The 56,694-nt window shown below is 72.7% G+C and carries 46 protein-coding genes and 1 pseudogene (1 of these 47 only partly in view); 20 read left to right on the forward strand and 27 right to left on the reverse strand.

Annotated features, from left to right (window positions below):
* Window positions 1-163: 163 nt before the first annotated feature.
* The gene (gene metG / locus ACIP89_RS19525; RefSeq protein WP_401924716.1) at window positions 164-1,774 is read right to left on the reverse strand and encodes a methionine--tRNA ligase; all 1,611 of its coding nucleotides are present in this window, start codon (window positions 1,772-1,774) and stop codon (window positions 164-166) included.
* Between the two features lie 148 nt (window positions 1,775-1,922).
* On the opposite strand from metG, the gene ACIP89_RS19530 reads away from it, so the two are divergent.
* On the forward strand, window positions 1,923-2,576 hold the full coding sequence (locus ACIP89_RS19530) for a response regulator transcription factor (RefSeq protein WP_401925190.1): 654 nt from the start codon (window positions 1,923-1,925) through the stop codon (window positions 2,574-2,576).
* Window positions 2,573-3,769: a sensor histidine kinase gene (locus ACIP89_RS19535; RefSeq protein ID WP_401924714.1), complete on the forward strand. Its 1,197-nt coding sequence runs from the start codon at window positions 2,573-2,575 to the stop codon at window positions 3,767-3,769. Before ACIP89_RS19530 ends, ACIP89_RS19535 begins: the two co-directional genes overlap by 4 nt.
* Here ACIP89_RS19535 and ACIP89_RS19540 read toward each other — a convergent pair.
* Window positions 3,718-5,301, reverse strand: coding sequence for a VWA domain-containing protein (locus ACIP89_RS19540; protein ID WP_402115882.1), 1,584 nt, complete (start codon window positions 5,299-5,301; stop codon window positions 3,718-3,720). The two genes, ACIP89_RS19535 and ACIP89_RS19540, sit on opposite strands and share 52 nt — an antisense overlap.
* Before the next feature lie 281 nt (window positions 5,302-5,582).
* Between ACIP89_RS19540 and ACIP89_RS19545 the strand changes: the two genes are divergently transcribed.
* Complete coding sequence (locus ACIP89_RS19545; RefSeq protein WP_401924710.1) at window positions 5,583-5,987, forward strand: RNA-binding S4 domain-containing protein; 405 nt, start codon at window positions 5,583-5,585, stop codon at window positions 5,985-5,987.
* Between the two features lie 18 nt (window positions 5,988-6,005).
* Here ACIP89_RS19545 and ACIP89_RS19550 read toward each other — a convergent pair whose 3' ends face one another.
* The 6 genes from ACIP89_RS19550 to ACIP89_RS19575 all read right to left on the reverse strand — a co-directional run bounded on the left by ACIP89_RS19550 (window position 6,006) and on the right by ACIP89_RS19575 (window position 11,461).
* A complete protein-coding gene (locus ACIP89_RS19550; protein ID WP_402115883.1) occupies window positions 6,006-7,922 on the reverse strand; it encodes an FUSC family protein in 1,917 nt (638 codons plus the stop codon).
* A 65-nt stretch (window positions 7,923-7,987) separates the two neighbouring features.
* Window positions 7,988-8,239 (reverse strand): DUF2630 family protein, encoded by a 252-nt coding sequence (locus ACIP89_RS19555; RefSeq protein WP_401924704.1) that lies wholly within the window; start codon window positions 8,237-8,239, stop codon window positions 7,988-7,990.
* A 40-nt stretch (window positions 8,240-8,279) separates the two neighbouring features.
* The gene (locus ACIP89_RS19560) at window positions 8,280-9,329 is read right to left on the reverse strand and encodes an NADP-dependent oxidoreductase (RefSeq protein WP_402115885.1); all 1,050 of its coding nucleotides are present in this window, start codon (window positions 9,327-9,329) and stop codon (window positions 8,280-8,282) included.
* A 94-nt stretch (window positions 9,330-9,423) separates the two neighbouring features.
* Window positions 9,424-10,323 carry a hypothetical protein gene (locus ACIP89_RS19565; protein ID WP_402115886.1) on the reverse strand — a complete coding sequence of 300 codons (900 nt, stop codon included), beginning with the start codon at window positions 10,321-10,323 and terminating at the stop codon, window positions 9,424-9,426.
* A gap of 107 nt (window positions 10,324-10,430) precedes the next feature.
* On the reverse strand, window positions 10,431-11,084 hold the full coding sequence (locus ACIP89_RS19570; protein ID WP_401924698.1) for a hypothetical protein: 654 nt from the start codon (window positions 11,082-11,084) through the stop codon (window positions 10,431-10,433).
* On the reverse strand, window positions 11,081-11,461 hold the full coding sequence (locus ACIP89_RS19575) for a hypothetical protein (protein ID WP_401926251.1): 381 nt from the start codon (window positions 11,459-11,461) through the stop codon (window positions 11,081-11,083). The genes ACIP89_RS19570 and ACIP89_RS19575 overlap by 4 nt, the downstream gene beginning before the upstream one ends.
* A gap of 325 nt (window positions 11,462-11,786) precedes the next feature.
* Here ACIP89_RS19575 and ACIP89_RS19580 point away from each other — a divergent pair, with 325 nt between their 5' ends.
* The 3 genes from ACIP89_RS19580 to ACIP89_RS19590 are packed head-to-tail and all read left to right on the forward strand — an operon-like array spanning window position 11,787 to window position 16,851.
* Window positions 11,787-15,533 carry a CHAT domain-containing protein gene (locus ACIP89_RS19580; protein WP_402115888.1) on the forward strand — a complete coding sequence of 1,249 codons (3,747 nt, stop codon included), beginning with the start codon at window positions 11,787-11,789 and terminating at the stop codon, window positions 15,531-15,533.
* Complete coding sequence (locus ACIP89_RS19585) at window positions 15,530-16,192, forward strand: hypothetical protein (RefSeq protein WP_402115890.1); 663 nt, start codon at window positions 15,530-15,532, stop codon at window positions 16,190-16,192. Before ACIP89_RS19580 ends, ACIP89_RS19585 begins: the two co-directional genes overlap by 4 nt.
* Entirely contained in the window at window positions 16,192-16,851 is a 660-nt protein-coding gene (locus ACIP89_RS19590) for an RES family NAD+ phosphorylase (RefSeq protein WP_401924689.1), read from the forward strand. The genes ACIP89_RS19585 and ACIP89_RS19590 overlap by 1 nt, the downstream gene beginning before the upstream one ends.
* A 63-nt stretch (window positions 16,852-16,914) precedes the next feature.
* Here the strand turns inward: ACIP89_RS19590 and ACIP89_RS19595 are convergent, their stop codons facing one another.
* The 4 genes from ACIP89_RS19595 to ACIP89_RS19610 all read right to left on the reverse strand — a co-directional run bounded on the left by ACIP89_RS19595 (window position 16,915) and on the right by ACIP89_RS19610 (window position 23,660).
* Window positions 16,915-17,496, reverse strand: coding sequence for an FHA domain-containing protein (locus ACIP89_RS19595; protein WP_402115892.1), 582 nt, complete (start codon window positions 17,494-17,496; stop codon window positions 16,915-16,917).
* 23 nt (window positions 17,497-17,519) lie between these two features.
* The gene (locus tag ACIP89_RS19600; RefSeq protein ID WP_402115894.1) at window positions 17,520-19,607 is read right to left on the reverse strand and encodes an AAA family ATPase; all 2,088 of its coding nucleotides are present in this window, start codon (window positions 19,605-19,607) and stop codon (window positions 17,520-17,522) included.
* 61 nt (window positions 19,608-19,668) lie between these two features.
* On the reverse strand, window positions 19,669-21,324 hold the full coding sequence (locus ACIP89_RS19605) for a hypothetical protein (RefSeq protein ID WP_402115896.1): 1,656 nt from the start codon (window positions 21,322-21,324) through the stop codon (window positions 19,669-19,671).
* Window positions 21,321-23,660: a protein kinase gene (locus tag ACIP89_RS19610; RefSeq protein WP_402115897.1), complete on the reverse strand. Its 2,340-nt coding sequence runs from the start codon at window positions 23,658-23,660 to the stop codon at window positions 21,321-21,323. Before ACIP89_RS19610 ends, ACIP89_RS19605 begins: the two co-directional genes overlap by 4 nt.
* Before the next feature lie 221 nt (window positions 23,661-23,881).
* On the opposite strand from ACIP89_RS19610, the gene ACIP89_RS19615 reads away from it, so the two are divergent.
* The gene (locus ACIP89_RS19615; protein ID WP_401924676.1) at window positions 23,882-25,129 is read left to right on the forward strand and encodes a macro domain-containing protein; all 1,248 of its coding nucleotides are present in this window, start codon (window positions 23,882-23,884) and stop codon (window positions 25,127-25,129) included.
* On the opposite strand, the gene ACIP89_RS19620 is transcribed toward ACIP89_RS19615, so the two are convergent.
* Entirely contained in the window at window positions 25,104-25,796 is a 693-nt protein-coding gene (locus ACIP89_RS19620) for a 4Fe-4S single cluster domain-containing protein (RefSeq protein ID WP_402115899.1), read from the reverse strand. The two genes, ACIP89_RS19615 and ACIP89_RS19620, sit on opposite strands and share 26 nt — an antisense overlap.
* 333 nt (window positions 25,797-26,129) lie before the next feature.
* On the opposite strand from ACIP89_RS19620, the gene ACIP89_RS19625 reads away from it, so the two are divergent.
* The 5 genes from ACIP89_RS19625 (at window position 26,130) to ACIP89_RS19645 (ending at window position 31,245) form a co-directional block, all read left to right on the forward strand.
* On the forward strand, window positions 26,130-26,864 hold the full coding sequence (locus ACIP89_RS19625) for a hypothetical protein (protein WP_401924671.1): 735 nt from the start codon (window positions 26,130-26,132) through the stop codon (window positions 26,862-26,864).
* Between the two features lie 164 nt (window positions 26,865-27,028).
* A complete protein-coding gene (locus ACIP89_RS19630) occupies window positions 27,029-27,817 on the forward strand; it encodes a hypothetical protein (protein WP_401926270.1) in 789 nt (262 codons plus the stop codon).
* A gap of 115 nt (window positions 27,818-27,932) precedes the next feature.
* Window positions 27,933-29,495: a hypothetical protein gene (locus tag ACIP89_RS19635; RefSeq protein WP_402115901.1), complete on the forward strand. Its 1,563-nt coding sequence runs from the start codon at window positions 27,933-27,935 to the stop codon at window positions 29,493-29,495.
* 108 nt (window positions 29,496-29,603) lie between these two features.
* The gene (locus ACIP89_RS19640) at window positions 29,604-30,002 is read left to right on the forward strand and encodes a hypothetical protein (protein WP_401924663.1); all 399 of its coding nucleotides are present in this window, start codon (window positions 29,604-29,606) and stop codon (window positions 30,000-30,002) included.
* Window positions 30,003-30,171: 169 nt separating this feature from the next.
* Window positions 30,172-31,245, forward strand: coding sequence for a MerR family transcriptional regulator (locus tag ACIP89_RS19645; protein ID WP_402116154.1), 1,074 nt, complete (start codon window positions 30,172-30,174; stop codon window positions 31,243-31,245).
* A 93-nt stretch (window positions 31,246-31,338) separates the two neighbouring features.
* Here the strand turns inward: ACIP89_RS19645 and ACIP89_RS19650 are convergent, their stop codons facing one another.
* The 3 genes from ACIP89_RS19650 to ACIP89_RS19660 form a co-directional block, all read right to left on the reverse strand.
* Window positions 31,339-31,761, reverse strand: coding sequence for a universal stress protein (locus tag ACIP89_RS19650; RefSeq protein WP_401924661.1), 423 nt, complete (start codon window positions 31,759-31,761; stop codon window positions 31,339-31,341).
* Between the two features lie 114 nt (window positions 31,762-31,875).
* The gene (locus ACIP89_RS19655) at window positions 31,876-32,529 is read right to left on the reverse strand and encodes an FMN reductase (RefSeq protein WP_401924659.1); all 654 of its coding nucleotides are present in this window, start codon (window positions 32,527-32,529) and stop codon (window positions 31,876-31,878) included.
* A gap of 4 nt (window positions 32,530-32,533) precedes the next feature.
* Window positions 32,534-33,631: an LLM class flavin-dependent oxidoreductase gene (locus tag ACIP89_RS19660; protein ID WP_401924656.1), complete on the reverse strand. Its 1,098-nt coding sequence runs from the start codon at window positions 33,629-33,631 to the stop codon at window positions 32,534-32,536.
* A 231-nt stretch (window positions 33,632-33,862) separates the two neighbouring features.
* Here ACIP89_RS19660 and ACIP89_RS19665 point away from each other — a divergent pair.
* A pseudogene (locus ACIP89_RS19665) lies at window positions 33,863-33,982 on the forward strand (DUF6126 family protein); the annotation flags it as partial.
* Window positions 33,983-33,995: 13 nt separating this feature from the next.
* Here the strand turns inward: ACIP89_RS19665 and ACIP89_RS19670 are convergent.
* Complete coding sequence (locus ACIP89_RS19670; protein WP_402115902.1) at window positions 33,996-34,355, reverse strand: winged helix-turn-helix transcriptional regulator; 360 nt, start codon at window positions 34,353-34,355, stop codon at window positions 33,996-33,998.
* A 76-nt stretch (window positions 34,356-34,431) separates the two neighbouring features.
* Between ACIP89_RS19670 and ACIP89_RS19675 the strand changes: the two genes are divergently transcribed.
* Together ACIP89_RS19675 and trpS are read left to right on the forward strand one after the other, a co-directional pair.
* The gene (locus tag ACIP89_RS19675) at window positions 34,432-35,322 is read left to right on the forward strand and encodes an NAD(P)-dependent oxidoreductase (RefSeq protein ID WP_402115903.1); all 891 of its coding nucleotides are present in this window, start codon (window positions 34,432-34,434) and stop codon (window positions 35,320-35,322) included.
* 350 nt (window positions 35,323-35,672) lie between these two features.
* On the forward strand, window positions 35,673-36,755 hold the full coding sequence (trpS, locus tag ACIP89_RS19680) for a tryptophan--tRNA ligase (RefSeq protein ID WP_402115905.1): 1,083 nt from the start codon (window positions 35,673-35,675) through the stop codon (window positions 36,753-36,755).
* 4 nt (window positions 36,756-36,759) lie between these two features.
* Here the strand turns inward: trpS and ACIP89_RS19685 are convergent, their stop codons facing one another.
* The 4 genes from ACIP89_RS19685 to ACIP89_RS19700 all read right to left on the reverse strand — a co-directional run bounded on the left by ACIP89_RS19685 (window position 36,760) and on the right by ACIP89_RS19700 (window position 46,987).
* The gene (locus ACIP89_RS19685; RefSeq protein WP_401924647.1) at window positions 36,760-38,763 is read right to left on the reverse strand and encodes an NAD-binding protein; all 2,004 of its coding nucleotides are present in this window, start codon (window positions 38,761-38,763) and stop codon (window positions 36,760-36,762) included.
* Between the two features lie 47 nt (window positions 38,764-38,810).
* The gene (locus tag ACIP89_RS19690; protein WP_402115907.1) at window positions 38,811-43,754 is read right to left on the reverse strand and encodes a DNA repair ATPase; all 4,944 of its coding nucleotides are present in this window, start codon (window positions 43,752-43,754) and stop codon (window positions 38,811-38,813) included.
* Between the two features lie 223 nt (window positions 43,755-43,977).
* Window positions 43,978-46,077 (reverse strand): flotillin family protein, encoded by a 2,100-nt coding sequence (locus ACIP89_RS19695; protein WP_401924642.1) that lies wholly within the window; start codon window positions 46,075-46,077, stop codon window positions 43,978-43,980.
* A 250-nt stretch (window positions 46,078-46,327) separates the two neighbouring features.
* Window positions 46,328-46,987, reverse strand: a complete 660-nt coding sequence (locus tag ACIP89_RS19700) for a hypothetical protein (RefSeq protein ID WP_401924640.1) — start codon at window positions 46,985-46,987, stop codon at window positions 46,328-46,330.
* Window positions 46,988-47,295: 308 nt separating this feature from the next.
* Here ACIP89_RS19700 and ACIP89_RS19705 point away from each other — a divergent pair, with 308 nt between their 5' ends.
* Together ACIP89_RS19705 and ACIP89_RS19710 are read left to right on the forward strand one after the other, a co-directional pair.
* Entirely contained in the window at window positions 47,296-48,381 is a 1,086-nt protein-coding gene (locus tag ACIP89_RS19705; protein WP_402115909.1) for a PucR family transcriptional regulator, read from the forward strand.
* A gap of 159 nt (window positions 48,382-48,540) precedes the next feature.
* Entirely contained in the window at window positions 48,541-50,055 is a 1,515-nt protein-coding gene (locus ACIP89_RS19710) for an MFS transporter (protein WP_401926296.1), read from the forward strand.
* Between the two features lie 152 nt (window positions 50,056-50,207).
* Here ACIP89_RS19710 and ACIP89_RS19715 read toward each other — a convergent pair whose 3' ends face one another.
* Window positions 50,208-50,735 carry a nitroreductase family deazaflavin-dependent oxidoreductase gene (locus ACIP89_RS19715; RefSeq protein ID WP_402115911.1) on the reverse strand — a complete coding sequence of 176 codons (528 nt, stop codon included), beginning with the start codon at window positions 50,733-50,735 and terminating at the stop codon, window positions 50,208-50,210.
* A gap of 112 nt (window positions 50,736-50,847) precedes the next feature.
* Here ACIP89_RS19715 and ACIP89_RS19720 point away from each other — a divergent pair, with 112 nt between their 5' ends.
* Window positions 50,848-51,408, forward strand: a complete 561-nt coding sequence (locus tag ACIP89_RS19720; RefSeq protein WP_401924632.1) for a MarR family winged helix-turn-helix transcriptional regulator — start codon at window positions 50,848-50,850, stop codon at window positions 51,406-51,408.
* An 8-nt stretch (window positions 51,409-51,416) separates the two neighbouring features.
* Here ACIP89_RS19720 and ACIP89_RS19725 read toward each other — a convergent pair whose 3' ends face one another.
* The 5 genes from ACIP89_RS19725 to ACIP89_RS19745 form a co-directional block, all read right to left on the reverse strand.
* Window positions 51,417-52,676, reverse strand: a complete 1,260-nt coding sequence (locus tag ACIP89_RS19725) for a cation:proton antiporter (RefSeq protein ID WP_401924630.1) — start codon at window positions 52,674-52,676, stop codon at window positions 51,417-51,419.
* A gap of 2 nt (window positions 52,677-52,678) precedes the next feature.
* Entirely contained in the window at window positions 52,679-53,149 is a 471-nt protein-coding gene (locus ACIP89_RS19730) for a cation:proton antiporter regulatory subunit (RefSeq protein ID WP_024492051.1), read from the reverse strand.
* Between the two features lie 916 nt (window positions 53,150-54,065).
* The gene (locus tag ACIP89_RS19735; protein ID WP_401924627.1) at window positions 54,066-54,203 is read right to left on the reverse strand and encodes a hypothetical protein; all 138 of its coding nucleotides are present in this window, start codon (window positions 54,201-54,203) and stop codon (window positions 54,066-54,068) included.
* A 230-nt stretch (window positions 54,204-54,433) separates the two neighbouring features.
* Window positions 54,434-54,619, reverse strand: a complete 186-nt coding sequence (locus ACIP89_RS19740; RefSeq protein ID WP_401924623.1) for a hypothetical protein — start codon at window positions 54,617-54,619, stop codon at window positions 54,434-54,436.
* A 128-nt stretch (window positions 54,620-54,747) separates the two neighbouring features.
* A complete protein-coding gene (locus ACIP89_RS19745; RefSeq protein ID WP_401924620.1) occupies window positions 54,748-55,998 on the reverse strand; it encodes a helix-turn-helix domain-containing protein in 1,251 nt (416 codons plus the stop codon).
* Between the two features lie 56 nt (window positions 55,999-56,054).
* Here ACIP89_RS19745 and ACIP89_RS19750 point away from each other — a divergent pair, with 56 nt between their 5' ends.
* Complete coding sequence (locus ACIP89_RS19750) at window positions 56,055-56,624, forward strand: type I-E CRISPR-associated protein Cas5/CasD (protein WP_402116155.1); 570 nt, start codon at window positions 56,055-56,057, stop codon at window positions 56,622-56,624.
* A gap of 1 nt (window position 56,625) precedes the next feature.
* Window positions 56,626-56,694, forward strand: partial view of a type I-E CRISPR-associated protein Cas6/Cse3/CasE gene (gene cas6e, locus ACIP89_RS19755; RefSeq protein ID WP_401924618.1) — the start only. 723 nt of this gene lie beyond the right edge of the window; only the first 69 of its 792 coding nucleotides appear in the window; the start codon lies at window positions 56,626-56,628; its stop codon lies beyond the right edge, outside the window.

The following is a 56,694-nucleotide window of genomic DNA, read 5'->3' on the forward strand; positions in this document are numbered from 1 at the left end:
AGGGACCCCGAACCCCCACCCACCGGGCAGGCGCACCCCCGCGCAACGCGGAGCACCCGCACAAGCAAGCCCGTCCGGCGATTGAGGACGGAACCTCGCGCCCCGGAAGGGGGCAACCGGCACGGGGCCCGACGCCCACCCGAAGACCCGGCCCCAGAGGGGCCTACGGCTTCTCCTCCAGACGCGGGAACAGCACCGCGCCCTTCGTCACCGTCGCGCCCGGCGACAGCCGGCCCCAGTCGGCGGCCTCCAGCAGGCGCTGGTCGGAGAGCGCGCCCAGGGACTCCTCGGCGCCCAGGGACTCCCAGAGCTTCTGCGAGGTGTCCGGCATGACGGGGTTCAGCAGGACCGCGACGCCGCGCAGCGCCTCCGCGGCCGTGTACAGGATCGTCGCGAGGCGGGCCCGGCCCTCCGGCGACTCGTCCTTGGCGACCTTCCACGGCTCCTGCTCCGTGATGTAGCCGTTGACCTGCTTCACGAAGTCGAAGATCGACAGGATGCCGCCCTGGAAGTCCAGCTCCTCGCCGATCTTCAGGTCGGCCACGGCGACGGCCTTCGACAGCCCGTCCCGCACCGCCTGCTCGGGCTCGCCCGCCGCCGTGGCCTCGGGGAGCGCACCGCCGTAGTACTTGCCGACCATGGCCGCGAGGCGCGAGGCCAGGTTGCCGTAGTCGTTGGCCAGCTCGGAGGTGTAGCGGGCGGTGAAGTCCTCCCAGGAGAACGAGCCGTCGCTGCCGAAGGCGATGGCCCGCAGGAAGTACCAGCGGTACGCGTCCACGCCGAAGTGCGAGGTGAGGTCCTGCGGCTTGATGCCCGTCAGGTTCGACTTCGACATCTTCTCGCCGCCGACCATCAGCCAGCCGTTGGCGACGACCTTGCCGGGCAGCGGCAGGCCCTGCGCCATCAGCATCGCCGGCCAGATCACCGCGTGGAAGCGCAGGATGTCCTTGCCGACGAGGTGCACGTTCGCCGGGAACGTGGTGTCGAACTTCTCCTGGTTGGCGCCATAGCCGACCGCCGTCGCGTAGTTGAGCAGCGCGTCGACCCACACGTAGATGACGTGCTTGTCGTCCCACGGGACCGGGACGCCCCAGTCGAAGGTCGAGCGCGAGATCGACAGGTCCTGGAGGCCCTGCTTCACGAAGTTCACGACCTCGTTGCGGGCCGACTCCGGCTGGATGAAGCCGGGGTTGGCCGCGTAGAACTCAAGCAGCTTCGGGCCGTACTGGCTCAGCTTGAAGAAGTAGTTCTCCTCCTTGAGGATCTCCACCGGCTTCTTGTGGATCGGGCACAGCTTCGTGCCGTCCTCCGCCTCGATGAGGTCGCCGGGGAGCTTGTACTCCTCGCAGCCCACGCAGTAAGGGCCCTCGTACCCGCCCTTGTAGATCTCGTCCTTGTCGTACAGGTCCTGAACGAACTCCTGCACACGGTCGGTGTGACGCTTCTCCGTCGTACGGATGAAGTCGTCGTTCCCGATGCCGAGGTGCTCCCAGAGGGGCTTCCAGGACTCCTCGACGAGCTTGTCGCACCACGCCTGGGGCGTGACGTCGTTCGCCTCGGCCGTGCGCATGATCTTCTGACCGTGCTCGTCCGTGCCGGTGAGGTACCACACCTTCTCGCCGCGCTGGCGGTGCCAGCGGGTGAGCACGTCGCCTGCGACGGTCGTGTAGGCGTGGCCCAGGTGAGGAGCGTCGTTCACGTAGTAGATGGGGGTCGAGACGTAGAAGCTCTTCACGTCCTCGCCCCCCTGCTTCTCTGATCCAGTGGCCGCCATGGTCGAAATCCTAACGGTCCGTGGGAGGTCCACTCACACCGATAAACCCGGGAGCGGACGCGGAGAGCTTTGCGAAACATCGCTTCCCGTAGCAAAGACGCATCCTGGGATGGAGTGGACACGCATGGACGAGGCAGAGGACATCACGATGCGGGTACTGGTCGCCGAGGACGAGGAGATCCTGGCGGAGCTGGTCGCCACCGGGCTGCGGCGGGCCGGGTTCGCCGTCGACACGGTGTACAGCGGTGATGCCGCCCAGGCCTACCTGGGACTGCACGACTACGACGTCGTCGTCCTGGACCGGGACCTGCCCCGGGTGCACGGCGACGACGTGGCCCGCGGACTCGTGGCCTCCGGCTCCCGCACCAGAATCCTGATGCTCACCGCCGCCGGGTCCATGGAGGACCGGGTCTCCGGGCTCGACCTGGGCGCCGACGACTACCTGGGCAAGCCGTTCGAGTTCCCCGAGCTGGTGTCGCGGGTACGCGCGCTGCGGCGGCGCAGCGCCCGCCCCGTCCCGCCGCAGCTGGAGCGGTACGGGATCCGGCTCGACACCGTACGGCGTACCGCCTCCCGGGACGGGCGGGAGCTGGACCTCTCGCCGAAGGAGTTCACCGTGCTGCAGCTGCTGCTGGAGGCCGACGGCGCGACGGTCAGCGCGGAGGAGCTGCTGGAGCGGGCCTGGGACGCCAACGCCGACCCGTTCACCGGGGCCGTCCGGGTCTGCATGAGCAAGCTGCGCGGCAAACTCGGTGAACCGGCGGTGATCCGCACCGTGCAGGGCGTCGGGTACGCCCTGTGAAGCAGCCGGCCCGGGTGCCGCACGCCACGATCAGGACCCGGATCGCGCTCGTGTACGGCGGGGTGTTCCTGGTGCTCGGCACGGCCCTGCTCGCCACCGTCAACCTCGCCTCCCGTGCCGGTACGGACTCCCAGGCCCGCTCCATCGCCCGCACGGCCGCGGTCGTCCAGCCCGGCTACGCGGTGAACGGCCCCCTGGTCACCCGCCGGAGCCTCGGTCCGCCGACCGTGTACGACCTCACCGACCATGTCAGCGACGCGGCGGGGCACCAGCTGCTCATCTGGTCCGCCGCCGCGCTGCTCGTGATGACGGCCTGCGCGGTGGGCGTCGGGTGGTGGACCGCGGGGCGGGTCCTGCGGCCGGTCCACGCCATGACCGCCAAGGCGCGCCGGCTCTCCGAGCGCACCCTGCACGAACGGATCGCCTCCAGCGGCCCCGACGACGAGCTCAAGGAGCTGGGCGACACCCTCGACGCGCTGCTCGCCCGGCTGGAGAAGGCCTTCGACAGCCAGCGGCGGTTCATCGCCAACGCCTCGCACGAGCTGCGGACCCCGCTCGCCACCCAGCGGGCGGCGATCCAGGTCGGCCTGGACGACCCGACGCCGGACGACCTCGTACGGACCCGGCAGACGCTCCTGGACAACAACCGGCGCAGCGAGCGGCTCATCGAGGGGCTGCTGGTGCTGGCGCGCAGCGAGCGCGGGCTGGCCGAGGGCGAGCGGGAGGACGTGGACCTCGCCCGGGTGGTGGCGGAGGAGGCGGCCCGGCATCCGGGGGTGACCGTGGCGGCGGCCGGCTGCGCGGTGCGGGGGAACCGGATGCTGCTGGCCCAGCTGGTGGCCAACCTGCTGGCCAACGCGGTGACGTACAACGTGCCCGGTGGGACGGTGGAGGTGTCGCTGGCCGTCGCGGGCCGGGACGGGGTGCTGCGGGTGTGCAACACCGGTCCGGTGGTGGACGGCGCGGACATACCCGGGCTGTTCGAGCCGTTCCGGCGGGGCGAGGGCAAGGACCGGATGGGGCCGGGCTCGGGGCTGGGGCTCTCGATCGTGCGGTCCATAGCGGAGGCGCACGGCGGTACGGTCACGGCGGTGCCGGGCCCGGAGGGCGGCCTCGCCGTGACCGTACGTCTGCCGGCCGATCAGGCGCCCGCGGCGACCCAGGCGGGCAGCGCGGCGAGCACCTCGCGGTAGAACGCGGCGTCCGCGACCGCACGCGGGGCGGGGCCCGCGTGGAAGAAGCCGGCGTTCGGGGCGTCCAGCTTCCGCAGGAAGTCGAAGGCCTTCGAGTCCTGCTCGCCGAACGCGACGAACTGGAAGAACAGCGGCAGCCGTGCCGCGTCGTCGATCGCCTGGCGGGCGGCCTGCTTGGCGTCCGGCGGGCCGTCCGTCTGGAAGACCACCAGCGCCGGGCCGCTCGCCCCGGACTTCTCGTAGTGCGCGACGACCTCTTCGACGGCCCGGTGGTAGTTCGTCCGGCCGAGCCGGCCGAGGCCCGCGTTCAGCTCGTCGATCCGGCCCTCGTGGCCGTTCAGCCCGACCGTGCCGGTGCCGTCGATGTCCGTCGAGAAGAACACGACCTGGACGGTGGCGCTCTCGTCCAGGTGCGCGGCGAGGGCGAGGGCGCGGTCGCCCAGGTGCTGGGCGCTGCCGTCCTTGTAGAACGGCCGCATGGAGCCGGAACGGTCCAGGACCAGGTAGACGGTGGCCCGCAGACCGGTCAGCCCGTGCGCCTTCAGCCCGGCCTGGGCCGCCTTGTACGGAGCGACGAGCCCCGGCGCGCGGGACTTGACCCGGGCGAGGGAGACCGCGGGCTTGCCGTCGGCGCGGGCGGGGGCGGCCTCTGCGGGGGCGGCTTCCGCGGGTGCGGCGGCTTCGGGTGCGGCGGCCTCGGTGGTCGCAGTGGTCGCGGCGGCCTCGGTGGTCGCTTCGGCGGTCGCGGTGGTCGCGGTGGTCGCCGCGATGGCCTCGGTGGTCGCTTCGATGGTCGCGGTGGTGGGTTCCGGTGCGGGGGCCGGTTCTGGTTCCGTGATGGGTTCCGGTTCCGGTTCGGGCTCCGGGTCCATGTCGATGGTGATCGGCTCGGGGGCGGCCTCCGCGGCGACCGGCTGGGCAACGACCGGCTCGGCGGGGGCGGGGGCAGGGGTGGCGGCGGGGGTTTCCGCCGGAGCCTCAACGGGTTCCGGCGCCAGGACAGCTGCCGGCTCCCCGATCGGCTCGGGCTCCGGCTTCAGCTCCGGCTCCCCGACCGGCTCCGGCGCCAACCTGATCTCCGGTACCGGCTCCGGATTGAGTTCCGGATTGAGTTCCGGATTGAGTTCCGGTTCCGGCTTCGCCTCCGTGGTCTTCGTCCTGGGCCCGGAGCCCTGCGGCGGAACCGTGGGAGTGGCCCTGGGCGCGGGGGCGATGGCCTTGTCGAAGGCTGCTGCCACCAGATCCGTCGCCAGGTCGGCGTCGTCCTCGGCGGACCGTGAGGTGGCGGACCCGGACGTGGTGGTGGACCCGGACATGGTGGACCGGGAGGAGGCGGGCGAGGCCGATGCCTTGGCGGCCGGGGCGGGTTCGGGCTCCGGTTCGGTCTGGACGACCGGTTCGTCCACCGCCACCGACGCCGACTCCGTGGGCCGGGTGCGCTCGCCCTGGGGCGGGACCGTGGCCGTCGTCGGGCCGTCCTGCTCCGTGGCGTCACGGCCGAACACCTTGCGCAGCAAGCTCCGAATGCCCATGGGCGAGGCCTTTCACGTGAGTTGGGTGCGATGAATGTCCGTACTGCGGGAATTGATCCCTGGCCAGGGCGGATACGTAAGGTTAGCGGCCGGATCCGGCCGTTCGGTGGCGCGGCCCGCCTGAGGGGCAACCGAGCCGAAACCGATCCCGGACCGAGTCCCGCCACCGTGTGGCGGTGGTCTGATGTACGTCATTCACATGTATTCCTGTAGTGCCGAGTTGCCTGGTTGACGCGGACGTCCGGGGGTCCGCGCGCATCGGGCGCACTAGAGTCGGAAGCATGGTTTCCGGTGAGGCGCCGCAGGCGGCGGGCAGTGTTCGGGTCGACGTCTGGATCTGGTCGGTCCGGCTGACGAAGACGCGGGCGCAGGCTGCCGCCGCCTGTCGCGCGGGTCATGTGAAGGTGGCGGGCGAGCGGGCCAAGCCGGCCCAGGCGCTGCGCGTCGGCGACGAGGTGCGGCTGCGGCACGCGGGCCGGGACCGGGTGGTGGTCGTGTCGAAGATCGTGAAGAAGCGGGTCGGGCCTCCGGTGGCCGCGGAGTGCTTCGTCGACAACAGCCCGCCCCCGCCGCCGCGCGAGGCCGCGATCCAGGTTCCGGTACGGGACCGCGGGGCGGGCCGGCCGACGAAACGGGACCGGCGCGAGATGGAACGGCTGCGCGGGGACGGGCCACCTGCGGAGTAGCCGGACGGGGCGGAGGCCCTACGGCTCGGGGGAGGCGATCGCCCTTGCCGCCGCCACCTCCTGGCGCAGCGGGGCCAGTACGCCCTCCTCGTCGCCCGGGAGTTCGGTGCGCACCTCCACCAGGACCTTGCTCGCCCTTATGCCCGCCGCCAGTTCGCGGAGCTGCCGCCGCACCTCGGCCACCTCGGCGGGATCAGGTTCCGGGGCACCGTGGTTGACGCGTACCCGGGCGGCGGTCGTGGCGTCCACGATGCGCTCCACCGCGACGACCAGGGGCCACCACGCGGCGGCCCGGCGGCCGGTCGGGGGCGGCTCGGTCAGGGCGCGCTGGAACTCGGAGCGTACGGACGACAGATCGCGGTAGATGCGGCGCCGCGCCCGGACCCGCTCCGCCCGGTCACCGGGGGCCTCCGGCTCGAAGGCGTACGCCACGTAGTCCGCGATGTCCGTCACCGCGTCGGCCAGCCGGTGGCCGATCCGGGCGTGCCAGCTCTCCGGCCACAGCAGGTATCCGGCCACCAGTACGATGCCGCAGCCGATCAGGCTGTCCAGGAAGCGTGGCCAGACCAGGTGCACGCCCTGGTGGTTCAGCAGGTCCGACAGGAGCAGGATGACCGGCGTGATGGCCGCCGTCTGGAACGCGTACCCCTTCGCCGTGAACGCCGGGATCAGCGCGGCGAGCAGCACCATCACCGGCACGTCCCACCAGCCGATCGGCACCTCGGCCAGCACCGGCGCCGCGATGACGAGCCCCGCCGCCGTGCCCACGGAGCGCAGTACCGCGCGGGAGAACACCGAGCCGAAGTCGGGCTTGAGGACGAAGGTGACGGTGAGCGCGACCCAGTAGGAGCGCGGCACGTCGATCAGTGAGGTCAGCGACTGGGCCAGCCCGATGCAGAGCGCGAGGCGCAGGCCGTACCGCCAGGAGGGCCCGGAGAACAGGACGTTGCGGGTGGCGCGCCGGACCCGTACGCCGAGCGCGGCCGGACGGCCGAGCCGGTCGTCGACGTTGTACGGGTCGGGCTCGGCCTTGTGGACGACGGTGGCGGCGTGCCGCAGTGCGCTGTCCACGGCGCGGGTGGCGGGTGACTCGGGTGCCGGCAGGGCGGGTCCGGCGCCGCCGGTGCGGCTCTCCTCGATGTCATCGGCCAGGGACCGCACCGCCGCCGGGATCTCGGGCGGCAGCGGCCGCCGCCGCAGGTGCACGGCGGGGGCGGCCTCGACGAGCGGGATGACGACGTTGAGCTGGGACAGCAGCCGCACCATCGCGCCGCTGCGGCCGTGGTAGCGGGCGCGCCGGGCCAGGACCAGGTCGTAGGAGGTGTTGAGGGAGTGGGTGACGGCCTGCCGCTTCTCCTCGTACGCGTCGGTGCCGGCGGCGGCGAGCAGATCCGCGACCGCGCAGTACGTTCCGGCGACCGAGACCCGTTCCGGCAGTTTCCGCCGCAGCGGCCAGGCCAGCAGGGTGAGTGCGAGGACGAGGAGTCCGCCGAGTGTCAGCAGCAGCGGCGCCACCCACCAGGGGTCCGGCATCGGAAGTCCGGCGCCCACCACCGAGTTGAGCAGGAGCAGCAGTCCGGATACGGAGGCCACGGCGCCGATCGTCGACATCATCCCGGAGACGAGCCCGATGACCGTCAGCACGGCGACGGCGGCCCAGCCGGTCCCGTGGACCAGGGTGCCGATCATGATGCCGAGCGCGCCGAACACCTGCGGTACGGCGATGTTGAGGATGCGCATCCGGTACGCGTCGGCGGTGTCACCGATCACGCCGGAGAGCGCGCCCATCGAGACGAGCGCCCCGTACACCGGCCGGTCGGCGGCGAATCCGACGGCGAGCGGTGCGGCCAGGGCTACGGACGCGCGGGCGACGGCGGCCCACGGGACGGGGGTGGGCTGCGGGCGCAGTCCGTACCGGAGCCAGACGGGCGGCATCCCCCGCCGTGGTGCCGCGGTGGAACCGGTGCCGTCCAATCCGTACCCCCTCCGGTGCTCAGCGGTCAGCCGCGGTATCCCTCGACCTCGTCGGCCGGGCGGACCCGGGCCTGTGACGGGTCCTCCCCGAACTCGCTCAGCGCGCGACGCTGCCGCAGCAGGTCCCAGCACTGGTCGAGCCGGACCTCCACCGTACGCAGTCGCTTCCGCTCCTCGGCGGTGAGGCCCGGGTCGCGGGCGCCCCGGTCGCGCAGGGCGCGCTCCTCCGCGACGAGTCCGTCGATACCGCCGATGATGTCGTGTTCCTGGTCGTCCATGGTGTCGTCCTCTTCCTGGGGGCTTCAGCGGTCCGGGGGTTCAGTGGTGGCCGTGGTGGCGCAGCACGATGACGGTCTTGCCGCGGGCCCCGCCCGTCCGGTTGCGGTCCAGGGCCTGCGGGGCCTTCTCCAGCGGGAGTTCGATATCGATGGGTACGCGGAACACTCCTTCCGCCGCGCCCGCGGCCAGGACGTCCAGCAGTACGGGGTTCGGGTCGAGCCGGAAGTCGATGCCGCGCACGCCCTCGGGGAGCGCGGCCGCGCCCGCGACGCCCCGGGTGCTGAGCGCGATACCGCCGGGCCGGACCGCCGCGGCATGGGCGGCGAACGCGTCCGGCGTGGCGGAGACCAGGTCGGCCAGCGCGTCGATGCCGTCCGGGCAGACGGACCGCACCGACTCGGCCGCCGGGCCCAGGGTGGTGTCGATCGTCGCGGCGGCGCCCAACGAGCCCATCCGGGAGCGCTCGTCGCCGCGCACCGCCGCGACGACGCGTATGTCGCGGGCCCGGGCGAGCTGGGTCAGGCAGCTCCCGACGCCGCCCGCCGCGCCGATGACCAGCAGGCTCTCGTGGCCCCGCAGCACCACCGCCTCCAGGATCTGCGCGGCCGCCATCCCGGCCGACGGCAGCGCGGCGGCGGTCCGGGCGTCAAGACCGGCCGGGACGTGGGTGATCGCGGCGTCCTGCGGGACACACACGTAGTCGCAGTACGTACCCGCGCCGGCCGGCGGTCCGGCCCGGCCGAAGACCTTGTCACCGACCCGGAAGCGGTTGTCGCCACCGCCGATCATGTCGACCCGGCCCGCGAAGTCGACGCCGACGACGAGCGGGAACACGGGCGGGACCTGCCCGTGCGGGGAGCCGTCGGCCGGTCGCGAGTCGTGCGGAGCCTGCCCGTGCGGGGAGCCGTCGCTCGGTTGTGAGTCGTGCGGGGCCCGTCCCTCCGGGAAGCCGTCGGCCGTCTGCCAGTCGGAGGGGTTGAGGGAGGCGTACTCGACCCGCACCCGTACCTCGCCGGGCGCCGGTTCCGGCTTCGGGAGCTCCACCAGAGCGGGGTAGGACCGAAACGCGCCGACGGCGATGGCTCGCATGCGGAACACCTCCCAGTCGGCCCCGGCAGTGCACGCAATCCACTCTTCCCCGGCTCACCCGCACCCGCACGTCGGCGCCCGAGCCGCGCGTCCGTCACCCGTCGGGAGGCGGCACCGGCGGCAGCACCCGCCGGGCCCAGATCCGTGCCGCGACCGCGCACACCGCGAGGGCCAGACCCGTACCGAAGACGATCCACACCGTGGTGCGCAGGGACGCCGTCAGCGCGTCGTAGACCGCGGCCGCCCCGTCCGTCTCGTTGCCCGGCACCTCGGCCAGCACCCGGTTGCGGGCGTAGGCGAGCGCCCCGCGCAGCAGGAGCGCCCCGGCCGCGAAGCCGGTTCCGGCGACGGCGGTGGCGGCCAGCGCGGCGAGCGCGGAGCCCCGGCGGCCGGGCCCGCCGCGCACCCAGGCCAGGACCACGGCCAGCAGCGCGAACACCACCGTGCCGACGGCGGGCCAGACGCTCGCGGCCCGCAGCCACCTGAAGCTCTGCCGCAGCTGGTCGGCCCGGTCGGCGGAGACGATCTGGATGTCCGTGTGCTCGATGGGGATGCGGTCGGCGAACGGCACCCCGTTGTCCAGCAGGTTCTGCTTCACCTGTTCCGTCACGGGCGCCAGGTCGATGGTGACGCTCTCGCCGCTGCCGCCGTCCAGCGCGGCGGTGACGGCCTCGTGGGCGGTGCGGTTGGCGGCGTTCCAGGCGGCCTGGAAGGCGTCGGTGGTGGTGAAGGACCGCACGGCCTGGTGCAGGAAGCCGCGCACCGTGTCCCCGAGCGGACCGACGTCGATCTGTTTCATCGCCTCGTCGGTGATCAGGTCGGCCACGGTGTTCTGCACATCGGGGTCGGAGGCGAGCGGCGCCACGGCGGCGACGTAGCGGTCGGTGTCGTCGATCTCCAGATCGACCCAGGCGGAGAACGCGCTCAGCGGTACCAGGACGGCGAGCAGCACCAGGAGTACCGCCGAGAGCGCCGTCGAGAAGTAGGTCCGCACCTCACCAGGGAATCCCGGATGCGCCGGGAACGCTCGGGCCGTGAGCCATTCGAGTTGCCGGGAGGCGCGCCCGTCCGCCGGCCCGGTGGTCTTTCCACACCCCGCGGTCAGCCGTCCGCAGGCAGCGGAGCGCATGACATCACCGCGTGGACGGTGGTGGCGCGGGTGAGGTCGGCCGTGATCCGGCCTGTATCGGTCCTGAGCGTCATCCTGCCCCCACGGGTGAACAGCGGCTCCCCGCAGACCGTGCCGTCCGGAGTGGTGACCGAGACGCGTGGGCCGTCCCTGGGCGGCCCGTACCAGGCGACCGCCACGGCCGCGGTGAGCAGCGCGGCACAGCAGAGGGTGAGTGGCACGCCCCGTCCGAGGGCCTGAGCGGCGCGCAGCGCCTCTGTGTGATCCGTCGCGGTGGTGTCGGTGACGGACGCGTCGCCGACACCCGGGGCCGGCCGGGGCGCGGCGGGCCGGCCGTGGGCGGCGCGCAGCAGCGAAAGGCCCCCCGCGCCGCCGCAGAGCAGCGCCAGGAGCAGCATGACCCCGACGCCGGCGGCGTACGGGGCGGCGAGCGAGCCGATGTCGCTGCGGCCCCGGAGGAGGCCGAACCCGACGAGCCCCGTCAGGATCGCGGCGAGGCCGTTGCGCCAGGCCAGCGCCGACTCCCGGACGCGGGGCAGCTCCTGGTGCAGCAGGGCACGGTGGTGCCGGGCGGTCAGCCGGTCGGCGGGGGAGCCGACCGGTCCCGGCCGGGCCCGCCAGGTCATCTCCGTTCCCGTTCCAGCTGGATGTTCCAGTACGCTCCGCAGCCCTCCTCGTCGTCCGGTCGGCCCGGATGCCCGGTCACGCAGACGCAGAGGACCGGTACCGCGACAAGCCCCGTGCCGGTGCGCCCGCGCCTGGTACGCGACGCGGCCCGGACGACGGAGCGGGTCCACGTGTAGACCATCGTGCAGCGACAGCGTGGGCAGATGCCGGTCAGGACGGCACCGTCGCCGGTGGGCTCTATGCGCAGGCAGGCGGTGTAGGCGGCGGGATAGCCGGGCTCCGTGACCTCTTCGTACGCCAGGTCCGGTGTGCGGGGCGGGGCAGTCGGGTTCAGGCCTGGCGGCGGGTTCCGTGCGGGCGGGGCGGGCTCGGACACGAGGCATCTCCCCTGGACGGTGCGGTGGACGACGGCGGTTCGCCTTCGGTATCTGATGCTGACAGAGGACCGGTCCGTGCTTCGGCGCGACGGCCCCGGATCGGTGCGCGATCCGGGCGACGGCCCTGCCGGAGCCCTTGGACGGAGGGAAGTTCCGCTGGCCAGAGGCCTGTTGTCCGGCTTCCGGTCGATTGCGGGGCGCATTCCGGAGGTTGCCGCGAAACGCTCCTGGCGGCCGGTGCGCACGGGCATCATGGCCACAACAGCGCCTCGACCGGGCCGGGAAGGACCGGTGGTGTCCGAAAAGGCGTGGCGAGGAGGGATGTTGAACGACATCGATGACGCAGGCCTGCGGGAACGGGTGGCCGACGCGATCCGCCGGACGGCGGGAGCGCGGGCGCTGCCCGCCTCGTTCGCCGCGTCCACGGGCCCGCAGGGAGCGGAACGCGACGCGCTGATGGCCGAACTCCGGTCGCTGCTCGCGGAGTGCGACCGGGATCTGCCGGATGATCCGCTGGGGCAGGCGGTGGCGGCGAGGCTCGGGGCGCTGACGGGCTCACGGTGGGCGGCCGACGCGGCGGAACCCGACCGGCGCGAGGCGATACGACTGCTGCGTGGGGCGCGCGCCTCCCGTCTCCTCCCACCGGACGCACACCTGGACGCGGCACGCGACCTGGGCGTCCTGCTGCTCGGGCCGGCGACGCAACCCTCTTTCGGTGGTTCGGGCCGAGACGTCGGTGAGGTCGGTGAGCTCGGTCTGGGCGGTTTCTCGCAGATGATGACGATCGGCAGGCCCGAGCACCTCGGTGGCGCCGGTGTCATCGAGGCCATCCCCGAGATCAGGCAACTCGTGGAGGAGGTCGGTGACCAACGGGGCGGAGTCCCGCCGGACGTGCGTGAAAAAATCGACCTGCTGACGGAGGTCTCCGCGCCGCTGACCGGGGGAGACGCCCAGGGCCTGGTGGCCATGGCCCAGAAGCTGTTTGCCGGGGACCTCGGCCTGGCGGGAGACCTCGGCCCGATGGGCGCTGTCATCCGGGCGTTGGCTCCCATGGCGAAACACTACGTCGGGCTCCTGGAGGCCGACGACGCGGCACTGCCCACGTCGGACGGTGGGCCACCTGCCGCGTCGGCCTCCTCGGACGAAGAACACGTGGGTCCGACGGCGCCGTCTGGTCTGGCCTCGGCGGCCGCCGTCCTGTCGGAACCGGATCCGGGCGGCCGGATCGACAACTGGCGCGACAGACTGGCCCTGCTCACCGAGCTGGAGCGACCGGGCATGCTCGGGCGAGGGGAGCTCGCCCAGGTGGTGGCCAGGATGGGAGACCCCGAACAGGGAGCAAACCCCAGTGATCAGTTGCTGGCCGCACTGGGCACGATGGGGCTGGGGTTTCGCGCCGGCCGTCCGGAGGACTTCCAGGAGGCGCTGCGGCTGTTCCGCGCAACCGTGACGGCCGCGGGGCCGGACGACGAACTGGCCCAGATCATACGGGGCGTGCTGCCCGGCCTCCTGGTCGGCGCCATGCTGGTCGGCGGCAGCCTCCAGGACCGGGAGGCGGCACGCGCCCTTCTGGAGGAGATCCCGCTTCCCGGTGTGGAGCCGCGGGACTGGGCGCTGTCCGGCTATCCGGGAGCGGCCGGGCTGCTGATCGTGAGCCACGGTATGCGGATCCTCCTGCGGGTGACCGACGCGGTCGAGGCCGGCGACGAGGAGGCGCTCGAAGAGCTCGTGGGAGACCTCCTCGATCTTCTGGACACCTGCGACGGAGACGACGAGTGGGCGTTCCTCCCTTGCTACGAGCTGGGCTTGGTCCATCTCGCTCTCGCCTCGCTCACCGGCAGCGTCGACTCGATGCGCAACGCGGTGCACTACCATGAGCAGGCGCTGACTGCCCCGAACGCGCTGGCGATGGCAAAGCCGGTGCTCGACATGGGCTGGGCGCCGTTGCTGACGCTCAGCTCCTATCTTGAGCCCTCCGTCGAACGTATCCAGGACGGTATCCGGCGCGCCCGGTCGGCCCTGGAGGGCGTGCCCGCCAGCGCCGACCAGAGAACGCGGACACGGGGCGCGATCGGACTGGCTCTCGACGCGGTGCACGGGCTGACCGGCGACCCGGCCGTTCTGGACGAGATGATCCATGAACTCGAGTGCGCCAGGGACGAGCTGGCGTCGTCGAGCAGGGCATCTGCCGCCGTCGTCCTCTGGCAGCTGGCCGAGGCGTACGGACGGCGGGACCGGGAGGCGGACGACCTGGCCAAGGCGGTCGGGCACGCCCGGCACTCGCTGCGCACCACCGCTGACGAGGTCCTCCTGCAACAGGGCGTCCGGCATGGTCTCCAGGTCGCCAGGACCGGGGCCAGCCGTGCGCTGGCCGCCGCGGGCTGGGCGGTCCGCGCCGGGCTGCCCGTGGAGGCGGTGGCCTGTCTGGAGGAGGGCAGGGCGCTGGTCCTCGGGGCGGCGGCGGTCTCGGCCACCGTCGCCGAGCGGCTGGCGGAGTGTGGTGAGCAGGACCTGGCCGACAAGTGGCGCGCGAGCGCTCCCGCCGGAGCGGCCGGCCACGATGCGGACGGCAGCCGGCCGCAGCCGCTGCTGGACGCCGTGCTGGGAGGGGCGTTGGGCAGCCCGGAACTGCCGAGCGCGCTGCGCCGCCGGGCGCTGGAGCTGCTGCGCTCCGAGGAGGACGGAGCGGCCCGGCGGATACCGGACGCCTCCGAGCTGGTGGCCGCGGCCGGTCGGGCGGGGGTCGACGCGCTGGTGTACCTCCTGCCGGGGCAGGGGGGCGCGGACGGCTCCGCGGTGCTGCTGGTTCCGGGGCGCCCTCCGTGGGCGCTGCCCCTGCCCGGTCTGTCGTCCGGCGGCCGGGCCCCGCTCGACGCGTACCTCGACGCGGCGGCTCAGCACGCCACGGCCCGGCGGGGGCAGCAACGCTGGGAGGCCGCCCTGGACACCCTGTGCGACTGGGCGGGCGAGGCGGTGCTGACCCCGGTGCTCGACGAACTCGCCCTGTGGGAGCGGGGAATCGCGGAGGCGGGCCTGACCGGCTCCGCCCCGTCGGAGTCCGCACCGGAGCCGGTCAGGCTGACGCTGATCGCCTGCGGGAACCTCGGTGTGGTGCCCTGGCAGGCGGCCCTGCTGGTTCCCCCCGCGCCCGTGCACGGACGCAGCCGGCCACAGGCGGGTGAGCCGGCCGAACAGGCCGCCGGCGTACGGGCGTGTGAGCTGGCAGTCCTCTCGTATGCCGCGTCCGGGCAGGAGTTCATGCGGTCGGCCGGCCGCGACCGGCTGCCGGCCGACCGGGGGCAGGCACTGGTGTGCGTACCGGGCTGGGACCTGGACGGCGCCGAGGACGAGGTGCTGGCCCTGCTCGACACCTACTACCCGGACGCGGCCCTGTACGGCACCCTGATGACCCGCGAACTGAGCCCCGTGCCGCCCGAGGGCACCCCCGGCGAAGTGCTGGACCTGCTGGGGGCGGGGGACGACGGGTGCGTCGCTCTGGTGCACCTGGCCTGCCACGGGGTGGCCGGGCCGGACCCCGCCACCTCCGCGCTGGAGCTGGGCTGGCCGCCGGACACGGAACCGGAGGCGGGCAGACTCACGGTCACCGCGCTGCTGGACACCCCGCCCGGCCGCACGGGGGAGGCGGGAGGACCGCTGGTCGTGCTCAGCGCCTGTGAGACCGATCTCAGCACCCGCGACCACGACGAGGCGCTGACACTGACCACGGCCCTGGCGCACAGGCTGGCCGCCGATGTGGTGGGCTCGCGCTGGACGGCCCCGGACGTGGCCAGTGCCGTACTGATGACCGTCTTCCACGACCGCCTCGCCGCGGGACTGGCTCCGCCGGACGCCCTGCGGGCCGCCCAGCGCTGGATGCTGGCGCCGTCCGGCCGGCGCGACGCCGTACGCGGTCTCACGCCCGAACTGAGCCGCGCGGCGGCCGAACTGGACCTGTCGGTGCCGTTCGCCTGGGCCGCCTTCATCCACCAGGGCAATCCGGGCCCGGCCGGCCGGACCGGTACGACGGGCGGACAGGTGCCCGCCCGAGGGAACGGAGAGCCACGGAGATGACCCCCGACGCGTTCCTCTCGCTGCTGCACCGCCACTGGCCGATCACCCTCGCCGCCCTCGACGACGGCCGGCGCGCGCGGTTCGGCGATGCCCTGAACGACCTCGCGGCGGCCGGCAACGGCAAGGCCGTCGAACGGGCCCTGCGCACCCTGCGGATGCAACTGCGCGCCCTGCCCCCCACCCATCCGGTCGCCCGGGAGCTGAGCGGCACGGTCCGCTACGCGGGCGCTCCCCGTGCCGTGGTCGTCGACCGGGTGATGCTCGGCGCACTCCTCGACGTCTTCGCCGACCCTCCGCCCGGCCCGGAGGAACTGCGCCGGGCCGCCCACGAACGCCTGTGGGAGACGCCGGCCCTGGGCCCGGCGGACCTCGGCCGGGACGCCGTCCGCGACCCCGCGGCCGCCGGGCTCATCCGGCTGAGCCACCCGGGCCTCGCGGACCGGTACCCACGGTTCCAGTTCGCACCGGGCACGGCACGACCGCTGCCGGTGGTGCGTCGCGTCAACCACATCCTGAGGGCCGGCGAGGACCCCTGGGGCGCCGCCGACTGGTGGCTCACGCGCAACCGGTGGCTGGCGGGAATTCCGGCCGAACTCCTCGGCAGCGTCCCCGACGAGGACCTCGCACAGGCCGCACTCGAACTGGTGGGGGGCCCCTGATGGACCGGATGCCGCCCACCGGCGTGACCATGCGCCCCCTGCTGCGCACGTTGCCCGAGGGCACGGAGCTGTGGCGCTGCCACCAGCACACGTACGGACCCGAATCCTTCAACCCCAACCGCGCCCACCCGTACTTCGGCGGCAGCCGCTTCGACGCCACCGAGCAGGACCCCTACCCCTTCCTCTACGCCGCGCTCGATCCCGTCACCGCACTGTGCGAAGTCCTGTTGCGCTCGGTCGACTACGAGGACGGCACAGCGGTGCGGCTGATCCCCTGGGCACAGGCCTCCCGGTACCGGCTCTCGGTGCTGCGCACCACCCGCGAGCTGTCGCTCATCGAGCTGTCGACGGCGGAGGGGCTGGCCGCCGTCTGGCAGGACTCCTGGCTGGTCGACTCCGAGTCCGGGGACTATCCCAAGACCCGCTACTGGGTGCGGCTCATGCGGGAGCACGCCGCCGAAGCACACGGTCTGGTATGGGAGTCGAAGCGATGCCGGCCGAGGAGCGCCCTGCAGCTCTTCGGTGACCGCTGCGGGGACGAGCCGCTGGTCGCCGACACGGCCGGCAGCCTTCCGCTCGGCTCCCCCGAGGGTTTGGCCGAGGCGAACCGGCTGCTCAACCCGCTCCGTGCGGTCATCTCGTCCCCGTCGCCCGACTGACGCCCCGCTCGGACCGGCCGCCGCCTCGTACGCCCGTCGTCCGGGGCGCCGGGCGACGGTGTCTCAGCAGAGCCCTTCCCCCGCCAGACGAACGGTGCAGCCGACCGCACGGCCCAGCCGGAGGCGGTCACCGTGCCGCAGCCGGTGGCGCTCGCCGGGCAGCAGCGGAGTGTCGTTCACCCAGGTGCCGTTCATGGTCCCGCCGGTCTCCTCGGTGACCCAGACCGTGCCGTCGGGATCCAGGGACACGGCGGCGTGCCGACGGGACACGGTGGTCTGCTCCTTGAAGGAACCGGCCGAGCCCGGCGCCCAGTCCGGGTCCCTGCCGAGCCGCAGGGGCTCCCCGGGGAGTACGGGCAGCGACAGGGCCAGCGTGTCGAAGTGCAGCACCGCCCGGGCGCCGGCCGGCACCCGCCCGCCGCCCTCGCCCTCCCTTCCGCGCTCCTCGCCCCCGACCCGGGCCATGCAGCGCGGACAGCGCCTGGTCGCGGGGGGCACGAGGGCCGCGCAGCCGGGGCAGCGCACGGCGGAGCCGGCCGCCGGGCCGTCCGGGGGCGGTGGCGCCGTCGGGGGTACGCCCTCGGGCAGGACGGGCTCCCACTCGTCCAGATCGTCGTACGCGTCGTCGCGGTCCACGTCGTCCACCCCGGTGCCCCCGACGGCCCCGGTCAACGCCGCCCCGGAACGAGGCCGGGGGACGGCTCGGTAAGAATCTCCACCCGGCCGTCGTCACGCTCATGGACGGCCTGCACCAGTACGGTCGAGCCCGCTCCGATCGACGGATCGGCGAACAGGGCGCGGGCCAGCGGATTGATCAGGTGGGTTTCCAGCGTCATGCCGATGCCCCGGCCGCCGGTCCACAGGTCGTGCGTGCAGTGTTCGGTCAGCTGGGCCCGGGCATGCGGAGAGAGCTCCAGGGCGATGCGGTGCTCGGCCAGCAGCTGGCGCCGGATGTTGTCGATCTGGAGTTTCATGATCCGTTCGGCCACCTCGGCGGAGATGAAGTGGAAGACCACCACATTGCCGCCGAGCCGGTTCATCAGCTCGGGACGGCCGATGACGTGCTCGAAGTGGCGCTTCACGTTCAGCCGCACGGTCCGGGCCAGCTCCCGGTAGGGGGTCCGCGGGTCCACGATCCACTCCCGCTCCCCGGTTTGCGGGTCGGTGCGCTGCACCCCCAGGTTGGAGGTGAAGATCAGCACGCACTCGCTGAAGTACGTGGTGACCCCCTGTCCGTCGGTGAGCCTGCCGTCTTCCAGCACCTGGAGGAACTTGTCGAGAACACCCTTGTCGGCCTTCTCGATCTCGTCGAAGAGGATCACCCGGAACGGGTTGCCGCGTACCGCCGTCGTCAGTTCCCCGCCCGCCTCGTATCCCACGTAGCCGGGCGGGGCACCCACCAGACGGTCCGCCGAGTGCGACGAGGAGAACTCGCTCATGTCGAAGCGCAGGTATGCCTGGTCGCTGTCGAACAGCACCGACGCGACGGCCTTGGCCAGCTCGGTCTTGCCCGTGCCGGTGGGCCCCGCGAAGAAGAGCACGCCGCGCGGACGGTGGCCCGGGTTGCTGGCTTGGGAGCCCGACAGGCCCATCGCGGCGCGCTTGAGGATGTCCAGGGTCATGGAGACGGCGGCCTCCTGACCGAGGACCCTCTGCGGGACGGTGCGTTCGCCCGCGATGATGCGCTGCCGGATCTCCTCGCGCCGCCACGGATTCTTCTCCACTCCCAGCCGGTACATCCGTACCGCGTCGGGCATGGCGCTGAACGGCATCCCCCGGGCGACCGCCAGGTCGAGGGACTGCCGCATGGCCTGCAGCGAAAGACCGGTGGAGGCCCGCGCGAAGGCGTCGACCGGGTCCTTCCCCGTCGCCCCGTCATCGGCGCGGTGTCCGTCGTCACCCGCCGTGCCCAACCGGGTCCGGGCCGCTCCGGCGTGGTCGTGCCGCAGTAGCTCGGCCATCCGCCGGCGTTCGTCGGCGTCCGGTTCGGGCACCGCGATGGTGCGGATGCGTTCGCTGCCGGAGACCAGCCAGCTCGGCAGCTCGCGTTCGCCCTCGGTGAGCCAGATGACGGGGTTGAACAGGGGGGTGGAGCCGAGGCTCCGGGACGCCGACAGCACACCCGGTGGCAGCGGGACCGGGGCGGCCTGATCGGCGAGCTGGAGGCAGCTCATGAAGAAGTCGCGCTCGGACTCTGTGAGCCGGGTGACATCGGTGGTGAGCCGGGCGGCGTGATCGATGAGCAGGGCGACCCGGAGGGGCTCTCGCGCATGACCGTTGCCTTGGCCGGCGCGCCGCTGCTCGGCCCACCCCGTCACGACGCCGCGCAGCGACGGTTCAATCTCCGTGAGGGCAGGCGGGCGGTGCCGGGTGGTGGACTGGCGGGAGGTGCGCAGCAGTTCCTCCGCCACCAGCTGTTCGGGGCCCGCGACGACGCGGAAGCCGCGGATCTGGTCGTAGCGGATCAGCGCCTGGTACCCCAGCGGCCGCAGGGAGTTCCACACGACCTCGACCAGTGAGTGGTGGGCCTCCCGGGACCGGTGGCGCACCAGGTGGAGGTCCTGGATGTTGCCGTGCAGGACGTACTGGGAATGCACGCTCAGGGTGGCGGTCAGCTCGGTGACGAACCGGGGCGCCGCGTGCCCGGGGCCCTCTCCGTCCGCACCGTCCCGGGCCTTGACCAGCCCTGTGCCGCCGCCCGGACGGCCCGTACCGTCCTCGTGGGACCGGGTGTCCTCGATGCCGTGGGTGCTCACACCCTTCCTCCGCTTCCTCGGTCGTGTGCGCGTCGCCGCCGGGCGGTTGCCGGTCGGCGGGTCAGTGGTTGTCGGCCGGAGCCGTGCGGTACCTGGGCCCATCCGCGGCCCGGCGCTCCCGCTTCTGCTCCTCGCTCCTGTCCCCGGATGCCGGTGCCCGTGCGCCGGCGGTGTCCTCGTCGAGAAGGAGGACGTCCTCCTCCCCGCGGACGCCGGGCAGGGTGCCGCTCTCCTCGAAGGAGAAGTCCAGGACGACGCCGAGCCGCAGCGTGATGTCCCGCAGCCCCTCCAGGTGGCCGGCCGCCTGATGACACCGTTCGTCGTCCTGGGCGAGCGCTGCCGTATCGCGTTCGCCGGGCTGTTCCCGGCGCATGGTCACCACCCGTGCGTGCTTGCCGTCCAGGGCGAACCGCAGCCAGTGCCCGTCGCTCCAGCCGGGCGGTGTCCAGTCGAAGCGGACGAGCCGGTCCCGCTGGTGCGGTGTGGCGGTCCACCGGTCGTCGGAACGGTCCGTCCCGGAGACGGCGAGGCGCATCATCCGCTCGATGTAGCGGCGTTCCAGCTCCGCCAGCCGCTCCGTCACCCGGTCGTCCACCTGCCGCTGCTCGTGGGGTTCCAGTGGACGGCCCTTGTCAAGCACCTGGTGCAGCAGCGCGGTCTCGGCCGGAGCGGGGTCCAGCGGGTCCGTGTCCTGCTGGGCGGTGATCTCCAGGAAGTGGAGCTGTGCGGCGGCCCGTTCCTCGGTCTCGCGGCGGGCCCGGACAGCACGGTTGGTGTCGGCGACGAAGCGGCGTGCCTCGCGCAGGTGGGTACGGGCCTTGGCCGGACGGTCCACGGCGGAGGCCAGCGCGTGCCGCACCGCGGCGGTGGCCGGCGCGGCGTCCGCGGTGGTGGCGGCCAGGTCGAGGCCCGCGAGCAGCTGGGCCCCGATCCGTACGGCGTCCTCGTACCGCAGCTCCTCGGCGGCCGGCGGCTGCGGCAGGGCCTCGTTCCCGTGGTGCGCGGGGCCGGCTTCCGTCCCCTGCCGGTACGCCACTGAGGCGCGCCCGGACCTCAGTTCACGCTGCCATGTGTCGTCGTCCGGGCCGGCGAAGGCGCTCTCGATCTCCCGCAGGGCCCAGTCGGCGTGCGCGGCTTCGGCACGGCACATCCGGTCCTCCAGGACGGCCAGCTCCTCGCGCAAGCGGCTCAGGGGCATGCCCACCGGACTGAGAGGGCCGGGGAGGCCGGGGCGGGGCGGCCGGGGAGTTCCGGGCGAGGCCGTCCGTGCGGCCCGCCGCACCCGTGCGATCAGCGCCGCCCGTCGCGCGTTCGCGCGGGTGGCGGCGAAGGCGGCGGCCTCCCACTGCCGGGCGGCGGTGGCGGTCGCCTCCTGCCGGCGTTCGAGGCACGCTTGCTCATCGGCGGCCCGTACGGCCGCCGCCGCGAGGACCTGGGTGGTGACGAGAGCGGCCCGTCCGGCCAGCAGCGCTCCGCTGAGGGCTCCCAGGGCGACGGCCGCCGGGGCCAGGAGCTCGTGCAGACCGTGGGCGGCCGCGTCAACCACGTGGCCACCGGCCTGGTGGACGGCGTCCCCTACTCCCGGCACATGACCGACGCCGGTGTGGCCGACGGCCTGGCCGTGCGGGACGAGACCGCCGACGGACTGGCCGGTCGGCGCGTAGTCCATCGTGGGCATCACGTCGCTGATCGAGGGCAGGGCGATTCCGGAACTCATCGGTTTCCTCCACGAGGCGAGGACGGCCGTCGCGCCGGGGGCATGGCCGTCGGTCCGGCCGCCGTGGTGCGCATCGCGGCCCGGGTACGCAGCCGGTGCAGCTCCCGGTGCCTGGAGGTCAGGCGGTGCACCGTCCAGAAGGTGAGCGCCACGACGGTGCCGGCCGGCCAGGCCCAGGGGGCGACGGTGACGGCGTAGACCGCCAGGGCGACTGTCGCGGCCAGCAGCGCGGCCGACGGCAGCAGGGTGCGCAGGCCGCCGGACCGGGCGAACCTGGCGGGCCGCCCCGAGGTGGCGATCAGCCGCCCGGCGAGCGACCACCTGGGATGGTAGGCGGGCGGGCCGATGAACGCCGCGACGGAGAGCTCCACGGCGAACACCGCGGCGGCGGCGGGCAGGGCCTGTCCCCAGGCGAGCACGACCGCCCGCTGCGAGGCCCATCCGGCGACGTCGGCGAGCCCGATCACGAAACCCCACGGGACGGTGGCCACGGTGGCGCCCAGCAGCGCCCAGCCCAGCGTCGGCGGGCGCTCCAGCCGGCGCAGCCAGGCGGCGGTGGCGTCCAGATCGGCCGCGAGCAGCCGGTCGGCCTCCGCCTCGGCCAGCTCCCCGTGGCGGGTCCTGGCCTCGGCGGCGGCGGTGTCGGCCAGCAGCCGCGCGGCGGTCAGGCGCAGGGTGTCGTCCGGATCGGCGACGAGCCGGTCGTACCAGTCGACGGGCACGGCCAGAGCGGCGCGCACCGTGCCGGCCCCGCGCACCAGCTCTGCGGTGACCCGTCCCGGCTCGCGGGCGAGGCGCAGCAGAGCCGCGTCGACGGCGGCCGTGTGGCGCAGCCGGGCCCGCGCGGCGCCGCGGTCGCGGGGTCCGCCGCGCGCCAGGATCTCGTTCGTCAGCGGCCGCCAGGCCGCACGGTGCGCGGACCACTGCCGTTGCACCTCGTCCAGTCCCGCGCCGCCCGGTCGTTCGGCGAGCAGGGGCAGCAGTTCGTGGTGGAGCAGGTCGGTCAGTACCGCGTGGGCCTCGGCGTCACCGTCGGCGACGGCCGACGCGAGACGCCGGATGCCCAGCGTGTCCAGGGGCAGGCCGTGGTGGGAGACGTCCAGCCGCGGGCCGAGCCAGTTGATCAGCCGTGCGGTGGTCCGGGCATCCGGCGCTTCGCCGAGTTCCGCGCGCAGCTCCACGAGTTGTTCGTTCTCCTCGGAGCTGCGGCCGGGCGCGTCGATGAGCTGACCCAGCCATTCGACGAGCCCGGCCCGCCGGCTCCGGCGTGCCAGCAGCCGCCCGGTGGCGACGCGGTTGACGTCCAGCAGATGGGCCAGTTCCTCGGGTCCGGTGACTTCCCTGCCCATGAAGGGGAAGGGCCGCAGCGTGCGCCGGGGAGGGAGGTCGTGTGGCGCGGCCCCGGTCGTCCGGGGCGCGACCGGCGGATGTTCGCCCCGCAGCCAGGCCGCCACCTGCTCGCCGCCCCAACGGTGCTCCGGGGCGCGGGTGAGCAGTCCTTGGCAGAGCAGCAGCAGACGGGGATCGGTCACCAGGGGCAGTTCGGGGTCGTGGGTCGCGACCTCGGTCAGTACCTCCTCGTCACCGCGGAAGTCGATCGGGTGGCTGCCACCGGCCAGTTCGGCGACGACCATGCCCAACGACCACCAGTCGACGGCCGGAGTCACGGCCTGCCGGTGCGGTCCCGCCTCCGGAGCAAGGTACAACGGTTTGCCCACCCAGCCGCGCCGGCCCGGCCGGTCCTCCTGGGGCTGGTGGACCGCCGCGCCGAAGTCGACCAGTACCAGTTCGGGACGGTCCTCGTTCTGGATGCGCACCATGATGTTGTCGGGCGTGACATCGCGGTGCACGATCTCCCGCGCGTGCACCGTGACCAGCGCCTCGTGGAGCTGTTCCACGACGGCCCGGAGGAGGGTGGGCGACAGCGGTCCCGGGTGGTCGGCGTGGTAGCGGGCGAGGTCGGTCTCGCCGTAGGACAGGGCGAGTTCGTAGGGGTGGCCGTCGGCCGTACCACTCTCCAGCAGCCCGGCGACCGGCCCGGCGGTGTTCTCGGCCAGGATCCGGCGGACGCCGGGGTCGGGGCCGAACCGGTGGTGGTACCACTTCAGTACGAGGGGGACGTCGGTGGGCATGTGCCGGGCTTCCCTGTCCTTGACCCGCAGCACCACGGCCTGGGACGGCCGGTGGACGCTGCTCAGTACCTGGGTGAGGTCGAAGCGTCCGCTCAGTGCGGCCGGCACCCGGTCGAGCCCCCTGCGGCTCTCCGCGTCCCGCGGGTCGGCGTAGCCGGTGCCGGACTCGTGGACATCCATTTCGGTGGGTGGCGGAATGCTCATGGGACAGGCCTTCCGGTGACGGTGGTGAGTAAGAGGGGCGGACGGGGACGGGCAGGGCGGAAGAGGTGGCCGCGGCGCCCGGCGCTGGACGGAGCGGACACTTACGGTTCGCCGGGCGAGGTCCGCGCGGTGGACGGGCGGGGCGCCTGCGCCGCCACGGGCCGGCCGAGGTTGCCGAGGTGCCCTCCCGCACGCCCGTGGGCGGGCATATCGTGGCGGCCATGAGCCAGGAGATCCCGCACTCCTCGTCCGTTCCGGGGCCCCTCGGGCCCAAGGCCCCGGAGGCACCCCGCGCACCGGGGCTCCCCGGTGCGCGGGCCTTGGCGCCGCTGCCCGGCGCCGAGCGGCTGGCGGCGGAACTGCGGGCGCTGCGCCGGCCCGGTCTGTCCGGCCTGCGCACACTGCGGCCGGAGGGCCTGATCCGGGTGGCCGTCGCCGCGGGGCTGTGCGGGGGGTCCGACGACGAGGCCGCCGGGGTGGAGGCCCTGCTGCGGGCCGGGGTACGGCATCTCGGCGGGAACACCCTGTCCGCCGACGGAGCCCGGGGCGACCCGCTGGCCAGGGCGGCGGCACACACCTTCGGGCTGCTGCCGGACCGGCGGGGTGTGTCCGGCCAGGAGCGGCGGAAGGCGGCGGCGGCCGTCTACGGTGTCACGTCCGAACGCTTCCGCAAGAGCCAGGAGCGGGAAGTGACCGACGAACTGGCGCTCGCGGTACTGGCGGTGGCCCGTGCGGCCGTCTCCGGACCGCCCCCGGCCGGCCCGGTCGCGCAGGAGGCGGGTGTGACGCCCGCCAGGACACCGCATCCGGTGCCCGATCCACCGGTCCGGCTGACCGGTCCGCCGCTGCCGGCCGTCGCGGGGCACCGCGTCAGCGTGCACGTCGCGTCCATCGAACTGCTGCGGGACATCGACATATTGGTGTCCTCGGAGAACATCTACCTGGAGATGTCCAAGACGTTCCGCTCGACGGTGTCCGGATCGCTGCGCCGGGCCGCCGCGATCCGCAACGAGTCCGGCGAGACGGTCGACGACGTCCTCGCCCGTGAACTGGTGGAGTGGATGCGGGTCCACGGCCGGGCCGGGCTCCCGGTGCGGCCTGGCACCGTTGTGCCGACCTCGCCGGGTGCCCTCGCCGAGCGCGGAGTGCGCCGCATCCATCACGCGGCCGTCGCTTCCCCCACGAGCGACGGTCACGGCTACCGGGTCGATCCGCACGCCCTGGCCGAGGCGGTATCGGCGAGCTTCCGGCTGGCCCGCGCGGAGCGCGACAGTTATGACCCGCCGCTCTCCTCCCTCTGTTTCCCCCTGCTCGGCGCGGGTCATGGGCTGCCGCCGGAGAAAGCGGCACGCTGGCTGTGCTGGGCCGTCCACGAGGAACTGCGCCGGGATCCGTCCTGGACGGTGCATCTGGTGGCCCAGCGCCCCGAACTGGCGAAGCTGCTCACGGTCGCCAGCTCCTCTCCCTGAGCCGTAGCCCACGTGCACCCAGCCACCTTTCCCAGTGCGAGAGTTCCCCTCGACGGGGGACTCCGAGGAGCCGTACCGCGGGAGGGTCGGCCGGCCCTGCGGGCGTCACGACGATCTGCACAGCCGGCCCGTCCGCCTCCCGGTCCAGATGCGGCGCGTACCGGATCCGGCCGAGTGCGGTGCGCGGTGCGAGCCGCTGGTTCGCCGAACCGCGCCAGACCAGCCGGGTCGGTTCGGCGATTCGGAAGCGCCCGGACACCACGGCGTCCGCGTGGGCCAGGGCGGTACGGCGGGAAGCGTCCAGTTCGGATTCCTCGTACCCGGTGTAGACCAGCAGATCGGCGGGGAGCCCGTCGACGGCCGAGCCGTGGCGGGGATGCACGGAACGCAGTCGCGCGGCCCCTCGGAGCAGCTCCCCCAGGGCCGCGGGCTGGTCGAGCGGCTCGCCGCCGCTCACTGTCAGGCCCTCGGCACCTGCGGCGAGCGCGGCGCCCCACAGGTCCAACAGCGTTTCCACGTCCCCGGATTCACCCTCGTGCGGCGCCCAGGTGTGCCGTGACATGCAGCCGGCGCAGGCCAGCCGGCAGCCCTGTAGCCAGATACCCAGCCGTCGGCCGGGGCCCAGTGTCTCCAGCGGAAAATGTGTCCCGCTGAGCTCGACCCTCATCGCCGCCCCCTTCCCTCGCGACCCGCGTCCGTACCGGTGAGGCCGGCGCCCCGGCAATCACCGTCGGAATCGAGTATCGGGGGAATGGACGGATCGCCGCTCATTTCTTCCGGTGCATCTCCGGGCGTTTCCGGGAGCATTCCGGTCGGTCTCCGGGCCGATTCCGGATGTCTTCCGGGAAAGCCCCCGCCGGGGCGAATGCCTGGGCGAAAGGCCGGGAATCTGCCTTTTTCCGTCGGCTACGCTCCGTGCTCCTGATGCGGCTTCGGCTTTGGCTTCGGAATGAAAAGGAAGCTACCGAAAGGGAACTGTGACGGGGGAAGGGAATGCGCAATGAGAATCGATACGAACCGGTTCAGGAGCTCGGCCCGGTACGCCTGGCCCGGCCGGACCACGGCGTTCCACGACCGGCAGCAGGGGCGGAAGGACGCACCGGGCCTGCGGGTCCGGCTCGATTCGCTGCCGCACCCGGACACCTGGGAGCGGGACGCCGATCCGTACCCGCAGCTGCTGACCCCCCATGTGCTGGGGATACGGGCAAGCGCGTCGCGCGGGGCCGACCAGCTGCGTTCGCGGCTGCTGCACGGTGAACGCGCGCTGTGCGCACGGATCCACGCCGAGTCGGTACGGGTGGTCACCCAGTACGACGTGCGGCAGAACCCCACGCCGGCCGCTCTCGCCCGGTACGGCGAACTCATCGGTGTGTGGCGGACTTCGGCCAGTGTGTGCCGAGGCAGGGCCACGGTCCTGACCCATGAGGCGAACCAGCGGCTTGCCCATTACTGGGACGCCGTCCTGATCAGCCTGGAGCCGCCGTCGGCTGAGGGGCCGCTCACGGCGAGACACCTGCGGCTGCTGCCCGGCCGCGTCGATCTCGACGAGTCCTGGCGGCGCACCGACGACTGGCTGTGGGCGGACGGCGGCTTGTGGCCGGCGCCGGCTCCCGGCCCGTCCGGCCACCCGGTGGTCCGTGCGCTGGCCATTCTCGACGCACAGCCCGATAGGGGCGCCGGGTCCGGAATCCCCCCAAGGGCCGCCGCGGCGGATCCGGAACGTGGGCGAGGATGATCCGCCCGAAGCCGGACGCCTCCCCGGCGCGGGCCGCGGCGACGCCCGCGAACACCGGGGACTCGCCGGGGCTCGATGTCCCGGGACACGACTTTCGGAGAGACCGACTCCGGAGCGACTACTGCCAGAGAACGGTGAACCACCGCACGCACACGGAGACTCTCATGAAGCTGCCCTGCTCGCCCGGCCGTCCACCCGCCACCCGGCTGTCCCGCGGGTCCGGCCGTTTCCGGCGCCTCGTCCCCACCCTGGTACTCGCCGCGGTGCTCGCGGCCACTGCCGGCTGCTCCTCGTCCGCCGAGGCCGATGCTCTCCGTACGCCGTGCGGACTCGTCATCGACGGATCGGGCTCCGGAGACGCCGACGGCAAGGGCTTCGACGCCAAGGCGAAACTCGAGTCCACGCTGGTCCCCTTTCTGACCGGACGGCACTGCGGCACGCTCGCGTTCGTGCCGGTCACCCGTTCGTCACAGACGTCCTCCTGCCGGGTCGGCGACGTCGATCTCGACCCGCCGGGGGACGCGACCTCCGATCACGAGAGCATGCGCAGGACCGCGCGGATCCTGGCGCTCAAGGGCGCGGTCACCATGCTGAAGTGCGCCCGTACCCAGGGGGGTTCCGACGTGCTGGGGGCCCTGGCACGGATCGGCGACGCCATGCCGTCCGGCAAGGGGACGCCAAGTCTGCTGGTGGTGAGCGACTTCGAGCAGGCCGACCCCGAATTCACACTCAGGGTAGGTGAGATCACCACCGAGAAGAGCCGTGAACAGGTGGTCGAGAAATTGCTCGACGACCGGGGCGTACCGGGAATCGCGGGGATGAACGTCTATCCCGTCGGTTACGGCATGCGGCATGACGCCAAACCGGGCGAGTACCAGCCGTTCGACGCGTTCTGGTCCGAGATCCTGAGCGGAAGGGCGAAGGCGCATGTCCACGACGACTACCGGAAGTGATCCCGAAGAGCCGCGCCGGCGGCGGTCCCGGATCCCGGGCCCGCTGCGTGCTCGTGCGACCCGCCGGGATGCGGAACGGCGGGCCACGGATCCGACGGGTTCTGTACGCCTCCCGATGGTCGTGACGGACGGGCAGCAGCGACGCCTGCTCAGGACGGCCCGGCGGCACGGCGCGAAGGAGGCCGCGGGCAGGGGAGTGCCCGCGGTGCGCGGCCGGACCGCCCGGCCGGGTGTGTTCGATCCCTGGGTGCTCAACAGCGATGGCCGGGCGCCCTACTTCGCCGAACTCGCCGCCGTACGCGACACGCTCCAGGGGCGGTTGACGGAGCAGGCGGCGGAGGTGGAGAAGGCGGCCTTGGTGGAGGACTCGCGGGCCAAGTCGGAGGTCGACGCGGCGGAGACGGAGCTCCGGCTGCGGGACGACCTGGTGCGGGAGGCCGATGAGCAGGTCCGGGCCTCCTGGGGCCAGTTGAACCGGCTCGCTGCTCGGGCGGTGCGATGGGAGCTGTTCCGCGACAGGGTCCGGGAGCAGGTCGAGGTCAGCTGGATCCAGGCGCGGTTCCGCGACGTCGCCCCCGCGGACGACGAGGACGAGGTGTCCCGTCCGGACGGGACACCACCCGGGGCCGGCCCCGGCGCGAACCCCGTAAGGGAAGGCGAGCGAGAACCGGGGACCGGGCCCGCACCGGCGCCCGACGAAGGTTTCGCCGAGGAGGGCTGGCAGTCGCTCGGTTCCGAGGGCCACGCGCCCGGCGCCCAGCCGTCCACCGCCACGGTCCCGATACGGGGGACGGGGCCGGAGCGGCAGCTCGTGGGCGGAGTGGTGCCGCCGCCCGACCCGGGCTGGGAGGGCATGCCCGCTCGTCCGGGTATGCCCTCGTGGATGACGTGGGGAGTGCTCCTCGCCATCGCGGCGGTCGAGATACCGATCTACTGGATCGCCTACCAGCCCTTCCACGGCACGGGCAGCACGGGCAGCGAATTCCTGTCCGGCACGCTGGCGATCTCCACCGCCGTACTGATGGTGCTCCTGCCGCACCTGGCCGGACGCACCCTGCGGGGCCGCCAGGCGACCGGCTCCGTCAAGGCCGCCGCCTTTCCGGCACTGGCCCTGCTGGGGGTCTGGGGATTCTCCGGGTGGGCCCTGGGCGATCTGCGGGCCAGACTGGTGCTCCAGCATCCCGACCCCGTCGACGTCCCCTCGGACCTCGGTGACTTCAGTGGCGCGGAGGGCCTCGCGGGACAGTCGACGCTGGCGGACAGACTCCACCTGTTGCCCCAGACCGTCACCTGGATGTTCGTGTCCCTGCTCTTCCTGTCCGGAGGCGTCGGTTTTCTGCTGGGACTGCTCAGGGAACACCCCTTCCTGGACGCGTACCGTGCGGCGCTGGAGCGCCGGGCCGACCGGGTCAGGCAGCGGGAGGAGGCACGTGCGGCCGCCGACCGCGCCCGCTCGCTCGCCGAGACGGCGGGGGACCGTGCCGAACAGCGCTGGCAGGCGGTGGAAGCCCGCAGCCGGGCGTTGGACAGCCTGTACGAGGCGGCGGCCAACGCCTTCCTGGACGGGCTGATGGCACGGTCGCGCGATCCTGCGGTGACCGAGGCAGTGATGAGGCATTCAGCCAGGTGGCCGCTGCTCCCGCCCCGGTCCGAGCCCCCGGCCCGCCGGGGCGCGTGACCGATCGGGCGGGAACGCTCGGGCCGTGAGCCATTCGAGTTGCCGGTCGGCGCGCCCAGGTGTGACCTGGAGGGGGACAGAAGGGGGCGACGGAAGGAGCTTCCCGTCATGGCCGCACATGCTTCTGTGCAGGCACGCGGAGTGCGAGCGCGTGCCCAGCACCGGTCCAACCTCAGCTGGGCGCTGCCCGTCACGCTCGGGGTGGTCCTCGGCTGGTACGCGACGTCCATCGTCCGGGGCGGCGGTGTACTCACCGGCGGGCAGCTCGCCCTCGGACTGATCTCCGGCGCCGTTCTCGCCGCCCTCTGCTTCGGACTGGGCCGGGTACAGAAGCGGCTGCCGGTCGGACTGGCGGCGACGGCCTACGGAGTCCTCTTCGGCGGCTCGATCGGCTTCCTCTACAGCCTGTCCGGCAAGAGCGTCCTCGCGGCCTCCGTGCTGGGGCTGCTGACCGGCGCGGGCATGCTGGCGGCGGCGTACTACGCCTTCTACACCCGCCGGGACTGAAGGGCCCTGCCACGGCCCTCCGCCGCATCCCTCCGTGAGCCATCCTTGACCTTCTCCGCGGGGGAAGGCCAAGGATCGGCGTGCCGGGCGAGCACCGCCCGGTATGAGGAGGCACGGGGTGCACGAGGTGACGGACGAGTGGCGCGGGCGGCGGCCCGAAGCGCCGCTGATGACGATCGGGGCGTTCGCCCGGCTGTCCCGGCTGTCGGCCAAGGCGCTGCGCCGCTACGACGAGCTCGGCCTGCTTGAGCCCGCCCTGGTCGACCCGGTGAACGGTTACCGGTACTACGACCCGGCGCAGGCGCGGACGGCCCGGCTGGTGGCCTGGCTCCGCCGGATCGGCATGCCGCTCGCCCGGATCACGGAGGTGATCGCGCTGGACGACGGTGCGGCCGCCGCGGCGATCCGGGGGTACTGGGCGCAGGTCGAGGCAGAGACGGCGGCCCGGCGCGATCTCGCGGCCTTCCTCATCGACCAGTTGTCGACGGAGGAAGCCATGACTCAGGTGGGAACGCTCGGAATCCGGTACGCGGCACGCACGGAGACCGGTGCGGTGCGGGAGACCAACCAGGACGCGGTGTACGCCGGTGCCCGGCTGCTCGCGGTCGCCGACGGGTTCGGCGCGGGCGGTGCGGGGGCGAGCACGGCGGCGATCGAGGCCTTGAAACCGGTGGCACGGGGAGCGGTACCGGCCGCCGAGCTGCTGAACCTGCTGCACGACGCGGCGGAGCAGGCCGCGCGGGCGGTGCGGGACGCGGTGGCGGACAGCGACGGAAGCGCGGCGCCCGACGAGTCGGGGACCACGCTGACCGCGCTGATGTGGACGGGCGCGCAGCTGGGGCTCGTGCACATCGGGGACTCGCGGGCGTATCTGCTGCGCGGCGGCGAGCTGTTCCGGATCACGCACGACCACAGCCTGGTCCAGTCGATGATCGACGACGGCTCGCTCACCGAGGAGGAGGCCGCCTCGCACCCGCAGCGGGCGCTGCTGCTCAGGGCGCTGGGCGGAGGCGCATCATCCGGCTCCGGACCCGATCTGGACGTACGGGACGCCCGCCCCGCTGACCGCTACCTGCTCTGCTCGGACGGGCTCTCGGCGGTCGTGGCCGGTACGGAGCTGGGCCGGGTGCTGGCCGGGGCGGACGGCCCCGGCACGGCGGTGCGCGAGCTGCTCGCGCTGGCCGCCGCGGCCGGCGCCCCCGACAACGTGGCCTGCGCGGTGGCGGACGTGGTGGCGCTCTGACGGTACGGGGCGGGCCCGCGCGGTCGTGATGACCGTGCGGGCCCGCCCCGTACGCGTGCCGTGTCCGGTCTCAGCCGCGCACCGCCTCCCGCGTCAGCTGCGCACCACCGTCACCGGGCACGCCGCGTGCTGGGTGACGTGCAGGCTGACCGAGCCGAGCAGGGTGGCCTTGAAGCCGCTGTATCCGCGTGCGCCGACCACCAGCAGGTTCGCGCCCTCGGCCCGGTCCAGCAGGGACTGCGCCGGGTTGCCGATCACCACGACCTTGCTGATCGCGGCGGCCCCCACGGCGCCGAGTGCCTCCTCCAGCGCCTCGGTGAGCGAGACGGTGGCCAGGGCCTGCGGGTCGAAGTCCTCCGGCAGGCCCGGCATCATGGACGCCCAGCTGGTGGCTGGGTACTCCCAGCTGTTGACGGCCTCGACCGTGTCACCGGTCAGCTCCGCCTGGCGTACGGCCCAGTGCAGTGCCTTGATCGACGACTCGGAGCCGTCAACGCCCACCACGATCCTGCCCATCTCTGCCTCCAGCTCGGTTCGGCTCGTTGCACGGGTGCGCCGTACGGACTGCCGAGGGCGCACCCTCCCGACCAACTGTAGTCAAACCGGATGAAACCACGGCACTCGGGCCGGTCAGGCCTGCCCGAGTCCGGCGAGCTGCTGCGCGAACGGGACCACCTCGTCGTCCACGCCGAGGCTCCTGGACGCCCCGGAGACGGCCCGGCCGCCGGTGATCGCGCTCGCCAGCTCGCCCCCCGCGCGCCGGATCCGGGCCGGCAGGCCGTCGGCGTACTCGTCACCGGAGGAGCCCCAGTCCTCCGACGCCGCGTACACCGACGTCGGCAGCGTGACGGCCCGCAGATAGGCGAAGAGCGGGCGCATGGCGTGCTCCAGCACCAGCGAGTGCCGGGCGGTGCCGCCGGTCGCCGCGACGACGACGGGCTTCCCGGTCAGCGCGGTGTTCTCGACCAGGTCGAAGAACGACTTGAAGAGCCCGCTGTAGGAGGCGGTGAAGACCGGGCTGACGGCGATCAGCCCGTCCGACCCCGTCACCGCGCCGATCGCCTCCTCCAGTGCGGCCGGGGGGAACCCGGTCACCAGGTGGTTGGCGATCTCCACGGCGAGGTCGCGCAGCTCGATCACCCGGATCTCGACCGGGCGGTCCTGCTCGGACTCCAGCCGCTCCCGGGCGGCCCCGGCCAGCCGCTCGGCCAGCAGCCGGGTCGAGGACGGGCTGCTCAGCCCGGCCGAGACGGCGACGATCCTCAGTGGTTCGGTGGCGAACACGGTGTCAGCTCTCCTTCGCGGTGGCAGGGGCGGTGGCGGCGACGACGGCCGGGTGCAGGGGCGCGGACTCGGGGACCCCGGCCGGCCGCAGGGCGGCGAACTCCTTGCGCAGCACCGGTACGACCTCCTCGCCGAGGATGTCGAGCTGCTCCAGGACGGTCTTCAGCGGCAGCCCCGCGTGGTCCATCAGGAACAGCTGCCGCTGGTAGTCACCGACGGTGTCCCGGAAGGACAGCGTCCGCTCGATGACCTCCTGCGGGGAGCCGACGGTCAGCGGCGTCTGCCGGGTGAAGTCCTCCATCGAGGGGCCGTGCCCGTAGACCGGCGCGTTGTCGAAGTACGGGCGGAACTCCCGTACCGCGTCCTGCGAGTTCTTCCGCATGAACACCTGGCCGCCGAGTCCGACGATGGCCTGCTCGGCGGTGCCGTGCCCGTAGTGGGCGTAGCGCTGCCGGTAGAGGTTCACCATCTTCGCCGTGTGCTCGATGGGCCAGAAGATGTTGTTGTGGAAGAAGCCGTCGCCGTAGTACGCGGCCTGCTCCGCGATCTCCGGGGAGCGGATCGAGCCGTGCCAGACGAACGGCGGCACGCCGTCCAGCGGGCGCGGGGTCGCGGTGAAGGACTGAAGCGGGGTACGGAACTTCCCCTCCCAGTCGACGACGTCCTCGCGCCACAGCTTGTGCAGCAGGGCGTAGTTCTCGATGGCGAGCGGCATGCCCTGGCGGATGTCCTTGCCGAACCAGGGGTAGACCGGTCCGGTGTTCCCGCGGCCCATCATCAGGTCGACGCGGCCGTCGGCGAGGTGCTGGAGCGTGGCGTAGTCCTCAGCGATCTTCACCGGGTCGTTGGTGGTGATCAGCGTCGTGGACGTGGAAAGGATCAGCTTCTCGGTGCGGGCGGCGATGTAGCCGAGGGTGGTCGTGGGGGAGGACGGGACGAACGGCGGGTTGTGGTGCTCGCCGGTCGCGAAGACGTCGAGGCCGACCTCCTCCACCTTCCGCGCGATGGCGACGGTGGCCTTGATCCGCTCGTGCTCGCTCGGTGTCCGCCCGGTCGTCGGGTCGGTGGTGACGTCCCCGACGGTGAAGATCCCGAACTGCATGGCGCCCGCCTCCAATGTTGTTGAACGTTGAACTATGTGAACACACCCTACAACGGAGTGCCCCACCTCCCTATTCCACGGGACCCTCCGGTGCGGGGTCTGAGTACGCTGAACGGGTACGGAGGCCGCCCGAGCCCCGGGCCGACGGGAGCGGACATGAGCGGAACCGGCCGCGCGGACGACGGCACGCCGCGCCCCGACGGGGCGGAGGACCGCGACTACGGCGGCGGCAGCGAGGCCTGGAAGGAACGCGGCGTCGCGCTGCGCGTCTTCATCTACATCTTCGCCACGCATCTGTTCGCGGGCTTCGTCTGGATCCTCTTCTACGTGGGCGAGCACGCCGGGAAGTGAGCGTCCGGGAGGGTCAGGACCGGCTTCCGGCGCTTTCGGCATGTGGGCTCCGCCCGCCGAGCAGGTGCTCCCGGCCCCACGCCCCGAGGGGGGCCAGCGCCGCGTTCAGCGACGTGCCGAGCGGGGTGAGGCCGTACGTGACGCGGCGTACCGCTCCCTCGAAGGCCTCCTCGCGGAAGACGATGCCCGCCGTCTCCAGCTCGCGCAGATGTGAGGCGAGGACCTTCTCCGTCACGCCGGGAATCGCGCGCCGCAGCTCACCGAACCGGCAGGGTTCGACGTCCAGCGCCCACAGGATGAGCACCTTCCACTTGCCGCCGACCACGTCGATCGCCGCGTCGATGCCGCACACGTAGCCGTCTCGCCGGGTCACCCGCTGAGTTTAAGGTAACCACCTACAAAATTGTGCGTACTTGATCGTCTTCCGGGCGGATACGAGCCTGTGGGACATGGACCACGACACTTCTTCCCGAGCTCCTGTCACCCTCCTCGGCCTCGGTGACATGGGCACCGCCCTCGCCCACGCCTGGCTGGCCGCCGGGCACCCGCTGACCGTCTGGAACCGCACACCCGCCAAGGCCGACGCGCTGACCCGCGAAGGCGCCCGCACGGCGGCCACCCCGGCCGGGGCGATCACCTCGGCCACCGGCCCCGTGGTGCTCTGCCTGCTGGACGACACCTCCGTGGCCGGGGTCCTGGACGGCGTCGACCTCAGCGGCAAGGACATCGTCAACCTGACCACGAGCACCCCGGAACAGGCCCGGCAGCTGGCCGCCCGGACCGAGGCGCGCGGGGCCCGCTTCCTGGACGGCGGGATCATGGCCGTACCCCCGATGATCGGCCACCCGGAGACCGGCGGATACGTCTTCTACAGCGGCGACCAGGCACTGTTCGAGCGCCACCGCGCAACGCTGGAGGCCCCCGCCGGGGCGAAGTTCACCGGTAACGACCCGGGCCACGCGGCGCTGCACGATGTCGCCCTGCTCAGCGCGATGACCGGCATGTTCGCCGGCATCGCGCACGCCTTCGCCCTGGTGGACGGCGAGAAGGACCTCGACCGGACCGCGTTCGCCACCCTGCTCACGGACTGGCTGCGCGCCATGGCCGGCTCCGCGCCCGAGATGGCCGCCCAGCTGGAGAGCGGCGACTACACGGAAGGGGTCGTCTCCAACCTCGCCATGATGGCGGCCGCCAACGACACCCTCCTGGGCACGGCGGCGGGCCAGTCGGTCGACCCCCGGCTGCTCACCCCGTACATGGACCTGATGCGGCGGCGGGTGGCCCAGGGCCACGGCGACGAGGGCCTGGCGGGGACGGTCGGGCTGCTCCGGGGGGCGTGACGGGGACTCGCGCGTGCGGGCCGCGGCGACCGGGCAGCGCCTCCCGCGCCGGAAGGGCAGTGGGGAGTCCGCTCCCCCGATGCGGCGGCGGCCAAGGGCTGGGAGGGCCCGGGCCGCGCCCGGGGCGGCGCGAAGTGCCGTGACGCGGCCGTCAGCGCGCGTTACCATCGCGTCATGACCTCCGTACCGTGCCGGAACTGGTGGCGCTCCTTCTAGGAGCGGCCACCTCTTCCGCGCGGGACCAGGGCCGTTCGATACGGACGGCCCTTTTTCTCTGCCCTTTTCCGGTACGGGCTTCCCGCCCGGTGGGCCGTCCTCCACGCACACACCGACGCGAGGAGAGACCACTCATGACCACGACCACGACCGCGACCGCGCTCGCGACCGACGCCGACGCCGCGCCGGACATCTCGCTGGAAGAGCGGATCCGGCGGTCCCCGGAGAGGTTCCGGGTCCTGACCGGTGACCGGCCGACCGGGGCGCTCCACCTCGGGCACTACTTCGGCACGCTCCACAACCGGGTGCGGCTCCAGGACCTCGGGGTGGAGACGTTCATCGTCATCCCGGACTACCAGGTGCTGACCGACCGGGACGTCGCAGATCGGCTCACCGCCACGATGGAGGGGCTGCTGCTGGACTACCTGGCCGCCGGCATCGACCCGGAACGCTCGGTGATCTTCAACCACAGCGCCGTGCCCGCGCTCAACCAGCTGATGCTGCCGTTCCTGAGCCTGGTCTCGGTCGCTGAGCTGGGCCGCAACCCCACGGTCAAGGACGAGATCGCGCACTCCCGGCAGGACTCCGTCAGCGGCCTGATGTTCACCTACCCGGTCCACCAGGCGGCCGACATCCTGTTCTGCAAGGGCAATCTGGTGCCGGTCGGCAAGGACCAGCTGCCCCACCTCGAAGTGGCCCGGACCGTCGCCAGGCGGTTCAACGAGCGGTACGGGCCCGTCTTCCCGGAACCAGAGGCGCTGCTCTCCGCCGTGCCGCAGCTGCTCGGCACCGACGGCACCAAGATGAGCAAGAGCCGCGCCAACTCCATCGCGCTCGGCGCCGGTACGGACGAGACGGCGCGCCTGATCAAGGGCGCCACCACGGACGCGGACCGGCACATCAGCTACGACCCCGAGCGGCGGCCCGGTGTCTCCGGCCTGGTGCTGCTGGCCGCCCTCTGCCTCGGCCGCGATCCGCACACCGTGGCCGAGGAGATCGGCGCCGGGGGAGCGGCCGCCCTGAAGCGGACGGTGACCGAAGCGGTCAACTCCCGGCTGGCACCGATGCGCGCCCGACGGGCCGAGTACGCGCGGGACATGGGATACGTACGGTCCGTGCTGCGAGCCGGCAACGAGCGCGCCAACACCATCGCCGACACGACCCTGGCGCAGGTCCGGGAGGCGATGGGGGGTCCGGACCGGGACCGCTCGTCGTGACCGGTCACTGACGGGTCAACGAGCCCCGCCTGCGCAGCAGTTCGGCCAGGCCGCGGCGGGTCGCGGCGATGACCACCCGGTCGGTGGGCTGGAGTACGTAACCGGGGTGCAGGTTCCACACCAGGCCGCCGGGCTGCTGTTCCGTGCCGGCGCCCGGGGCCTGCGGGGGCGGGACGGGCGCCGCCAGGTCCGGGCGGCGGTCGCCGGGCGGGGCGACGTCCAGGGCGAGGACCCGCCAGGCGCCGGACCGGAACGCCTGCTCCACCGTCCGGCCCTCCAGCTGCGGGTGCCCGGCCACCTCGACCGCGGCGAACAGCATCACCTTCCGCTCGACCGGCACCGCGCCCAGGATCTGCCGGCCCATCATGGCGACCGCGAACGAGGGCGCGGCCAGATGGGAGACCGAACGGGAGCGGGTCAGCGCCTGCGGGTGGGCGGTGCGCAGGGTGCGGTAGACGGCGGTGGCGAACTCGTCGTCGAACAGGCGCAACGTCACCCGGAGGTTCGGCTTGACCGAGCGGGCGTACAGCGCGGCCTCCAGGTTGGTGGTGTCGATGCTGGTCAGGGCGAGCAGGGCGCGGGAACGCCGGATCTTCGCCGCCTCCAGCACGCCCTCCTGCGTGACGTCCCCGATGACCACCGGCACGTGCAGCCGCCGGGCCACCGGGATGCCGCGCGCATCCGGGTCGTCCTCCACGCAGACCACCGGGATGCCGAGTTCGCGCAGCTGGACCAGGACGCGGGTGCCGATCTTGCCGAGGCCCAGCAGCACCACGTGTCCGGACAGTCCGCGCGGCGGCCGGCGCAGCGAGGAGGCGGTGCGGAGCGACCCGAAGGCCTCCAGCACCCCGGCCACCAGCAGCGGCAGCAGCATCAGCCCGGCCACCCCGGAGAGGATCTGGATGATCTGGCGGGCGGTCGGGTCCCCGATGGCCGGGTCGCCCATCGCGAACAGGTCGAGCAGGGTCAGGTACGCGGCGTGCAGCGGCTTGTCCCCGGTGGTGAACGTGGACGCCACCGCGAGCCCGAGGACGGCCGTGCCGACACCCAGCGCGGACCAGCGCAGCCGGCGCGAGAAGAACTGGCTCAGCGGTGCGCTCCGGCCCCCCATCCGCGGCGTCCGCGCGTCCGCGGCGTTCCGGCTGACGGCCTCCAGGACGATGGTGCCGCGCCCGGTCGCCGCGGCCACCTCGGTCTGGTCGGGCAGCAGCCGGGGGCCCTCGTCGCCGCTGCTGTCGGAGCCCTCCGTGCCCGCCGGGTCGTGGGTGGTCGAGGAGAGCAGGGCCAGGGTGCACAGGCCCGGGTCCGCGACCTGGCCGTCCCGGGGCGGGGTGCGTTCGGCGGCCCGCAGCAGCAGGCCCTCCGCCCGGATCACCTTGCTGGATCCGGCGAGCGCGGTCGCCGCGAGGGCGGGGGCGGCGGTGTCGGCGTCGGACAGCACCGTGGTGGAGGCGTCCAGCGCGGTGTGGTCGAGCCCCGGAGAGGCGACGGCGGCCGCCTGGTCGAGCAGCGCCTCCAGATGCTGGCCGAGCTTGCGGTTGTAGAGCCGGATCACCAGCCGGACACGGGGGTTGAGCCTGCGGGCGGTCAGCGCGGCGCGGATGTTGCGCTCGTCGTCTTCGTAGACCAGGGCCAGCGCGGCGGCCGTGTCGACACCGGCCTCCTCCAGCGCCTCGTCGGACGGCTCGTGCGCCTGGAGGATGCGCACCGCCTCCACCCCGGCATTGGTGTCGCTGTCGGCGTTCCCGGTGCCGTTCGCGCCGTTGCGGCTCATCGCGGAGGACATCCGGCCGAACAGGGCCGCCGCCCGTCCGCGACCGGTCAGCGCCACCTCCGGCCGCCTCGGATCGGGCCCCGGCGTCAGGACGAGGGTGACCCGCTCCCCGTAGACGTAGCGCAGTTCCACGGCGAGCCGCTGGGCGAGCGCGTCGTCGCCGCAGACGACCATGTGGCCGGAGAACGGGGAGCGTTGGGGCTGCTGCGGTAGTGGGGTCACATGACCCAGCATGCCTGTTCCCTTCCGGAGGCCCTAGCGATCGCCGGCGATCGGCACCGTCACTGGTCCCCGGGTGTCCCGGACGGTGGCCCGGCGAGGAGCCGGCGGGGGTCGGCCGCCCGGCCGATCGCCGTCTCCACCGCCGCGATCCGGTCCGCGAGCAGCCCGAGTGCGGCCACCGCACGGGTCACGGGGTCGCCGTCCGGGCCGCCGAGCGCCTGACCGCGGACGTAGCCGGCGGTGATCGCGGACCAGCGGGCGGCCCGCTCCGGATCGAGTGTGCCGCGCAGCGCGGCGAGCTTCAGCAGCGCGGCCTCCGCGCCCGTGGTGAGCGTCTGGGCCTCGCCCGCGTAGTGGTCGTCGACGACGTCGGACAGTTCGGCGTCGTTCATCACGGGCACGATCCGCTCGGCGATCCGGTTCATGTTGCGGTACGAGCCCTGGAGCCGGAACGGCGGCTCCGTGCGCGTCGCGTCCGTCTGCGCCGCCGAGGCGATGTAGGCGGCGTTGACCGCGAGCACGGTGTCCCGGGCGGTGAGCAGATGGCGCAGCACGGCGACGACGCGTTCCACCTCCGCGGGCGCGTACGGGTGCTGCAGGCGGTTCGCGGCGGCGGCGGGTTCCGTGCCGGCGGCGAGCCGCAGCAGCAGCGCCAGGTCCTCGCGGGAGCGTCCGGCGAGCGGGGCCAGTACCGGGTTCGCGGTCAGCGCGTTCTCCACGAAGCTCAGCGCGAAGACGTCCTCCCGGCCGCTCAGCACCTCGCCGAGGTTCCACACGTCGGCCCGGTTGGCGAGCATGTCGGGAATCCGGAACTGCTCCCCGGACTCGGTGTACGGGTTGCCCGCCATGCACACCGCGAACCGCTTGCCCCGCAGGTCGTAGCTGCGCGGCTCGCCGTCCCGCACCCCCTCGATCCGGCGGGTGGCGTCGCAGAGCGGGATGAACTTCTGGAGCAGTTCCGGGGAGGTGTGCTGGATGTCGTCGAGGTAGAGCAGGGTGTTGTTGCCCGCCTCCAGCGCGAAGTTGATCTTCTCGATCTCCTGGCGCGCGGTCGCGCTCCGTGCCTGCGCCGGGTCCAGTGACGTCACGTCGTGGCCCAGGTTCGGGCCGCTGATCTTCACGAGGACCATGCCGAGCCGGTCTGCCACGTACTCCATCAGCGTCGTCTTGCCGTAGCCGGGCGGCGACACGAGCAGCAGCAGGCCCTGCGAGTCGGTGCGCCGGTCGGCGTCCGCGGTGCCGAGCTGCTTGGCGAGGCTGTCCCCGATCAGCGGCAGGTACACCTCGTCGAGCAGCCGGTTGCGGACGAAGGCCGACATCACGCGCGGCCGGTGGTCGTCCAGCCGCAGCCGGGCGCGCTCGGCCGCGGCCAGCGCGGTGCGCCGGTGCTGGTAGGCGCGGAAGCCGGGGACGGTGACCTCGCGGAACTCGTCGGTACGGGAGAGGAGTTCGTCGATCCGGACCGGCAGCCGGCCCCGGTCGATGCGCGGGTGGACGCCGAGGAGTCCGTCCACGGTCGCGGTGAGCGTGGCCTCGCCCTCGTACCGGCGCACGGCCGGTTCCGGGCACAGCTCCACGGCGACGGCCTCCGCGAGGTCACCCGCGTCCAGCTCCGCGCCACTCGCGCGGGAGTAGGAGGCGAGCCAGCCCTCGACGAGCTGGCGGCGGGCGGGCAGATCGTCCCCGAGGGCCGCGAGATCATCGTCGTACGCCGAAGTGCCGGTCGTACGGCGGAACTTGTCCAGGAAGGTGCGGACGGAGGCGCTGGTCACGAACCCCTCCGGGCCGCTGGTCAGCTCCTCGAAGAGGTACCCGGCGACAGCCCGCGCGCCCTCGCCCCCGATGGCGTCGGCCCACTCCTCCTGGAGCGCCGCGACGGCCGGGGCCGGCCCGAAGGTGTCGCGGGCACGGGCCAGCGAACGGGCCCGGAGCGTCCAGGAGGTCCGCCGGTCCCCGTCCGTGCCGTGCGCCCAGAACAGCTGGGCGGCGGCCCGTACGGCGGGCGGCCAGCGCAGCAGCCCGGCCCCGGCACGCAGCCGCAGCAGCACGCTCAGGATCGCGGTGGCGTCCTCGTCGTGCACCCCGCGCTGATAGCCCTCGTCGTACGCTTCGGCCGCCGACTTGCGTACGAGAGAGCTCAGTTCGGCCGGATCGAGTGAGGTCAGCCGGTCCGCGCCGTGCTCGGCCAGCAGCCGGGCGGCCAGGTGCTCGCCCCGGTAGACGGACGGGGACTCGGAGGGCAGCTGCTGGTCCCAGTACGGGCGGGTCGCGCTGAAGTCCGGGTCCGTGACCGGCATCCGGTAGTCCGTACCGGTAACGGCGAACGCGAGCCCGTCGCCCTGGGGGACCAGCGTCAGGTCGAAGGGCTGGGTGTTCACCGCGAACCGGTGCCGGCCCAGCCGGATGGTGGCCCCGCCGTCCGCGTACAGCTCGCTGCGGTCGCGCAGCGCCCGTCCCGCCTCCTGGCGGGCCGCGAGCAGCTGCCCGTCCAGCTCCTCCGCCCGTACCGCGTCGCCGAGTTCGCGCAGCTCGGCGGCGGTGCGGCGGACCTTGGCGACCATCGGGTCGGAGGCGAAGTAGGTGTGGACGGCGTCCACATCGGGCAGGGCGGCGCTGCGCCGGGAGACCGTGTCCAGCACCCGGGCGGCGGACTGGGCGAGGCGTTCCGTCCGGCGGGCGAGGGCGTCCTGAAGGGTCTGCCTGCGGGCCGAGAACGCCTCGTACACCTCCGTCCGCCGCTCGCCCAGCGCGGTCAGGAAGTCGTCGAACTCGGTGAACCGCGCCTCCAGGTTCTCCAGCTGGAGCAGCAGCCGCGCGAGCTGTTCGTCGCAGGCCTCCGGCGTGGTGGCGGCGGCCAGCGCGCCCGTCACCGCCTGTCCCAGCAGGGCGAACTCGGCGGCGAACTCGGCCCGGCCCTCGTGGTCCAGGAGCTCGCGGCGGCGGGCGTCCAAGACGGCACGGACGCGGTTCACCCCGCCGAGCACCTCCGCGATCCGCTCCAGGATCGAGGTGCGGACCACGCCGTCACCGATGTCCAGCCCGGCCACGACGTCCGTGACCGTGCTCAGCCCGTCCGTCATCCCCGTCAGCCGGTCACCGAGCGCGGCGGCGTCGGTGACGGTGGCGAGCGCCGACGCCTCCTCGGTGAGGCGGGCGATGTCCGCGTGGTAGCCGGCGAACGCGTCGTCCCTGGCCAGGAACGCGACCGCGCGCCGGCCGGCGGAGGCGAGGTCGTCCGCGGTGGCGGCGGTGAGCTCCGCGATCCGCTCGGTGTCCGCGTACCGCATCTCGCCCAGGGTGGCCAGATGGCCGTGGGCGCCGCGCAGTTCGGTGAGCCGGTTGACCCAGTCGGCGGCGGACTGCGGGGCCTCGCCGCGTACCCGGCGGACCAGTGCGCTGATCCGCTCCGCGCTCGCGTCCAGCGCCTCCGCGGCCTGCCGGGTCAGTTCCTGGACGCCCTCGAACTCCGCGAGGACCTGCTGCGCGGTGTCGCGCAGCGAGGTCAACGGCTCTGCCAGGGAGCCCAGTTCGGTGTCGCTCAGCCAGTGGTAGCGGTCGGTCGCGCGGGTGCAGTCGGCCACCAGCCGCGCGTAGACCGCCGCGGTCGGTGCCATCCCTTCGGCGCTGTGCGCGAGCGCGAGGCAGTCGGAGATGCCGCGCACCAGGTCCGCGTTGCCGATCCGGGCCAGCGGGCCGGTGCCGGCGGGGCGGGAGGCGGCGTAGGTGTCGGAGACGTACGGCGTCTGCCAGCGCTGGAGGGGGTGAACCCGCGCCGGTCCGGCGTCCGGTCCCTCCACCGGGTCCCGCAGGAGGACGAGCGTCCCGTCGTCGAGCAGGGCGTGGCCACGTCCCTGGAGCGGGGTGGCGACCTCCTGGCGGATGACGTTGTACGGGAGCAGCAGGCTGCGGCCGTCGTCCCCGTCCCCGGACCGGAACGCGTAGAGCACGTCCTCGCCGTTGGGGGAGCGGACGGCCCCCTCGAAGACCGGCTCGGTGAGCGGCCGCGCGATGTCGAAGGTCTTGGCGGCGCCGGTGGTCAGGTAGAAGCCGCCGGGGAAGATGATCCCCTGGTCCTCGGGGAGCCGGTGGCAGGCCGGGCCGATGCCGTCCAGCCTTTGTACCGTGCCGAGGAGTGCGTTGAACACCAGGTGGCGGGCGGCCTCCTCCTTGTACGGGCGGACGCGGAGCAGGACCAGCGGGCCCAGCTCGGCGTACTCGACCTCGGCGTCCGCGAGCGACTGGAGCGGCTCGGTGACCGGCTCCCGGTAGATCCCGTCCGGGGTGTCCGTGTCGTTGACGGTCTTGACGGTGAGGTGGCCGCCGAGGGTGGAGACGAACAGCCGCGCGTCGCCGCCGTCGCCCGTCCCGCCGATCGCGATGTGCGGGTGCCGGCCCGGGATGTGGGCCTCGCGCCCGGCGGCGGTCCAGGTGAAGTCGTGCGACGGCGGGAACACGTGGTCGCGCTCGCCCCGGGCGTCCAGGAACGCGCCGGGCGAGCCGTCCGCGTCGAGCGCCCAGCGCAGGACGCGGATGTCCTTCGCGCTGTCGCCGGTCCGGAACACGGCGAGGAGCCGTCCGTCGGTACGGCGCAGCCGCAGCAGCCGGGCGTCCCGGTAGTAGCGGTGCAGCCCGTCGAACTCGCGGACGAACGCCTCGTCGGTGAGGAGCGGGTCCGTGCCGGGGGCCAGCCCGGCGTCGTACAGCGCGAGTACGTCGTCGACACTGGGCTCGTCGCGCCGGCCGGGGCCGCGCTGGAAGCCGAACAGCAGGTGGCCGCAGAGCGCGACGAGGTCGCGGGGGATGGCGGGCTGCTCGGTACGGATCTGCTCGTTGCCGCCGAGCAGGCGCAGGGCGGTGGAGCCGAACTCCTCGGTGCGGCGGGAGTTGAGCGCCTCGGCCCTGCGGGTCAGCTCGGTGGCCTGGGCGGCGAGCCGCCTCCGCAGCACGTCGTAGGCCCCGGCCTCCACGGGGCCGCCCGGGGGCGGCGGGGTTCCGGTGTCCATGCGGTGCGGCTCCTTACGGGGTGGGCGAATGTACGGCGCGGAGGGCGGAGATCAAGGCCGTCCGGCGATTGAGGACGGCGTTGCCCGGGAGTGGGATGCCGGAGCGGGAGGGGGAAATCGAGCCCGTCCGGCGATCGAGGACACGGTGTCGCTCGGGGGTGGGGCGCCGGAGCGGGCGGGGCCGAAACCAAGCCCGTCCGGCGACCGAGGACACCGACTCCGGCTACGGGACCGGCGTACCGTTGCGCGCGGCCGCGACCCCGTTCAGCGGCAGGTCCGCGAGGCCCAGCGCGCGGGCGTGCTCCAGCAGCTCGCGGACCTGGTCCGCACCCACGCCTCCGGCCCCCGGCGCGGACATCATCCGCATCAGCAGCGCCGACACCGTCAGGTTCTGCACATCACCCGACGACACGGAGCCCAGCACCTTCGTCAGATCGTCCGTGAACGAGGACGTGCCGTTCAGCCACGGCCCGGCCAGGGCCTTCGCCGTGTCCGAGTTGCCGACGAAGCCGTCGAGGCTCTTGCCCATGGAGATGGACGAGACCAGCCGGTCGAAGAAGACCGACTCCCCGCCGACGATGTCGATGTCCGCGTTCTCCAGCCCGGCCGACACGATCGTCGCCTGCGCCTCGGCGACCTGCCGCTGCACATCGAGCCCGGCGAGCCGGATCTCCTTCTCCGCCGCAAGACGGAGCCGGTACTCCTCGTGCCCGCGCGAGGCGTCGTCCAGTGCCGCCATCGCGGCCGCCTTGTCGGTGAGCCCCGCCGCCTCGGCCTTCAGCTTCTCGCCGATCATCGCCGCGTCCGCCGTCGCCTGGGCCTGCGTACCCTCCGCCTCGGCCAGCGCCTTGAGCCGCGCGCCCTCCGCCTCTGCCCTGAGCCGGGCGGACGTCGCCTCGGCCTCGGCCAGGCCGGTCTTCTCGATGACCTCGGCCGCCGCGTCCCGCACCTGCACATCCGCGAGACCGGCCGCGGCCGACTCCGCCTGCACACCCTCGGCCAGCCGCAGCTTCGCACGGGCGTCGAGATCCGCCGTCTTCAGCCGGGCCTCCGCGAGCGTGAGCTGCTCGGCCGCCCGGTGGGTGGCCGCCGCCTCGGCGGCCTCCGCCGCCTTGATGTCCTTGACCAGCAGCTCCTGCGCCTCCGCCTCCGCGGCGATGATCACCGACTTGCGGGTGCGCTCGGACTCCTCGACGGACCGCAGCGTCTTGATGGACTCCTCCTGCTCGGCGACCGTACGGTCCACCGCGATCCGCTCCCGGATCACGTCCGCGACCTCGCGGCGCTCGGCCTCGACCTCCTTCGTCGCGGCGATCCGGTTCAGCTCGGTCTGCCGCTCGCGCCCGATGACCTCGATCATCCGGTCCTTCTCGATGCGCTCGTTCTCCACCGCGATGACCCGCTCGCGGTTCTTCTGGGCGACCGCGATCTCCCGGGCCTGGTTCTCCCGCTGGATGCCGAGCTGCTCCTCGGTCTTGATGAACGCGCCCTGGGCGCCGAGGCGTTCCTCCTCCTGGACCCGGGCGGTCGCCGCCTCCTCGCGGGCCCGCAGCGTCTCGACCTCGCGGCGCTGCTTGATCTCGGCCTCGGCCTGGCGGCGCTCCAGCTCCAGGATGGTCTCCCGGGCGTCCACGTCCTGCCGGGTGATCTCCTTCTGCTCGGTGCGCTGGTACTCGTTGGTGCGCACGTGCTCGATCGCGGTCAGCTCGGTGATCTTCCGAATGCCCTGCGCGTCGAGGATGTTGGCGCCGTCGAGCTGCGTCATCGGCGTCTGCTCAAGGAAGTCGATCGCGGCGTCGTCCAGGTGGTAGCCGTTCAGATCGGTGCCGATGACCCGGATGATCCGGTCCCGGAACTCCTCGCGCTTGGTGTACAGGTCGACGAAGTCCAGCTGCTTGCCGACGGTCTTCAGCGCCTCGGAGAACTTCGCGGCGAAGAACTCCTGGATCGCGACCTTGTCGCTGGCCCGTTCCGTCCCGATGGCCTGGGCGACCTTGATGACGTCCTCGACGGTCTTGTTGACCCGTACGAAGAACGTGATGTGGATGTCGGCGCGGATGTTGTCCTGGCAGATCAGGCCCTCGCGCCCGGTGCGCCGGATCTCGATGGTCTTCACCGAGATGTCCATCGACTCGGCCTTGTGCAGCACCGGCAGGACGACGGCACCGGTGAAGGTCACGTCGACCTTCTTGGTCTTGGAGATGATCAGGGCCTTGCCCTGCTCGACCTTGCGGAAGAGCCGGGTGACGATCAGCAGCAGGGCGATCGCGATGAGCAGGACCACGGCGATGAGCAGGCCGAGGCCCAAGGAGATGGCTTCCATGACAGTCCTTGGCGGCTGGTGGTACGGAAAATGAGAGGTAGGGGGAGGCGGGGCGCGCGGCTCAGCACCCCGGCGAGCGGGTCGCGGCAGCACACACAGGAGGTGCGGACACGCGGTACGGAGACGGTGTACGGACATCCGGCGCGGACCCGCGGCACGGGCGTGTGACGGAGACCGGCAGCGGGACCGCGGCGGACACGGTCGGTCGGGACGGGCAGTGGAGGCGGGCCGTACGCGAACGCGGCGGGGTTCAGCCGGTGTGGCCGGGAGCGGAGCGCCGGCGCGCGGGCAGCGGCTGCGGCGGCCCCGGGTCGAGCGCCTTGTCGTACGGCGAGACCCAGAAGAACTCGCCCGCGTCGTCATAGGCGTACAGCAGCCCGGAACTCCCCGAGGTCAGCTCCGCGTCGGCCGGCCGCAACTGCCTGACCTGGACGATCGCGGTGGACCCGTCGGCCGCGGCGACCTCGGCCTGGCCGAAGTCCGGACCGACCGAGCCGGTACGGACCGTGCACACCCGGCCCAGGAAGTCCTGGCGCGATGGTGGAGGCTGGTCCGGGAAGAAGCGGCGGAAGTGGTGCACGAGCACCCGCACCACGGCCCAGGCGATCACCAGCGCGCCGACGAGGATGCCGAGCGCGAGCGCGGCCCGGGGAGTACCGGTGACCGCGCTGCGGTGCAGCAGCACAGAACCGGTCAGCGAGGCGAACCAGGCGACGGTCACCATGACGGACACCGAGACGGTGACCGGCACACCGCCGACCCCGGCCAGATCGGCGTCGAGGTCCGCGTCGAACGAGTGGTGGTCGGCGGCCCCGGCCAGCACGAGCAGCCAGAAGGCGATCACGACGACGAGCGCCGCGGCGAAGAGAACGGCCGGGAAGGACAACGTCGCTGTCAGGAACTCACTCATCGGTTCCACCCCCCCTGCCGTCCCGCCGACAGGACTTGCCGGCGTCTGCGCGCGGTCCGGCGATGACCGCGGTGCTGCGGCACCGCCGGAGCGGTACCGCAACAGCCGGGTCGTCCCCCGTCCCCCGTAGCACCCCCGTGTTTCCCCCCGTGGTCCCCCGATCGGTGCTGACTGGAGCGTGCCATCCGGTGACGGGCCGTCGCACTGCCGGAGTCCGGCAATCTTTCTCCGTCCTCGATGCCGGGCACCGGCACCGGACCATAAGCGTTGGGTAAATGTCAGCAACGAGTCAGAACTGGAGGCGGGCCGTGCCTGAGCCGGAGATTCCCGACAGCTTTCTGGAGGGCTACGCCCAGATCCTGGGCGAAGTGGCCGTCACCGGGCGGCGGCTCACCCGGGAGGAGCTGGAGATCCGCCGGTCCCTGGGCAGGCAGGCCGCGGAGTCGGGACACCAGCTGCGCGCTCTGGTCCGGATGCACCTGGCGGAGACCCGTACCGCCTGGCCGGGCGCCGCTCCCGGCGCCACGGCGGCCACCGTGGCGGCGGTCACGGAGTGCGTGCTGGCCGCGGCGGAACAGGCGGTCGACGCGTTCGCGGAGGGCTTCGAGCGGGCCCAGCGGCTCACCGTGCGGCGGGAGGAGGCGGCCCGCCGGGAGTTCATCGACGACCTGCTGTACGGGCGCAGCGACCTGGGCCGGCTCGCGGAGCGGGCCACCCGCTTCGGGCTGCGGCTCTCGCGCGCCCACGCGGTGGCGGTGGCGGCGGGCCCGGAGGCGTACACCGAGACGGATGCCGTGCCCCGGCAGGTGGAGTCGGCGCTGCTGGCCCGGTTCAGCGGCCGGAAGATCCTCATCACGACGAAGGACGGACGGCTGATATGCATCGCGCCGGGCAGCCAGCCCGACGTCCTGAGGTACTTCGCCAAGCAGGCGCACGCGGCGACGGACGGCGGCCGGGTCGCCGTCGGCCGTGCCCACCGGGGTCCCGGCGGAGTGGTCCAGTCGTACGACGAGGCGCTCGACGCCCTCGATCTGGCCGACCGGATGGACCTGGACGACCCGGTGCTGTACTCCGCCGACCTGCTGGTCTACCCGGTGCTGACCCGGGACCGGCAGGCGATGTCCGATCTGGTGCGCAGTGAGCTGGGGCCGCTCCAGGAAGCGCGGGGCGGGGCGGAACCGCTGCTCAAGACGTTGTCCGTGTACTTCGAGTCGGGCTGTGTCGCCGCCGAGACGGCACGCCGGCTCGCGCTGAGCGTGCGCGCCCTCACCTACCGGCTGGAGCGCATCCACCAGTTGACCGGCTCCGACCCGTCCGACCCGATGCACCGCTACACCCTGCAGACGGCGGTGATCGGGGCCCGGCTGCTGGACTGGCCCGCGAAGGAGGTGTGAGACCGCCCTCCCGTGAGACCGCCTTCCCCCCGCCGCCTTCCCCCCGCCGCCTTTCCCTCGCCTCCCCGGCGACGCTCCCCGCATGCGGGCGGGCCGACCTCCGCCTAGCGTGATCAGTCGGGGGATCCGGCGGTGTGCGCAACGAGGGAGATCCGCACCATGGCCCGACACGCGCGTGAGCCACGGAAGCCTGCCGAGAAGGGCGAGAACGGCGAGAACGCGCCGGGGCGCGGTGCGTCACACCGGTGGTGGGTACTGGGAGTGATCGGGCTCGCCCAGCTGATGGTGGTGCTCGACGCGACGATCGTGAACATCGCGCTGCCCTCCGCCCAGCAGGAGCTCGGCTTCAGCGACGGCAACCGTCAGTGGATCGTGACGGCGTACGCCCTCGCCTTCGGCTCGCTGCTGCTGCTCGGCGGCCGGATCGCGGACCTGGTCGGCCGCCGGGTGGTGTTCCTGATCGGACTGGTCGGCTTCGCGGTGGCCTCCGCGATCGGCGGCGCCGCCCCGAGCTTCGAGATCCTGGTGCTGGCCCGCGCCCTCCAGGGCCTGTTCGGCGCGCTGCTGGCCCCGGCCGCGCTCTCCCTGCTCACCACCACGTTCACCGTCCCGAAGGAGCGGGCGAAGGCCTTCGGTATCTACGGGGCCATCGCGGGGGCGGGCGGCGCGGTGGGGCTGCTGCTCGGCGGGGTGCTCACCGAATACCTGGACTGGCGCTGGTGCCTGTACGTGAACCTGCTGTTCGCGTCCGTCGCGTTCATCGGCGGCTGGCGGCTGCTCACCGCGGGTGCGCCGGTCGACCGCCCGAAGCTCGACATCCCGGGGACCGTGCTGGTATCCGGAGGGCTCTTCTGCATCGTGTTCGGATTCTCCAGGGCGGAGACCCATCCGTGGAGTTCGCCGGACGTCTGGGGGTTCCTGGTGGCCGGCGCGGTGCTCGTCGCCGCGTTCGCGTGGTGGCAGACCAGGGCCGCGCATCCGCTGCTGCCGATGCGGGTGGTGCTCGACCGGGACCGGGCCGCGTCGTTCCTCGCGATGTTCATCTCCGGCGGCGGCCTGTTCGGGGTGTTCCTGTTCCTCACGTACTTCCTGCAGAAGAGCCTGTTCTACTCGCCGGTCAGCACAGGTCTGGCGTTCCTGCCGATGATCGCCGTCATGATCGTGACGTCCGTGACGACGACGAACGTCCTGGTGCCGAGGCTCGGCGCGAAACCGATCGTGCCGCTCGGCATGGGTCTCGCGGCGGCCGGCATGGTGTGGCTGACCGCGCTGGACCTGAACAGCACCTATGCCGCCCATGTGCTGCCCCCGCTGATCTGCCTGGGCCTGGGCCTCGGCATGATCTTCGCCACGGCGATGAACCTGGCCACCGCCGGGGTCTCCGCCCGGGACGCCGGAGTGGCCTCCGCGATGGTCAACACCAGCCAGCAGGTGGGCGGCTCCATCGGTACGGCTCTGCTGAACACCCTCGCCACCAGTGCGGCCACCAGCTACCTGGTCGGCCGCCGCCCGACCCCGGCCGCGATCGCCCAGTCCCAGCTGGAGAGCTACACCACCGCGTACTGGTGGTCCGCGGGCTTCTTCGCCGTCGGACTCCTGGTCACGGTGATCCTCTACCGCAGGGGCGTTCCGCGGCCGCACCCGGCGGAGGAGCCCGAACCCGTACAGACCTGAGCCGGCTCCGGCTCCGCCTCCGGACCCGGACCTGACCCCGGCTCCGGACCCCGGCTCCGGACCCCGGACCCGGACCTGACCCCGGCTCCGGCCCTCCCCGGACCCGCCCCCGGCCCTGGCTCCGCCTCCCGGCCCCTGACCGGACCCGGGTCTCAGCGGTCGCCGCCGCCGACCGGGGCGCCCTCGGTGAGGCGTAGGAACGCGATGGACTCGCCCGCGTCCCGGCGGCCCTCCGCGCTGCCGTCGACCGTGAACCCCAGGTGCGCGCAGAGCCGCCGGGCGAGCCGGGGGCGACGGGGTGCGCAGCGCACCATCAGCTCGCCGCCCTCCCGGGCCGGCAGCTCAGCCGCCGTCACCGCGTGGAACCGGCGGCCGATCTGCACGGTGGCCTGCGGCGTACGTCGCAGATCGCGGTACCAGTCGGCGCCGGGCCCGGATCCGGACGCCACGGTCCAGCTCAGCCGGCCGTCCACCGTCGCGGACTCGACCACCTCGACGGCGGTCCGGCGCGGCTGTCCCGAGGTGTGCCCGGTGTGGACGAGGAGCAGCAGCCGTCCCCGGAACAGCGGCCCGAGCCCGGCCCGGAACATATGGACCGGAAGCCGGGCGAGGGTACGCCGCCAGCCGCCCCGCGGGGCGGGGGGCCGGGGCCCGGACGAGTCTGCGGATGGATCTGTCACTGTGCAAACGTTGCACAGTGACAAGATCTACGCCACCGTCGCGGACGGGGCTCCCGCGGTGGGAGTACGCGGTCGCAGTGGGAGTACGCGGTCCGGCGCGGTACAAAGGGGCATGGCCGCGCACGAACAGTCATCTGAGAAACGACCGTCCGCCCCGTCCGCCACCGGCAGGGACGACGTCGACGCGGTGACGCGGGCGGTGCTGACCGCGTCGAGACTGCTGGTGGCCGTTTCGGCCCGGTCGCTGGCGGCGGTCGAGGACCGGGTGACGCTGCCGCAGTTCCGGCTGCTCGTGGTCCTGGCCACCCACGGGGACGCCAAGCTGGTCTCGCTGGCCGAGCGCCTCGGCGTCAATCCGTCGACCGCGATGCGCATGCTGGACCGGTTGATCCTCGCCGGTCTGGCCGAGCGCCAGGTCAACCCGGCCAACCGCCGGGAGACGGCCCTGCGGGTGACCCCGGAGGGGCTCCAACTGGTGGAGGACGTCACGACCGGCCGCCGCCGGGAGATCGCCTCGATCGTCGAACGCCTCGCGCCGGAGCAGCGGTCCGCGTTGGTCGAGGCGCTGACGGCGTTCACCGCGGCGGGCGGCGAGCCGGCCGTTCCCGGGGGCGGTGCGGACGCGTACCCGCTGGGCTGGCTGCCCGACCTCCCCGCCGCCCAGGACGGCTGAGGCCGCGGTCAGTCGGTCTGGGCCAGCTCCTCCTGCGGGGCCGGCACCCGTGCGGCAGGAACGGTTCCGCTGCTGCTAGCGCTGGACGATGCGGTGGGCTTGTCCCCGCTGCCGCCCCGCCACTCCTGGATCTTCTCGACGATCGGCTGCGTCCAGCGGGCGGTGAGCGGGCCGACGATGACGAGGATCAGGACGTACGCGGTGGCGATGGGGCCGATGCGAGGCTCGGTCGCCACGGCCAGACCGGCGATGACGATGGAGAACTCGCCCCGGGCGACCAGCGTGCCGCCCGCCCGCCACCGCCCGCGCGAACCGATGCCGGCCCGCCGTGCCGCGTACCAGCCGGTGGCGATCTTGGTGAAGACGGTGACGACGGCCAGCAGCGCGGCCGGGAGGAGCACCGGCGGGATCTCCGCGGGGTTGGTGGAGAGCCCGAAGAACACGAAGAAGACGGCGGCGAAGAGGTCCCGCAACGGGGTCAGCAGCTTGCGCGCTCCCTCCGCGACCTCGCCGGAGAGCGCGATGCCGACCAGGAACGCCCCGACGGCCGCGGACACCTGCAACTGCTGGGCGACCCCGGCGACCAGCACGGTCAGCCCGAGCACGACGAGCAGCAGCAGCTCGGGATTGTCGGAGGACACGGCCCGGCTGATCAGCCGTCCGTGCCGCAGCGCGAGGTAGAGCACGAAGCCGACGGTGCCGAGCGCGACGAGCAGTGCGATGCTGCCACCGGCGAAGCCCACACCCGCGAGCATCGCGGTGAGCAGCGGCAGGTAGACGGCCATCGACAGGTCCTCGATGACGAGCACCCCGAGGATGACGGGCGTCTCCCGGTTGCCGAGCCGTCCCAGGTCGGCGAGGACCTTGGCGATCACCCCGGACGACGAGATCCAGGTCACCCCGGCCAGGGCCACCGCCCCCACGGGCCCCCAGCCGAGCAGCAGCGCGGCGACGGCACCGGGGGTGGCATTGAGTACGAAGTCCACGGCCCCGGACGGATACTGCGTCTTCAGACTGGTGACGAGTTCACTGGCGCTGTATTCGAGCCCCAGCAGGAGCAGCAGCAGAATGACGCCGATCTCGGCGCCGACAGCGGTGAACTCCTCACTCGCGCCGAGCGGCAGCAGCCCGCCCTCACCGAAGGCGAGTCCGGCCAGCAGATAGAGGGGGATCGAGGAAAGGCCTATTCGGCCGGCGAACCGGCCGATGATGCCGAGCCCCAGAATGACGGAGCCGAACTCCACCAGCAGTGCGGTCGTGTCGTGCACGGTCAGCCCTCCGCAATAATCTCGGAGAGCGTGTCCACGCCCTCGCGCGTACCCACGACGACGAGCGTGTCCCCGATGGCCAGCCGGAAGTCCGGCCCCGGCGACGGATGCGCACTGTGCGTACGCAACACCGCCACGATCGAGGCCCCGGTCCGCGTCCGCGCCCGGGTGTCCCCGAGCAACCGCCCGCCGTACGGCGACCGCGTCCCGAGCGGTATGTGCTCGGTGACCAGATCGATCCCCTCGGTCCGCACGGCGTCGATCGGCGCGGCATCGATGAGATGCGCGAGCCCGGTGGCCTCCTGTGGAGTCAGGGGTACGGAGAGCCGGCACGAATCAGGGTCGTCCTGATCGTAGAACCCGATGAACCGCCGCCCGTCGTGATGCACGACGACGGAAATGTGCTGGCCCGTCTCGGTGGTGTAGTCGTACTGCACTCCGACTCCGGGCAGCGTGGTGCGGTGGGTTCCCATGACTTCCTCCCGAGGAGCGCGACGCTTACGAAACGCACTTGGTGATCTCTTTAGTCCCGCATTACCCTAACCGGACCTTTGGTGGGGTCTTCGGGTTTGCATTCCGCCTGTGGGTGGGCGGTTCCCTCGGTGCGGCTTGCGGGGTGGGATGGGCGGCTCGATTGGGTGCGGCTTGCGCTCTGGTGCGCCTTTCGCTCCTTGGTGCCACGGCCGGGCGGTGCGGCGGCGGAGCACGGCTTGGGGGGTTCGGGCGGTGAACAGTACGGGCCCGGGGTCTAGAGATGGGCTATTTGATCCTTTATGTCGGAGTTCGTGAAGCTGCTTCGAAATGGCAGGATGCGTCCAGAGAACCCGAGGTCAGACAGTCTGCTCCCCGCGCGTGCGGGGATGAACCTCGACTGCCGCAGCTCGTCGAGCAGCCACTCGGCTGCTCCCCGCGCGTGCGGGGATGAACCCCTCTGGGCCATCGCCGACAGCAACCCGGGCGACTGCTCCCCGCGCGTGCGGGGATGAACCCTAGATGCAGGAAACCGCTTGTGCTGTTTTTGGCTGCTCCCCGCGCGTGCGGGGATGAACCCGCGCCCAGTTGGGCCGGAGTCCACACCATGACCTGCTCCCCGCGCGTGCGGGGATGAACCCTCCTCCTTCCAGAGCCCGCAGAACGGGACGCCCTGCTCCCCGCGCGTGCGGGGATGAACCCCTGGTCCGGTGGCGCCACAACACACAGACCAACTGCTCCCGCGCGTGCGGGGATGAACCCACGGCGAACTTCCGGCCGAACGGGACGCCCTACTGCTCCCCGCGCGTGCGGGGATGAACCCTTGCCGACCTCGTTCGGGAGTATGCCCGCCCGCACCTGGACCGCTGCCGGCCTCAGATACGGGCGGGAGGTCAGCGACCCGGGTGCTGCGGGTAACTACTGTGGGTGCGTTCGGGGCCTGGCGCACAGCACCCTGTGGACGTTGACCGTGACCCCGGCGCCCGAGGCCGCGTCGATATAGATCTGCTCGGCCTCGTCCGGCCGCATCATCTGCTCGCAGCGATCACAGATCACCGGGCCTCCTCAGGGGTGGTGACGAGGCGGCAGCGCGCGACCTCTTCGTACTCTGTGTGCCCCATCCGCCCGGGCGTGCTTCAGCGCCCAGATGTCAGGGGTGATGTGTGAGCGGCTCGGCTCGGACTCCTCGCCGCAGCCTGGGGTGAGGCAGCGGATCAGGATGACGGTCTGCGGTGCCTCGCCCCGGGGAGCACCGATCGTCCACTCCATGAACCGCATCACCAGGCTCATGTGCTCGCCCGCGTGGCCTGGGCCGCGCAGGTCGCGGTGTCCGCGCATGCCCGGGGGAACCAGCTGTACGCGGCTCCGTCGGCCGGGTGCGTGCGCTGCTCGCCCAGGTCGACGTCCAGCCCGGACACGAGGGGGTGGTCGCACCAGATGCAGCGCCAACCACGGGCCTGCTGCTCGGTCAAGGTGCTGACTGGTGATAGTGCTCTCACGATCACGGCATCCTCGGCTCGTCGGCGGTCGGTATCCCGACGGTACGAGCGGGCAGCACAGGCGAGGGGCAGGATTCCTGCCCCTCGCTCACGGGCTCGAACTACGCCGCGAGTAGTCCGATTTGCTCGGCCAGGGCCGCGGCACGCTGGCGGCGAGCTGGCACTCGGGACTCCGTCTCCTCCAGCACGATCCGGCGGGCGTACCCGTTGTAGCGGATCGTCTCCGGGGCTGCTCGGTGGGCGCGCTCCAGCGTGGCTAGGGCCGTCTCAGGCTGCCCGTCCAGCTGATACGCGCGGGCCTCCTCGATGCGGTGTCGGGCCAGGCGAGGCCGTGACGGGATCGCTGTGCTGTCTGCGTCGATTGCCTGCCGCACTGACTCCCCGCCAGCCCGCAGCTCCACGGCCACGGTCACGGCGTGGGCACCCATGATGGCGGTGGAAAACGACGTAACCGGGTGGTAGTAGCCGGGTGACAGCCGGGCCGCGGTGGCGTTCGCCTTGTCCCACCACCGCCACGCCTCGCCCTTCGCCCCCCGCCGGGCCGCCGTATACCCCACCTCGAATTGGAGGGCGCCTGCGATGGCGATCGTGCGGTCGTCGGCGGCTGGGAGGAACCGCTGTATGAACTTTAGGGCCTCCATCGTCATGGCGTCGGCCGCGTCGAAGTGCGCGGGCCCACTGTCGCGGTGTGCCTGCGCGGCCAGCCACGCCGCAACACCGATCGCGTGCGGATCCTCGGACTCCTGCGCCGCGACCATGCCACGCTCGGCCACCCGCCACAGCAGGGCACTGTCCGGCTGGTAGGCCACGAAGAACTGGCTGAGGCTGTACACCTCGGACAGGATGGCCTGCCCCACCCGCCGCTCAGCCGCCGTGTCCGCCTGCCGCACTGTCAACTGCGCGTCCCGGATCAGCCCCGGTAGTAGCTCGCCCAGCACCTCGCGGTGGTTCGGCGCGCGGTGCCGTGCTTGCCACGCCTTCGCCAGTCGAGCCGCTACGTGTTCGGCCGGCGGCGCCTGCCGGTCCGCGCTCAGCGACAAGGCATTCACCGCCGCCCGCACCTCCGGCAGCCGTGAGTGCCCCGGCCCGATGAACAGATCGACGGGGGTGGACTGGTCGCCGGTCAGGTCCGAAAGGTCGCGGACGCGCAGCAACTCGGCGATGCGCAGGATCACGGGAAGCTTCGGCATACCGATCAGCCCCGTCTCGACTTGCTTCACCCACGACTGCGACATCCCCAGCAGCCCCGCCACGACCGGCCGCGACATGCCCCGCTTCGTACGGAGGATCTGCATGCGTTGGCCGAATGCGAGCGGATCGGCGTACGGGTCCGGGGTAGCATCATCTGGCATGGCCTTGCCCCTCTCTGAACAGCTCGTCACTGTCAGGGTATGGGGCAAGGCCCTTTCTGTGTGGCCCGTCATGTGACACCCGCATCCGGGACTTCCAGACCGCCCACCACGACGACACGGGCAAATCCATGCCGGTGTCCGAACGCTTCTACCTTGCGGACGCCGTGTTCGTCGCCGGGCTGGAGGGCGACGAAGACCTGCTCGTACAACTGCTCGCAGCCGTACGCAATCCCGTCTTCCTGCCCTTCCTCGGCCGGAGATCATGCCCGCCGAGCCGCAACATCGATCTGGGGCTGCATCCCGGAGCCGAGCTCGCCGCGACCCTGGCCGCCCATGAATGGCAGGCGTCCGACTGGTACCGGGAGCGACGGCGCAAGGACGAGTCCGTAGACCTGACCGTGCTCCTGGAGGCCGGGCCCGACGACGGCGCGGAGGGGCCGGGTGATGCGGTACGGGATCAACCGATCAGCTTCGACCCGCGCCATCGGCGGTACGGGTTGCGGGGCGTGGTCGCACGAACGGTGACGGTGCCCAACCCCCGTGCCGACCGGAGGAACAACCGGGTGGCCCTCCCCTCGCACGATGCGGTGGGCCACCTCACTCTGCTGGACAGGGACGGTGCCTGACATGTACCTCACGCGCTTTCGCTTCAACGCGGCAAGGACCGGTGCTCGGCGGCTGCTGACGTCACCGCAG

It is taken from the genome of Streptomyces sp. NPDC088730 (assembly GCF_044751215.1).
Lineage (GTDB): Bacteria > Actinomycetota > Actinomycetes > Streptomycetales > Streptomycetaceae > Streptomyces.

What these genes read in the sequence shown, in the direction of transcription:
- ACIP89_RS19660 (WP_401924656.1), bottom strand. Translation starts at nt 33,631, where the DNA reads ATGCAGTTCGGGATCTTCACCGTCGGGGACGTCACCACCGACCCGACG.
- ACIP89_RS19545 (WP_401924710.1), top strand. Translation starts at nt 5,583, where the DNA reads ATGGTTTCCGGTGAGGCGCCGCAGGCGGCGGGCAGTGTTCGGGTCGAC.
- ACIP89_RS19710 (WP_401926296.1), top strand. Translation starts at nt 48,541, where the DNA reads ATGGCCCGACACGCGCGTGAGCCACGGAAGCCTGCCGAGAAGGGCGAG.
- ACIP89_RS19695 (WP_401924642.1), bottom strand. Translation starts at nt 46,077, where the DNA reads ATGGAAGCCATCTCCTTGGGCCTCGGCCTGCTCATCGCCGTGGTCCTG.
- ACIP89_RS19700 (WP_401924640.1), bottom strand. Translation starts at nt 46,987, where the DNA reads ATGAGTGAGTTCCTGACAGCGACGTTGTCCTTCCCGGCCGTTCTCTTC.
- ACIP89_RS19555 (WP_401924704.1), bottom strand. Translation starts at nt 8,239, where the DNA reads ATGGACGACCAGGAACACGACATCATCGGCGGTATCGACGGACTCGTC.
- ACIP89_RS19625 (WP_401924671.1), top strand. Translation starts at nt 26,130, where the DNA reads ATGAGAATCGATACGAACCGGTTCAGGAGCTCGGCCCGGTACGCCTGG.
- ACIP89_RS19690 (WP_402115907.1), bottom strand. Translation starts at nt 43,754, where the DNA reads ATGGACACCGGAACCCCGCCGCCCCCGGGCGGCCCCGTGGAGGCCGGG.
- ACIP89_RS19610 (WP_402115897.1), bottom strand. Translation starts at nt 23,660, where the DNA reads ATGAGCATTCCGCCACCCACCGAAATGGATGTCCACGAGTCCGGCACC.
- ACIP89_RS19640 (WP_401924663.1), top strand. Translation starts at nt 29,604, where the DNA reads ATGGCCGCACATGCTTCTGTGCAGGCACGCGGAGTGCGAGCGCGTGCC.
- ACIP89_RS19550 (WP_402115883.1), bottom strand. Translation starts at nt 7,922, where the DNA reads ATGCCGCCCGTCTGGCTCCGGTACGGACTGCGCCCGCAGCCCACCCCC.
- ACIP89_RS19585 (WP_402115890.1), top strand. Translation starts at nt 15,530, where the DNA reads ATGACCCCCGACGCGTTCCTCTCGCTGCTGCACCGCCACTGGCCGATC.
- ACIP89_RS19645 (WP_402116154.1), top strand. Translation starts at nt 30,172, where the DNA reads ATGACGATCGGGGCGTTCGCCCGGCTGTCCCGGCTGTCGGCCAAGGCG.
- trpS (WP_402115905.1), top strand. Translation starts at nt 35,673, where the DNA reads ATGACCACGACCACGACCGCGACCGCGCTCGCGACCGACGCCGACGCC.
- ACIP89_RS19540 (WP_402115882.1), bottom strand. Translation starts at nt 5,301, where the DNA reads ATGGGCATTCGGAGCTTGCTGCGCAAGGTGTTCGGCCGTGACGCCACG.
- ACIP89_RS19605 (WP_402115896.1), bottom strand. Translation starts at nt 21,324, where the DNA reads ATGAGTTCCGGAATCGCCCTGCCCTCGATCAGCGACGTGATGCCCACG.
- ACIP89_RS19570 (WP_401924698.1), bottom strand. Translation starts at nt 11,084, where the DNA reads ATGACCTGGCGGGCCCGGCCGGGACCGGTCGGCTCCCCCGCCGACCGG.
- ACIP89_RS19675 (WP_402115903.1), top strand. Translation starts at nt 34,432, where the DNA reads ATGGACCACGACACTTCTTCCCGAGCTCCTGTCACCCTCCTCGGCCTC.
- metG (WP_401924716.1), bottom strand. Translation starts at nt 1,774, where the DNA reads ATGGCGGCCACTGGATCAGAGAAGCAGGGGGGCGAGGACGTGAAGAGC.
- ACIP89_RS19530 (WP_401925190.1), top strand. Translation starts at nt 1,923, where the DNA reads ATGCGGGTACTGGTCGCCGAGGACGAGGAGATCCTGGCGGAGCTGGTC.
- ACIP89_RS19730 (WP_024492051.1), bottom strand. Translation starts at nt 53,149, where the DNA reads ATGGGAACCCACCGCACCACGCTGCCCGGAGTCGGAGTGCAGTACGAC.
- ACIP89_RS19720 (WP_401924632.1), top strand. Translation starts at nt 50,848, where the DNA reads ATGGCCGCGCACGAACAGTCATCTGAGAAACGACCGTCCGCCCCGTCC.
- ACIP89_RS19615 (WP_401924676.1), top strand. Translation starts at nt 23,882, where the DNA reads ATGAGCCAGGAGATCCCGCACTCCTCGTCCGTTCCGGGGCCCCTCGGG.
- ACIP89_RS19560 (WP_402115885.1), bottom strand. Translation starts at nt 9,329, where the DNA reads ATGCGAGCCATCGCCGTCGGCGCGTTTCGGTCCTACCCCGCTCTGGTG.
- ACIP89_RS19620 (WP_402115899.1), bottom strand. Translation starts at nt 25,796, where the DNA reads ATGAGGGTCGAGCTCAGCGGGACACATTTTCCGCTGGAGACACTGGGC.
- ACIP89_RS19590 (WP_401924689.1), top strand. Translation starts at nt 16,192, where the DNA reads ATGGACCGGATGCCGCCCACCGGCGTGACCATGCGCCCCCTGCTGCGC.
- ACIP89_RS19650 (WP_401924661.1), bottom strand. Translation starts at nt 31,761, where the DNA reads ATGGGCAGGATCGTGGTGGGCGTTGACGGCTCCGAGTCGTCGATCAAG.
- ACIP89_RS19685 (WP_401924647.1), bottom strand. Translation starts at nt 38,763, where the DNA reads ATGCTGGGTCATGTGACCCCACTACCGCAGCAGCCCCAACGCTCCCCG.
- ACIP89_RS19635 (WP_402115901.1), top strand. Translation starts at nt 27,933, where the DNA reads ATGGTCGTGACGGACGGGCAGCAGCGACGCCTGCTCAGGACGGCCCGG.
- ACIP89_RS19745 (WP_401924620.1), bottom strand. Translation starts at nt 55,998, where the DNA reads ATGCCAGATGATGCTACCCCGGACCCGTACGCCGATCCGCTCGCATTC.
- ACIP89_RS19630 (WP_401926270.1), top strand. Translation starts at nt 27,029, where the DNA reads ATGAAGCTGCCCTGCTCGCCCGGCCGTCCACCCGCCACCCGGCTGTCC.